Genomic DNA, 57,207 nt, shown 5'->3' on the forward strand with positions numbered 1-57,207 from the left:
CGGTCTGCTCCGCAGACACGACGCGCCGCCGCTACGCGGCGGGTTCCGGGCTTCGCCCGAAAGGGGCGGAACTCCGTTCCGCCTGCCCGGATCACTCCGTGATCCGGGGGTTCAGGCCTCCGGCCTGAACCTGTCCCGTACTGGCCTGCTTCGCAGTCCTGTACGGACTCGGCATGCCCTCCGGGCCTGCCGGAAAGGCGGCAGCTACAAGGAGGGTCTACGGGCTGGCGTTTGGCCTCCCGCCAGCCCCACCCCTCCGGAACCGGCCACCCCTGATCAGTTTCGGTCACTTCCGGGAAAACTCTGTGCGTCACTCTGGCTAGCGGCTTGAGTCTGGAATGATTACAAGGTACCTCTCCGCTTGAAGTTCCGGGTTGAGGGGGCGTCACTTTTGTAACTTGGATGGAATCTGGGATGACACCGGATTTCCTCTGAATGCGCTGGAGAATGCGGGGTCTTGTGACTGGCATGGAATTGAGGCCGCATCAGGCTGAGGCGGTCGATAACGTCGTCCGTATTCTCGGCACACCGCCCGGTGGACATATGCCGCCCGAGGGCTTGCGCACACAGGTTATCGCTGCCACCGGTTCCGGGAAAAGTCTGATCGGTGCGGAGTCCGCGCGCCGCCTTTCCGCTCGCCGGGTGCTGGTGGTGGTGCCGACGTTGGACCTGCTGACGCAGATGGCCGCCGCGTGGCGTCGGGCGGGACGGTCAGGGGCGATGATCGGGGTGTGCTCGCTGCGTGCGGAGGAGAGCCAGGGCCTGCCCTGCACCACCGACCCTGACGAGCTGGTGGCCTGGCTGGAGGGGCTGGAGACTGTCACTGTCTTCGCGACCTACGCTTCCGTGGGGCTGCGGATCCTCCAGCGAGCTCATGCCGCCGGCCTCGGGGTGTGGAGCCTGATGGTCGTGGACGAGGCCCACCGGACCAGCGGTGACGGCATGAGGCCGTGGGCGGCCGTGCACGACCATGCGCAGCTGCCTGCGGAGCGGCGGTTGTATATGACGGCCACGCCGCGGGTGTGGGGGGCCGACGGCCAGGGTGAGCGGCCGCGGTTGGTGGCGTCGATGGAGGACGGCTCGCCGGTGTTCGGGCCGGTGGCGTACAAGCTGTCGTTGTCCGATGCGATCGGGCGCGGCATTGTTGCGCCGTATCAGGTGCTGTGCCTCGACGTCCGTGACCCCGACCTGTATGCGGCCCTGAGAAGCGAGGACACCGGCTCCGACGCCGTGCGCGGGGCACGTCTGGCCGCGGTCCAGACGGGACTGATGCAGGCTGCGGTCAAGGAGCGGTTCCGGCGGGTGCTGTCGTTCCACAGCCGGGTGGGCGAGGCCGAGGCGATGGCGGCCGCCGTGCCGGTGACGGCCCGCCGGCTCGCCGAGGACGACCCCGACACCTACCCGCCGGCTCGGCAGGTGTGGGCAGACTGGCTCTACGGCGAGCACACCCCCGGACACCGCCGCCAGGTGCTGGATGAATTTGCTTCCGATTTCCTCGGGGGACCCGCGTTGGAGGGTGAGGACGTGCGGGCTGAATTGCGGGTCCTTTCCTCAGTTCGCGTATTGGGTGAAGGTGTTGATACCGCTGAATGTGACGCGGTGCTGTTCGCGGATGCGCGCGGCTCGATGGTTGATATCGTGCAGATGGTCGGACGTGCACTGAGGCTGCATCCAGGGCGCGGGAAACTCGCTACGCTGATCGTGCCGGTATTTCTCGGACCGGGCGAAGATCCGAATGAGTTGCTCACCTCGGATGCCTACAACAGCCTCAGCAAGGTCCTCGGAGCCCTGCGGGCGCACGATGCCGAGACGATCGAGGCGCTTGCTGATCCCCGTCTACGTAGCGGCAGTTGGGTGTCCGAGGACGGCGACGGCGTAGACCTGGCGCAGGACACTGAAGCTGAGGACGGCCAGGAGCAGGATCTTGTTCCGGCGGTCGGGGCCGCGGCGGCGGGAGTGCTGCGGTTCACCGAGGAACGGGACCCGGCCGTCCTCACGCAATTTGTCCGACTGCGGGTGATCGACCCCGAACGCGCCTACTGGCTGCGCGGCATCGAAGCCGCCACCCGATGGCTGCGCGAGACCGGCAACACCGAACTCCGCGTGCCCTACACGTATGTCACGCCGGCCGACTGGCCCGGGATCGGCGGTCATCCGCTGGGAGTATGGGTGGCAGATCAACGCCGCTACTACACAGCCGGAACCCTGGACGCGAAGCGGGTGCAGACGCTGGAGAAGCTGGGGATGGTGTGGTCCGTCCACGCCTCCGCGTTCGATGCAGGCCTCGCCGTGGCGCGTGACTACGCGAACGTGCACGGCCACCTCCTGCCCGCCTCCTCCGTGGTGTGGGATGGGTATCCCCTGGGGGTCTTCCTCAAGAACGCTCGTCAGGGAGCCAAGAGGGCACGTGAGAACGCCGTACGCCGCGCGAACGCGGAGACCGGCGTCTCCTATGCGGGGGAGCTCTCCGAAGCCCGTATGGAGGCGCTGAACGACATCGATCCGGGGTGGGCACCCGAGGGGTGGGAGATCACCTGGCAGCGCTCCTACCGGCTGCTGCTCGCACACGTGAAGGCGGGCGGGGCGCTCCCGGCCGGGCCGGGAGACGTCATCGTCCAGGGCGAAGACCTCGGCGTGTGGCTCACCGGACAGGTCGCCGGGTGGGGCCGGCTCATGCCCGCACAGCAATACCTCCTGGAAACGATCGGCATCGGCCCTGACCGTGCGCAGGAGCTCCGGCCGGCGCGCCGGTCCCAGGACGAGCTGTGGGAACGCAACATGACCGCCGCCCGACAGTTCCACGCCCGCGAAGGCCACCTCCAAGTACCCCGCCAACACCGCGAAAACGTCGACGGTGAACTCCTCGGGCTCGGATCGTTCATCTCCAACACCCGCCGCCGCGCCGCCAAACTCAGCCCCGAACGACGCGAAACCCTCAACGCACTCGGCATGCGCTGGTAGCGGGCTGGCTGGTCAGCACGCCGCTCGCGTCGAAAGCATAAAATCTCGTGCGCCCCTCTGTCTCCACCAACTGTGTCCCGTCTGAGCCTCAGCAAGAAGGCTCAGGGGGCGGGCTACGTGCTGGCCGTGCCTCGAAACTCGTCTGCACCGGCTGTGCCCGGCACCCGAGCGCGGAGGCCCCGCCGACACGCAACAAGATGAGGACGGCGCCCCGATCCCCCGAGGCGGCCCACACCCGTCCCCGCCCTTCCCTTTTCCCTTCCTTCTTGTTCTCGTCGGGGGCGTGGGGGTGCGCAGAGGGGGATGTCAGCAGGCGTACCAAGCCTGAATGTTGGGGTGACCAGGGGGAACGCGGACAGGCTCCAGGGGGCCACGCAACCTCCAGCGCAACACCCTGGCGCAACCTCTACCGCAACCTCCAGCGCAACCCACAGCGCAACAGGGCCGGCACGGTAGACATGCCCCTTCCAGGACCACTCGGTCGCCTGGACGCTCGCGTCGATACCGGCATTCTGGCCGCGGAGGAGACAGCAGGCGAGAGGAACGGCGAAGGCAGCCACTCAAGCGCTCATCTGCGCCCCGAGGTAAGCCTGCACGGGCGCGTACAGGCCGCCCGGCACCAGCTCGCCGCATCCGACGTTGACCCGGCTCACGCCACCCAGCCCGACAGCATCCGAGGCGTACTCGGGGTTGGCCGCTGTCCGGTCCGGCCACCACGGCCGCGCCCCGGGCGTACCGGCCGCCGCGATAAGGGAATTGGCGCACCCTGCTCGGCTTCGCCGGCGCGCACGCGGTCTACCAGCGATCGCGGAAACTGAGGTTCCTGCGGGGGCGGCAGCAACTGGCAACGCGTAGTGGCGCAACCGTCCGTCGGCTCACGGCGCGGCTACCGTCACCGACCAGGTACCGCCGGTGCGCTGTGCACCGCGCACCGCCGTCACACAAGGGGGGAACTGCGCACTTGCGGCCGGGTCCGGAGCAGTTCGACGTCGGGCGCGAGGGACTGCGCAAGCCGCGCCCGCGCACTGGTCGTGTCGTCGGCACTGTTGCGCAAGCAGGCACTGACGAATAACTGCGCACAGCCGCTCGGGTCGGCGGCGACCGCCGCGGTGCACAGCAGTGGGCGTGGCCGGGGTGTCCGCCTCGAACGTGGCCGGGGCGGAGGCCACAGCGACACCGCAGGGCGATCGGGCCGGAAGCGATGACAGTCCAGAGCGCTAGGCGCACGCGGCGCCGCATCGTCTCCAGCCCGGCGCCGGCCGCCATCGGAGCAGCCGCCTCGCCCTGAGGAGCCTGCTTGGCGCGGGACTTGGTCAAACTCCCAGGTCAGAACGGGACATTACTGACCTTCAGGAAAACCGCCGACCCGACCAGACCACGGACCATGAAGGCCCGACCACGGTCATAAAGGGACACAAAGCCGTGGTCGGGTCTGTGGTACGCCCCGACCACAGGCCCGACCACGACATTTCGACACCCCGCGGCGCCCTGCCTCGATGCGGAACTCCAAGCGGTCGCCGGGACGGCAGATGCGCATTGCGCAGTCATCTGAAGCGGTCGGGCAAGCAGTAGCGCGCACGCAACCGGGACTGGCTGCGCACCGGTGGGCGGACTGCGCAGCCCGGCCGCGCAGGACGCGGGCAAGGCTGCGCAGTCACCCGCGCAAGCCGATTGCGCAGGCTTCGCGCACCGATTGCGCAGGACGCCGGAAGGGCTACGCGGTCGGTCGGTTGGTCGTACCGTCCACGTCCTCGTGCCGGGCGCCGCCACTGCCGTCGCGTCGGATCCCGATCAAGCCCTGCTGCTGCGGCTGCGCGCCGCCCTGACCATGAAGTGGCCCGATGAATAGTCCACCCAGCCGCACCAGCGGTCCCGCGGCGCACGGGTACGCCACCGAGAGCGGTGCGGAGCGCACCGTGTTCAAGGTGGTCATCGCGGGTGGGTTCGGGGCCGGGAAGACCACCGCGGTTGGGGCCGTCAGCGATATCCCGCCGCTTTCCACGGAGGAACGCCTGACCGAGGCGAGCGTGGCGGTCGACCGCCTCGACCACGTGGCCTCCAAGACGACCACCACGGTGGAGTTCGACTTCGGCCGCGTCGGCTTCACCGAGCCGGACCCTTTTGAGCTGCTGCTGTTCGGCACGCCGGGTCAGCAGCGGTTCTCCCACCTCTGGTACGACGTGTGCAGCGGCGCGGTAGGCGCCGTCGTCCTCGTCGACACCCGCCGCCTGGAGGACAGTTTTCTGGCGGTGTCGTTCTTCGAGCAGATCCGGCTGCCGTTCATCATCGCGATCAACCCGTTCGACGGGGCCCGCCTCTTCCCCCACGAGGACGTCCGCCAGGCCCTCGACATCGCCCCCCACATCCCGATCCTGTCCTGCGACGCCCGCGAGACGTCTCAGGTCGCCGCCGCGCTGGTCACCCTCGTCGACCACGCCCTTGCCTGCCTCACCACCCCCACCCCCTTGGACATGTGATGACCCACCAGCACCCCCTTATGCCGTCCCCCGCTACCACCGGCACCGGTGGACGCCCCCTGCCCTGCCCCGGGGAAGCGGTGACGGCGCCGCCCGGCATGCTGTCCCACCAACCCGCCTCGATCAGCGCCGCCACCGCCCACCGGATCGCGGTGGAACAGGCGCGCCAGGAGGTGATCGCCCGCCTCGGCATCGCCCCGGCGGCGGACGATCGCATGGACCAACTGGCGCGGGAGATGGCTGAACGGACCGGGCTGGCCTACGGATTCGTGAACGTCTTCTGGCCTCAGCAGACGTTCATCGGCCTGCACCAGCCGCCCCCGGACAGCGGACTGATCCCGGTGGGCCGCAGCATGAGCCGACGCCACGGCTGGTGCCCGGACGTCATCACCCGCCAAAAAGCACTGCCGTTACCCGACGTCTACGCCAGCCCCCGCTTCGCCGGCAACCACGTCACCGATGCCCTCGGCATCCGCTCCTACTTCGGAGCACCTCTCATCGACACGGACACCGGTATCGCGTGGGGGACGGTGTGCGTCATCGACCCCGAACCCCGCCCCCTGACCCAGGCCTCCGACACCCTCCCTGCACCAGGAGGCCGGCTCAAAACGCAGCTCCGACCCGGTGACCTTGCTGACGAGCTCATTGAGGCGGCCGCGTAACCGTCCGTGATCGGTCAGGAGCGGGAGCCGGTTATGGCGGCCGGTCCGCTCTGGGAGCGTGGGGTCTTCTCCCCCACCTTCTTCACCTCGATGGTGCGCGGGTCGACGGCTTCGCCGGGGGCGCCTTCGCGGTACAGGCCGCCGGGGAGGCTGTCGCGGTCGTGCGGGAGGAGGAAGAAGACGCGCCGCTTGTACAGGCCGCTGTCGGGGTCGGGTTCAGCCTGGTCGTCGAGGAGGGCGTAGCCGACCATGCGGCCGTCGCGCTCATAGGGGGGTTTGGTGTTGCGGCGGCGGGTCTTGTCGAGGGCCTGGCGGACGTAGTCGAAGTTTTCGGGGTCTTCCAGCCATACGACGCGTTCTTCGTGGGTGAGATCGCCCTCGGTCAGTAGCGAGCTCATGGCTGTTGCCCCTCCTTCGTCTGCGGGACCGACCGGCGGCCCGCCTCGTGATGTGGTGTTCCGCCCGCTTCTGGACGTGGCCCTGCAGGCCCATGGTAGGTGGGGTGCATGCGGGTGGGTAGAGACTGCTGGGGGCCGGGCCTGGTGCGTGGCAGTTCGCGGGCAGGGGGCTGCTGTTGGCTCATGAGGGGGTGTCCAGCAGGGCGAGGCCGGGGTAGTACTTGCGGCCGTTGGATTTGATCATGTCGGTGGGAGAGGCGAGGCCGACTTCCTGCCGGACGCGGGTGGCGAAAGCGCGGGTTCCGGCCGGGCGGATGCCTTCACCGGTGCTGCACCAGGAGGCGTAAGCGGCGTACAGGAGGCCTTGTTCGACGCGCAGGTCGGGCTGGGCCTCGGTGTCGCGGGTGCAGCATTCGGTGAGGAAGCGGCCGATGTGGTCCTCGGTGTTGGCGTACGCGCTGGTGGCGATGCGGACGCGGTCGGGCCCTTCGAGGTTGTCACGGGTGGTGAGGTAGCGGCGGGCGCCTTCGATGAGCCACTGGAGGATGCCGGGGCCTTCGTCGCGGACGAGTTCGAGCGCCAGGTTGTCGATCTTGCGGTGGTCGGGGACGGTGCGCTCGAAGGGCAGCAGGCGGATACGGCGCCAGAACGCGAACCCGCCGGTGGAGACCTCGGGGCGGTGGTTGCCGAGCAGCCACAGGTGGTGGGTGGGGCTGAAGGAGAAGTAGTCCTGCCGCATGCGGCGGGCTTTGATCTTGTCTCCGCCGGTCAGGAGGCGAACGCGGGCTTCGTCGAACTTGTCGTTGGGCTTGAGCTCGCTGCAGACGATCAGGCGGCGGCCGTGGAGTTCGGTGAGTTCGGTGGAGTGCTCGGAGAACGCGCCGCGGTCCATGAGGAATCCGGGCGGGGCGGCGTCCGCGTAGTCCCCCAGGATCTGGATCATGACGTCCAGCAGGACGCTCTTGCCGTTCTTCCCGTGGCCGTGGAGGAACGGCAGGACCTGGGCACCGACGTCGCCGGTGATGGAGTAGCCGAGCAGCAGGTGCAGGAAGTCGATCATTTCCTGGCCTTCGGCGTCGTCGCCGAAGGTGTCGTACAGGAAGCGGTGCCAGCGTGGTGTGCCGGTCTGCTGGGGGGCGACGCTGGTGGCGCGGGAGTGGAAGTCGCGGGTGGGATCGGGCTTGCGCAGCTGTCCGGTGTTCAGGTCGACGACACCGGCGGGGGTGCACAGGGCGTAGGGGTCGCCGTCGAGAGTGTCGGGGTCGACGGACAGGTCCGGGGAGGCTTTGGCCTGGGTGAGGAGGGCCTTCATGCCGGTGGTCGAAAGGGTGCGCTTTTTGTGGTGGCGGAGTTCGCGGTCGCTGAAGAGTCCGCGCGGGTCGCTGTCGGGCATGTCTTCTGCCATCTCGCCCGCGGCCCACAGGGCGGCTTTCTCACCGCCGGTGCGCTTCCAGCGGTAGCCGTCCCAGCAGAACCAGCCCAGGCCTTCGACGTGGCGGAACTGATCGCGGTAGAGCTTGACGAACAGCTTGGCGTTGCCACGGTCGGTGAGGGTTGTGGGCAGGGGTGCCGTCAACGCCCAGGACGGTGTCGGCGTTGCGGAGGGAGAGGTGTGCGCCTGAGCCGGGAGGGCGGCTGGCTGCTGGTGTGTCTGTTCGAGGTCCAGCATTTGCTGGGCAGCAGCGGTGGCGTCGAAGCGCGGCGTCTCGGCGCTGCTCATGAGCGTCCTTCGAGGTGGAGCGGGCGGGCGGTCCCGGCGGCGAGGGCGTCGTCGATGATGCGTTCGTTGCGGGCGCTTTGCCAGGGGCGCGCGGCCTCGGCGGCCTCGCGCAGCAGAGTGCGAGCAGTGTGTTCATCGAGGTGCCCGGCGGCCGCCAACCCTCCGGCCGTGTAGGCGGCCTTGTTGAGTTTTTCGGTGAAGGCGGCTCCCTCGGGCAGGGCGGCGCAGTCGGCGACCTCCAGTAGCAGCGGGTCCAGGACGCGGTGTGCGCGCACAGGGGTCCGTCGACGGCGGCTGCGGGGGATCACGGGTCGGGACGAGGTTGGCGGCGGCTGGATCGTGTGTCCGGTGCGCACGAGTTCCTCGCCCAGCCAATCGGGCAGCGGCGCAGGCAGATGGCGGGGCCCCTCCCGCAGGTAAGTGCCGTTGGTGGTGCGGGTGGTGGGAGCGACGATGTAGCCGCCGTCGGCCCGGATGTCGACCTGCCAGGCAAGCGCGGTCTTGGTGCTGGACCCGGTGGAGCAGCGGAACCGGATGGCTGGGTGGGGATTTCGGTACCACACGTGCAGGCCCCCGGAGGGGGTACGCACACGCAACGTGCTGTCGTCGTCTGCCGGACTGGGCTGGCCACGCAGTGCGGCCAGAAGTGCCAGGGTGTCGAAGCCGGAGGCCAGACCCTCCAGGTTCACGGAGTCGTGGATGGTGATCCCAGGCAGGAGCCGACTGCGATCCGGGACCGGCGCGGCGTGCGCGTCGATGTCGATGACGATCAAGTTGGCGCCGCCGCAGGCCACGCCGACTCCCCAGGAAGGGTGAGCGGACCACCAGGCGTCGATGCGCGTCGTGTTGGTCGTTGCGGCGTGGAATCCGTGGCAGGGGCGGCCGGCGGGGATACAGGCACATCCCGCGGGCGGGTGGTGCTTGTCCTTGCAGGCGGGGCAGTTGGCGGCGGGTGTCTTGCGTCCGGTCGCCAAGGGGTGGACCGGCCAGCCCTGTTCGGCACACCAGCGGGCCACGGCGTGGGGTGCGGTCGACCGCGCAGTGGCGGGCACTCTCGTCACGTCGGGGCCGGGCACGCGTCTGTCCTTCGGTGAGGGTCTCGTCCTGCGGTCCCTGACTGGCCCGACCGGGGCGGGCGCGTGCTGAAGTGAGGGACCAAAGGGACTGTAGGGACTGGCTTTCGGAAGAGAGTGTAGGACCCCCGCGGGGGGAGAGACGGCAGCTCCCCCCGCGTGGCGTCGTATCTGCTTTCGGGTCCCTACGGTCCCTTGAGTCGCTGAACAGATACCAGGACGTGGGGCATGTGACCGTAATGCCCTTAATGGGAGTGTCTGGAGGGACCGTGGTCTAGCTATCCGCCACCCCAGAGAGGCGGGGACGGCTCAGGGACTCAGTCAGCCCCGGATGTTGGGCACTTCCCGCCTGGGGCTTGCAGCTCAGGTCCCTCACCAGGCTGTACCCGCTGCCGCTGCCTCCGAGCAGGGCCTGAAGGCGTCGGCCCCAAGGGCTGGACCCTCCTTTGAGTCCCTGGACATTTCCGCAGCTCAGAGGCGAGATGCGGTACTCGAAAGGGACTGTAGGGACTGAAAACTCCAATTATGAGCCACCTACGTATGGACACTTCGACAGATGCGCCCGCGCGTACACGCATACGTGACTCACTCATAATTACCAACTTGAGTCCCTTCAGTCCCTTCCAGGCTTCGTATACCGCCGTGACCTGCACGTTTCTAAGGGACCGAAGGGCAGGGACTGAACGCGCAGAGACCCTCCCCACGAGGTGGGGTCGAATCGGGCGTAGCGGTGGGAGGCCCCGTGTCGCCTCGCATGTGTGGCCAGCACGGGGCTTCGTAGGCCGCGGGAGAGGCGAACCTGCGCAGCCAGCGCGGTCGGATAGCCGGGCGGAAGGCCCTGCTCCTCCTTCAAGACCGCCGCCGGTAACTCCCGGGTCAGCAGTGCTGCTGCCTGTGCGAGCGCGAGCGGAAGGCCGTCCAGGGGGCAGCGATGTTGCCGGCATCCGCATCATCGAGGCGTTGTCGAAGACGTGCAGCCAGTGTGAGCGGGTCCGCAGTTTGTGAACCTATAAATCAACGGCTGGTTGAGTTCCTGTGCCGCAATACGAGCACATGGTCCTCAGCCACAGAACAGAACCTCCGATACGGGGCAGTCGGGACTCGGCGTGCGGAGGTACCGGAGCCGAACGGCCCCCAGGCCGGGCGGCGGCACCTGCGACCGCCTGTACCGCTGCTGTTGGTGCTGTTGTTCGTCTCGTGCGGTACCACCCGAGACTCAGAGCCGTTGGTGCTGTCCACAACGTGCAGATGCCTACAGAGCCGCACGCGAAGCCACCGGTACCACGAGGTGTGTTGTGACCTCAGGTGGAGGGCGTGCAGTCGGGTTTGACTCAGCATTAGAGGGCGCCGAGCGGATATCGCTCTGACCTGCATATTTGCCGAAATCAGACGTGTATGTACGTTAGGTTCATCTCAACCGACGGCACGTACTACCGCGCACTTCTGCGGCGCACCGCAGGATTGTCGGCGAGCCAGCGCCTCATCGTTCTCATGTACGCGATGATGCCGACCGATCGCGCCGGTGCGGTCCGTATGGCCGGGCAGCAGCTGGCCGCAGAGGTCGATATGACCCCCACCGTGTTCTCCCGGATGCGCCGCCAGCTGGTGGAAGCCGGCTGGCTGGAACAGTCGGACCGGTTCTCCAACATCGTCTACTACCGGCTGTTCTCCCGGGCGACTGGCGAGGACAACGTCGTCCCCATGCGTCGCGCACTGTGACGCCCCAGCCCAGACGCCACGCCCCAGACGCCTGCTAGGCATGTACATATCGTTCATGCGAAGCGGCGTCTCGGTCGGTTCGCATGAGACCCGCAGTCTGTCCAGGCGCCTTGGGCCGACACCGACCACCCAGGTCGCGGTGATCGGTGACGGGCGGGGTCCGGGGCGCGGGTGGTGAGAAGGCGAGGAGATGCTCCCCCGCCCTCCCCCGGGTCAGGCCTCGGCGCGCTTGGGCAGGCGCCAGTTCGGGCGCGGGAAGTGGCAGGTGTAGCCGTCCGGGTAGCGCTGGAGGTAGTCCTGGTGCTCCGGTTCGGCCTCCCAGAACGGGCCGGCCGGGACCACCTCGGTCACCACCGGCCCCGGCCACAGCCCGGAGGCGTCTACGTCGGCGATGGTGTCCTCGGCGATCCGGCGCTGCTTGTCGTCGAAGTAGAAGATCGCGGAACGATAGCTGAGACCGATGTCGTTGCCCTGCCGGTCCCGGGTGCTCGGGTCGTGGATCTGGAAGAAGTACTCCAGGATCGTGCGGTAGTCGGTGACCGTGGGGTCGAAGGTGATCTCGATCGACTCCGCGTGCCTTCCGTGGTCGCGGTACGTGGCGTTGGGCTTGTCGTTGTCGCCGCTGTAGCCCACCCTCGTGTGCTTCACCCCGGGCAGCGCCCGGATCAACTCCTGCATGCCCCAGAAGCAACCGCCCGCCAGCAGCGCCTTCTCCCCGACGTCACTCATGGCACCTCACCTTTCCGTTCGCGTCTTTTCGCGTCCGTTCGCGCAGGTCTCCAGGCTCGCACGTCAGCGAACCGGGAACCTTCTGTCGTCACCATTTGGGCAGGTGACTGAGCTATTAGATCATCACTTGTTAAAGCGGTGATTGGGCCCGGTAGGGCCAGAACGCCCTCGGTGCCGAGAAGATTCCTGAGGGGGTTGTCCGGGGGGAGCAGGAGGGTGCGCGCACTGAGCTCGGGGCAGGCCGCTGACGTCGTCTTCTCATTCCACAACCTGCCGGGGGTTGTCTGTGGCGGAGGCTTCCCGCTTGTCCTCGGGTGTTCTGGGGCGGGGGGTGGCCGGGGAGGGGGACGGAACGGTGCCGGGCAGGTGGACGCGGCGGAGGCGAGGCGACTCGGTCCTGGTGGTGGACGGCTTCAAGGCTTCTCCCATCGGTGTGCTCGACGAGCCGCGACCCCAGGGGGCGACCGAGGGGGCGACGGGCGAGTGCTCCGAGAAACCAAGGAACGGGCCGGGGCATTCCGCTTACGCCGCTTACGTGCGTGTGAGCCAGTGCCGCTGAAACACCGGGGTCACTCCCTGGGGCCTCTGGTGTGAGGCCGCCTGGGGTCAGGCCCGGCGGGCATCTTCGAGGAAACGGCCGACCAGGTCGGCGTGTTCGGGGAGCGGCGATGGTATCTGCCTGAAGTCCAGGGACAGTTGTGGGCGCGGGCCTTCCAGGACATGGAGACTGCGGCCCACTTGTCGTCTCCTCGTCAGCTCCGCGCGCGGTGCGGGTGCGCCGGGTAGACGCCCAGGATGCGGACCTCGGAGGAGAAGAAGCGCAGTTCGTGCAGGGCGAGGGCGACGCGTTCGTCGTCGGGGTGGCCCTCGATCTCGACATAGAAGCGGCTGGGGTTGAGGCCCGCCCCAATCTGGTAACTCTCGATCTTGGTGAGGTTTACTCCGCTGCTGGCGAAGCCGCCGAGCGCCTTGTAGAGCGCGCTGGGAATGTTGCGTACGCAGAAGAACAGGCTCGTCATCGTCGGCTCCCCCGTGTGCGGGGCGAAGGCCGCGTCCCGGGACAGGACGACGAAGCGTGTGGTGTTGTCCGGGTCGTCCTCGACTTCGGCGCGCAGCACCTCGAGGCCGTAGAGCTCGGCCGCGGCGGGCGGGGCGAGGGCGGCGTGCCGTGGGTCGCCGACTTCGGCCACCTCGCGGGCGGCTCCCGCGGTGTCGTCGCTAACGAGGGTGCGCCAGCCGCCCTCCCGCAGGATCTTGCGGCACTGTCCGAGAGCGTGCACGTGGCTGCGTACGCACTCCACCTGGTCGAGGGTCGTGCCGGGTACGGCCATCAGGTCGAAGCGGATGGCGAGGAAGTACTCGGCGACGATGAACAGCCCGGACTCGGGCAGCAGATGATGTACGTCGGCGACTCGTCCGGCCGCGGAGTTGTCGACCGGGATGACGGCGACGTCGGCGGCGCCGAGCGTCACGGCGTCCAGGGCCTGCTCGAAACTGGTGCACGGCCAGTCGCGGGCCTCGGGGAAGAGGGCGCGCGCGGCGGTCGCCGAGTTGGAGCCGGGTTCACCCTGATATGCGGCGGTCGTCACCGTGTTCAGCCTTCCTCAAGGAGATCCTGTCGCGGGGGCGGCAGAAGCTCCGTCGTGTAGCGCGCCTGCTGAAGTATGGGGGAAACCGTCTTCGATCCAGGCTCGGCGCCAGGCTCATCAGGGGGCTGGCCGCCGATTCAGTCTGCCGTTGGCGTGTGGTCGTATGCCGTGGCGACCACATGGTGGACGGCTCGCCTGGGGCGTGGGACGTTCGCGGTGAGGCGTTTTCCCGGTGGCCGCGAGCAGGGCCCGGCGGGTGGATGGGGTGTCGTGCGGGGCCGTCGCCGGGCTGAGTCGATCGTCGTGTAGGACGGTGGCGTGGTCGGCGGCCGCGGGGCGTTGTCTCCGAGACGGCAGGGCAGTCCGGCACGGGGGTCAGGGGGCGCTACTCCCCCGCGGTCCCGTTGATCGGGTAGGGGCCGGGCGCGGACGGCAGAGGTACCGAGCCGGATTGTGTGCGGGGCTCTGGTGGAGGTCGTTCAGCTCTGGAGCAGCTCCACTCCCCCGGGACCTATTACGGCGTAATAGGTCCCGGGGGATCTAGGGTGGAGCTCGCGGGTTCTTGGCTGGGGCTGCCTGGCCGGCCCCAGCAGCTCGGCGGGAGCAGCCCGGTGGGCAGGGTGCCTCCTGTGCCGCCAGCCTTCGGCGACGGCCTCCTGGGCTCGCCCAGGCCAGAGAGAACGTAGGGGACTTTGAGCGCCGCGTCGTGGGCTGTTCCGAGCAATGAAGTCAGGTTCAGAGGAGCCGCCGCTACCGGCCCTCGGGGCCGGTGTCCTCTGTGGGGCCGGTGCCCCCTGCTCGCGCGGCGGCCGCCGGCAGCAGGAGCCAGCCGTCGACCTCGACCGTCCGCCGCTCCCCCGGTTGCCATCCACGCGCCAACGCCACGTCGAGCAAAGCGCGGACGGCGCCCGGCTCGTGCAGGTTCAGGTCTGCGCCCCGGGTGAAGCCCACGTCTCCGGAGCCGAAGGGGGCCCCGCCCGGGATGTACCGGTCGGGCCCGTCGGCAAAAACAATGCGCAGTGGGCCGCCGGTGCCGGACGGCTGTGGGGACAGCGTGAGTATGTGGCGGCAGTCCACGGGCCGGCCGTCGTGGTCCCTTCTATGGCTGTGGCCCAGCGTCCACATGTACACGCGCCCGTCGGCGACCAGTCGGCGGGGCTTTTTGGGGGAGCGGGGCATGCGGCCGAGCGTACGTGGCCGCATCCGCCAGGCTCCCAGGAGCAGTGATCAAGGTTCGTCGAGGCGAACAGGATGCTCGTCGGACTTCGGTGAGACCGGTCAAGGTCCGACGAGGTAGGACAGCTTGGGCCTGCTGTGCTCGGCCGACGGGCTTGCCGTCCCTCAGACCTATTACGCCGTAATAGGTCTGAGGGCTCGACAGGTACTTGATGAGCCGTCGTGGCGAGCGGCTCGCGGGGAGCGGAGCCTTGTAGAGGGGAGCACAGTCGGGGAGTCTGAGGTGCTCTGCGTGACTCGTGTGCCCGGCCGACCTATTACGCCGTAATAGGTCGGCGAGGCTGCTCCTTCGCGTCCCCAAGTCGCACTAACTAACGTGTCGGTGCAGCAGATGATCTTTGACGTTAGTAAGGTAGCGCCATGAGTATGCCAGCCACCTCAAGCGACCGAGCCAAGGTCGTCTCCAAGCTGCCGGGATGGCTCCGGCAGAACCTCAAAGTCAGAACTGCCCAGCTCGGTATCGAGATTCAGACGGCCGTCGAGCAGGGCATCACCGCGTGGTGCGACCTCGCCTCCGCCACGGCCACGGTCGACACCGCTGGAGCTGAGTCCTTCTCCACCTTCCTGCCCCCTGGGCAGTGGGAGGAGTTCCGGAGGACCGCGGAGGACCGCCGTGTATCCCTGATCCAAGGGCTCGCCCAGTCCGTTCAGCTCTGGCTCGACACGAACCCCGCACCGGATGTCCAGCGTCCCGCGATCACCCGCCGCATCGTCGTCTGCAATCAGAAGGGTGGCGTAGGCAAGACCGCCATCACGGCGGGCGTGGGTGAGGCCCTCTCGGAGGACCCGAACCGGCTGTTCCCCGTGCGCGTCGCCAAGGCCCTGGTCTCCGCACTCCGCGCCGGTGACACCGAGGCTGAGGCCGACCCGAGCGCTGTTACCAACGACCCGCTCGATATCGAGAAGCTTCCAGGACATGGGCTCCGAGTCCTGTTGGTCGACTTCGACCCCCAGTGCCACCTCACCAATCAACTGGGTGCGGCTCCCCTGGCGATGAACGGTGACAGCCTCACCAATCACATGGCCGGTGACCCCAAGGGCGAGCTGAAGGATCTCATCGTCTCGATCGACGACGACCACTTCGGAGGGCGGCTGCACCTCCTGCCCGCGTGCCATGACGCCTTCCTCCTCGATGTCCGCCTGTCCGCGGTCCGTGCCCGCGAGGCAGCTTTGGAACGGGCCCTTACGCCGCTCGAAGCCGATTACGACGTAGTCATCGTGGACTGCCCGCCCAGCCTCGGCCTGAGCATGGACGCCGCCGCCTACTACGGACGCCGACGTGACGGTGAAGGGCCCGGACAGTCCGGAGCCCTGATCGTCGTCCAGGCTGAGGACAGCTCCGCCGATGCCTACGACCTGCTGACGAACCAGATAGACGATCTCCGTCACGACCTCGCCCTCGACATCGACTACTTGGGCATCGTCGTGAACCTCTACGACGGTCGACGCGGCTACATCGCCACATCGTCTCTGCAGGGATGGATCGACATAAAGGATCCGAGAGTCGTCGGCCTCATCAACGACCTGAAGGAACAGAAGGAGGCCGTCCGTATGAAGCAGCCACTGCTGAGCTATGCGCCGGCCTCGCAGCAGGCCATCGCCATGCGTGCACTGGCCCGGGAGATCTCATGAGCAAGGCCGACCAGCTGGGGGCCGGACGCTTCGGGGGAGGGGCCCGGCCTGTCAGCGCCAGGCGGGCCGCCATCGGTGCGGCGACCGGCGTACCGACCGACGGGGTCGCTCCTCCCAACCGCCTCCCCGTCACCCGCATCAGCCCCAACCCCGAGAACCCCCGCACCTCGCTCGGCGATCTGACCGAACTCGCGGAGAGCCTTAAGGAGCACGGCCAGAAGCAGGCCATCACGGTCATGAACCGTGACGCCTACCTCAAGGCCAACCCTGCCCGCGCGAACGACCTGGAGCCCGACACCACCCATGTCGTCGTGGACGGCAGCAGCCGGCTGGCGGCCGCGCGCGCCGCAGGGCTGACCCACCTCAACGTCATGATCGACGATGAGCAGGGCGCCGACGGCGACGGCATTCTCGAGTCCGCTCTCGTCGCCAACATCCATCGCAGCGATCTCGACCCCCTCGACGAGGCGAAGGCCCTGCAGCGCCTGCTCGCGATCCATGGGTCGCAGGTCAAGCTCGCCAAGCGGCTCAGCAAGTCCCAGGGATGGGTGTCCCAGCGTCTCGCTCTGCTCAATCTGGCTCCGGAACTCCAGGCGGTCGTGGGGGAGGAGCCCGTTGAGCTTCTGCGTTCCGTCGCCAAGGAGCCGCACGAGAGGCAGGAAGCCGCTCTTCAGGAGCTGAAGGCCGAGCGGGCACGGAAGGAGGCGGAACGGCGGGTGGTGGTACCCGCGCCAGCAGCGGGGGCCGGCGTCCCCCACCAGGAACCCGCGGCGGGAGAGGCTGTGGGTTCCTCCGTTGCCGGGCGTCGGGATGCCACTGCGCACTCCTCCTCGGAAGAAGCGCCTGCCGCAACTGCCCAGCCGTCGGGGAGTGTTTCTCCGGTGGTCGACTCAACGCCGGGAGTGGCGGCGCCGGTTGATCCGCCGAGGAAGCCTACGAAGAAGGACGCCCCCGTGAAGGCGGGGGAGACCGTGCCTGATCCCCGAGCGGCCGACAGTGTGCTCGCGGATGCGGATGTGGACGTGGAGCGGGCTCAGGTGGAGGCGGGTGCTGCCCGGCGACTGCCTTACGAGGATGGCGCCTTCGTCGCCATGCATCTCATCCAGAAGATGAGCGACGACGCGTTCGACAAGATGCTCGCCATCCTCACCGAGCATCAGAGCCAGCGCATCAGGTCCCGAACCTGAGCCCCTGCCCTGTTGCGGCTGTGGCCGGTACGAGCGCTGTCTCGTGCCGGCCACAGCTGTCTCTGCCTATTACGGCGTAATAGGTGAGGCCGGGGGAGTGGTCGAGGGGGCGTTCCGTACGGACATGCGCACCGTACGGCTTTGAGGTCCGCTGCCCGGTCCGCCGCTGCGTTATCTATCAGGCCGCCAGCGCTTCGCGGAGCGTGGAGGGCTTGAGTCCGAAGGTGTTGCGGATATCGCTGTCGTCCGCGATGAACGGACGCTCGGACATGTAGCTCATCTCGGCGAACTCCCGCCACAGTGGATCGGTGAAGGACAACAGCGCTAGATCCCGTTCGGTGAGTGGCTCCAACCGGGGTTCGGGTGCTCCGTGCAGTTCGGCGAGGGTGCTCGCGGCCTGGCGCAGGGTCGTGGTGATGACTGGGGCGTGCCAGGCCCGTCCCCAGGCCCGTTCGTCGCGGCTGACCGTCACCAGCGCGGCTGCGGCGTCCTCGGTGTAGGAAAACGAATGCGCCGCATCGGGGTTGCCGTGGACGAGAGCCAATTCGCCCTCGCGGACTCGGGGCGCGACCAGCAACGTGAACGCTGAGACTGCGCCCGGACCCAGGTACTGACCGGCTCGCACTTCGGTGGCCCGCAACCGTCCTTCGTCATGGGCATCCTTGGCCTGCTGCCACAGCTCGGCCCTCACCCGGCCCTTCCGGGTGTGCGGGGTCATCGGGGTGCGCTCGGTGACCGGCCCGGTGGTCTGCTGATAGCCGTAGTGGTTGCCGAGCATCACGTAGTCGGCGCCGGCCCGTTCGGTCGCGGCGAGGATCGAGGCGAACAGCGGCGGCATGGTCTGTGGCCAGGTCTGGTAGGCGGTCATGGCGGCGTTGAACACCGTGGTCGCTCCGGCCAGTGCCTCGGCCAGTTCGTCGGTGCGGCCCGCGTCCAGGGCGATCCGTTCGATGCCGGGGTGGTCAGGGCCACTGCCACTGCGGGTGATGAGGCGGACCCGTCTGCCGCTGTCGGCCAGTTGCCTGGCGGTCGCGACCCCGGTCGCGCCTGCTCCGATGACGACTGATGCGCCCATGGTGGTGTCTCCGTTCACTTCAAAAGTGGAACGCTTCCCGACAGGGGAGAACGTGGTGCGCGGAGGGCCCGACCGCTCGCCCAACTCTGCCGTGGGGAGCCGGGGTAGGGTCAGTGACCTGAACGCCACGAACTCCAAGGATCTGGCCATGCATCGTGTCGCCGTCCTGGCGGTCCCCGCGATCAAGCCCTTCGACCTGTCCATGCCCTCGACGCTGCTCGGCGCCGTCGAACTTGGCGGACGCCCCGGCTACGAGGTGACGGTGTGCACCGCCGTTCCCGGCACGGTCACCGCCTCCGGTGGCATCGATGTGGTGATCCGCCACGGCCTTCAGGCGGTCGCGGCGGCGGACACGGTGATCGTTCCCTCGACCGCGAGCCGGCACGACGCCGGGCCGGCCGCGCTGGATGCCCTGCGGGAGGCGGCCGCTGCCGGCAAGCGCATCGCCTCGATCTGTAGCGGCGCCTTCGTCCTGGCCCAGGCCGGGCTCCTCGACGGCCGTGTCGCCACCACACACTGGGGCTTGGCCGAGGAAATGCAGCGCACCTTCCCTTCGGTGCATGTGGACGCCGACCGGCTGTTCGCCGAGGACGGGCCGATCATCACCGGTGCAGGCTCGGCCGCCGGGATCGACCTGTGTCTGCACCTGATCAGCTCCGACTACGGCGCGGCCGTGGCCAACGCGGCAGCCCGCGCCGCTGTCGTCACCCCGGTGCGCCACGGCGGGCAGGCGCAGTTCGTGCAGACCCCTCTGCCGTCCAAGACGGACTCCTCATTGGACGCAACCCGCATCTGGGCGTTGCAGCACCTGGATCAGCCGATCTCCCTGCATGACCTGGCCGGTCAGGCCAAGGTGAGTGTGCGGACCCTGACGCGCCGCTTCACGGCCGAGACCGGTGTGGCCCCGTTCCAATGGCTCCTCCAGCAGCGGCTGTTGAGAGCCCGCGAGCTGCTGGAGACCACCGATCTCACCATCGACCAGGTGGCCGACCGCAGCGGTCTTGGGTCCGGCGAGTCACTCCGCCAGCACCTGAGCCGCCAGATCGGCATGACCCCGGCCGCTTACCGAAGTGCCTTCACCCACCGCCCGAGAGCGAAGACCGGTCGGTGACCCGGGCGGTCCCAGGCGGTCCCGGTCCGTGAAACGCGCGGTCGCTGGTTGGCTGCGGATCGCTGCTCGTGGGATACGCAAAGGGGGTGCTTCTCAGGAGTTCGCCGTGCGGTTCCTTCGCCAGGCGGGGCTTCGGGGAGAGCTTGCTCCTGGTGCAGCACGCAGGTCCTGTCCGCCGGCTCCTGCTGTCGCCGCTGGCCCCGCCCTCAGCGCGCTGCTCCTGCCGGCGCGGACTTCTTCCGGGCTCGGTACGCGGCGGCCTTGATCTTGTTGCCGCAGGATTCCATACCGCACCACTGGCGCCGCATGCCGCGGGAGCGGTCGATGTAGACCCTGGTGCACTCGGGGTTGCCACACTCCTTCAGCAGGGGCACGTCGGGGCCGCTGAGGAGTTCCACCGCCTGCCGGGCGACCGTTGCCAGCGCCTGCTCGGGGGAGGCCTCGGTGAGCCGTCCGGCCGGGGTGAGCTGGGGCGTCACAGCGGTCTTGCGAGCGGCGGCGTTGAGCGTCTCGAGGGCCTTCGGGTCGAACTCCTCGCCGAGGCGGCGGTTGGTGACGAGCCGGTAGATGGCCTCGCGTACCGCCGTGGCCTCCTGGACGTCGTCCTCCTGGCCCGGGGTGATCGTGTCCACCAGCCCGGACTCCAGGTACCAGGCGTTCAGTCGCTCCGGCGTCACGAACATCTCGAACCGGGTCGAACGTCGGGCCCGGAGGGTGGCCGCGAAGTCGAGGGCCGGGTGGCCGCACACGAAGACGTGGTCAGGATTCACATCACCATCCTGACAGGTGACGCCGCCAGGGGGCAAGGATGCCCGCCTTCCATTGCTGGGCGCCCCGTCGGCAGCGAGGTGCCGCGCGGGCTCTGGTGCCCCCTGTCGCGGCTCTTAGGCCCTCGGCGCGGCGATCAGACCACGCCGCCCCGGATCGCCTCGCTCAGTGGCTCCAAGGGGCTCTAGGGGGCTTCAGAGGCCGGTGGGGAGCAGCTGCGGGACACCCCTGCGGCCCCAGCCACTCAAAACCGTCACCGCCTTGACAGGTGACGCAACCGAGGCGCACGCTGTCGACGGTCCCAGCGACGGGGCCGTTCACCAGTGACGAAGTGGAGGCCCGCCATGAGTCAGGAAGCCGCGTTGGACACCGCCGCAGCGACCCGCCACGCACGTTTCGGCACGCTGCCCGAGCGCATCCGGTACGAGGACATGACGGAACTGGCGCAGTCCGCGCCGCACGGCGGCGCGAACGCCTTGCCCGCCGAGACGGCCGCCTGGCGCACCTTCTCGTGTCTCGCCCTCGACCTGGGGCTGTAGCCCGGCAACAGCCTCACCGGCAACGGCCAGAGGGCCCGCGGCCCCCTCACCGGCGGAGCAGCCGGCCCACGTCGGCGGCTCCCATCCTGGTGCCCCCTGCGGCCTTCGACGCGCCCGCTGTCGCACACCGCCGCCCACGGGCCCTGCGCGCCCTCCGCGCCCACGGGCCCTGCGCGCCCTCCGCGCCCACGGACTCTGCGCGCCCTCCGCTGAGCTCAACCCGACCCCAGCAAAGCCACCCAGGCCCGCGCCACCACCCGGTGGCGTCAGGCGGCGAAGCCCACGTTCGTGACGTACTCGTACTGGCCCCACTGCGAGCCCAGGTCCACGATCTGGTCGACCCAGGCGTCGTCGAGGGCCTGGGCGTTGTCGGTCGCCCAGGCTTCGACGATGCGGTCCCAGTGGCGGATGTTGAGGGTGCGGAACTCCACCACGCGCTGGCGGGGCCGGGCCACCTGGGACTGGTTGATGGGGTGGATCTCGACCCGGGTGCCGCGGCCCTCGCGGTTGAGGCGGGCCAGGAGGTAGCGGGCGGTGTTGTGGCGGCGGACGGTGCGGTAGGCCTGCTCGATGCGGTCGAGGTTCTTCTTGGAGGGGCTGCGCCTTCCGTCCAGCCAGGCCTTGAGCGTGCGCTCGGTGACCGTCAGTCCCGCGGCGCGTGCGGCGGCCCGGGCGTGGTCGGTGCGGGTGAGGTAGTGCAGGCGGGCCAGCAGGCCGCGGCGGGCGGTGACGGGGGTGGCGATGTACCCGGCGAGGGCGTCGAGCCGGCGGGCGACCGCTTCGTAACCCTTGATGCCGCGGGCGCCGTAGATGCCGAACTGGTGGATGCGATCCGGCACTTCGTCTCCTCCCTCGCCCCGGGGTGTCGGCCCGCCGTCCGAATCGGGACGGGCTCGGGGTCCTCGCAGGAGATCAGTATGGGCCAGCAGGGGAGGAAGTCCCGCGCAGGGGGCACGGGTGTTGTCGCGGGGAGCCCGGTCAGGGCGGCAGGGGCTGGGTCGCTGTCGGTCGCTGCCAAGAGGGCCCAGGTCAGGGCGGCTTGGGCGGGGGACAGCGACTGAAGCGATTGAGAGTCGGGGTTGTGCCCTGGGCGGCACCCGCACCGGTGCTTTTCGGACGGGCCGGGCCGGTTTCCCTTCAGGTCGGCTTCAGAGTCGCTTGAGTCGCTTCGGTTGGTGAGTCACTGAGGGGCGTCCGCTTCGGTCGCTGCCTGCCTGAAGCCCGCACAACGCGCAGCGACTGAAGAGCAGCGACCAAGACCGGCTTGAGTCGCCTTCGGTCGCTGAGAAGAAGTTCCAGGTCAGGCGGGGTGCAGCTGGTGAAACAGCGACTGAAGCGACTCAAGCCCCGGGTATATGAAGACATTCGCGTGTGTGCGTGTGTGCGCGTGCGCGTCATATATTCAGTCGCTTAGTCGCTTCAGTCGCTGTTTTGGTCTTGTCCCTATCGCTGACCTGCGGTTTTCTCCGAGCGACTGAAGAGCTACCGAAGACGCTCAGTCGCTGGGTCGCTTCTCGGTCAGTCGCTGACCCCTCGAAGTGAATCGAATCTTTGTTTTCCACAGGGGGCCCTCGGTTCCCGCTCGCTTCGCTAGGCTGTTCCGGTCGCTCAGTCGCTTCGGTCGCTGGTGGGGGGTGCGCATGGCCTCTGAGCTGCACAACTCACGTAGCTACTCATCTGTGTCCGCCCCGGTCGCGGGCGCGCTGATGACGGCTCGGTGGTGTGCCAGCCGGGGATGGCCCGTCCATCCGCTGGCCCCGGGGCGCAAGACCCCCGCGGGCAACTGCGAGGACTGCCGTCGACCCGGCCATCACCACAAGGGCTGCGGCTGCCCGGCCGCGGGTCGCTGGTGCCACGGATTCCACGCGGCCACCCTCGACTTCACCAGGATCGAGCAGTGGTGGGGCGCCAACCCGGGCTTCGGCGTGGGCATCTCCTGCGGGCCCGCCGGCCTGCTGGTCATCGACATCGACGCGCACGAACGCCAACTCCCCGACCGGGACCGCCTACTGCCGGGAATCGCGATCTCCGACGACATCGACCTGAGCGGGCTGGCCAACGGCTTCCACACCCTCGGCGTGCTGGCCGCCCTGCGCGGCTTTCCCAGCCCCGCCGACGACGAGACGACCCTGCGCGTCAGGACCCCCTCGGGCGGCCTGCACGTCTGGTACCGGGCGCACAGCGGGCACCGCTGGCAGTGCTCCACCGGCGCGGGCTCCCGCGCGCTGGCCTGGCAGGTCGACGTACGGGCGCACGGCGGCTACATCGTCGCCCCGGGCACAGTGACCGACGCCGGGGCGTACGAGCCCGTGGGCCCCGCACGGGAGCCCGCGCCGCTGCCCGACTGGCTCGCCCGCGAACTGGAGCGCACCGGGCATCTGCCGCCCGCGTACGTGCCCACGCCGCGACCGGTGCCCCCCAGGGCCCGCCAGGCCGTCCTGGCCGCGGGCGGGGGCCACGGCGCCGTGAACCGCGCCCTGGGCGCGCTGCTCGCCGAGGTGGCCGCCTGCGCCGCCGTGACGGAAGGGGCGGCGTTCTCCGAGAAGTTGAACCGAGCCGCCTACACCGCGGGCGGGCTCGTGGCCGGCGGGCAGCTCGAGGCGACGGAGGCCGAGCGGATCCTCGGCGAGGCCGCCGAGCACGCCCGCCCGGGCCAGGAACGCCGTTACCAGGCCATCATCCGCAGCGGTCTGAACGCCGGTCGGCTCCGCCCACTGGCCCCGGGAGGCCGCGTATGACGTCCCGCCAGGACGACGCCCTCTTCGACGCCCAGGCCGTCGCCGCGCAGATCCTCGCGCAGCCGGTGCCGCACGCCCGCTCCGAGGAGGACGTCCCCGCGCAGACGGCGGCGGCCACGGCCGACGGACTGCTGCCCGACACCCTCAGCGACCGGGGCAACGCCAAGCTGTTCGTCAAGCTCTACTCCAACGACTACCGCCACGTGCCCGGGCTCGGCTGGTTCCGCTGGGACAGCACGCGCTGGCAGATCGACGAGGACGACACGGTGATGTGGGCCGCCGGTGATCTCGCGGAGTCCCTGGCGAGCAACGACCCGCGCGGGGTCTTCACCTCCGTGGCGCTCCAGCAGCACCGCCGCCGGGCCCTGAGCACCGGCGGGATGAACGCCATGCTCGCGCAGGCCCGCACCGCGCCCGGCATGGTGCTCAACGCCGCCCGCCTGGACGCCGACCCGTACGCGCTGTGCACCCCGGCCGGCATCGTGGACCTGCGCACCGGGCTGATCCGTACGCCCGACCCCGACAAGGACTTCCACTCCCGCTCCACCACCGCCGCCCCCCAGCCGATGCCCACCCCGCGTTGGGACCGGTTCCTCACCGACACCTTCGGTGACGGGCCCGAGGGCGCGGAGATGATCGACTTCCTGCATCTGCTGCTGGGGTACTCCATCACCGGGGACGTCGGCGGACAGGTCATGCCGTTTTTGTTCGGGTCCGGCAAGAACGGCAAGTCGGTGCTGCTGGACGTGCTGATGAAGCTGGTGGGGGACTACGCGGATGCCGCGCCGCCGGGCTTTTTGATGGCCCGGCCCTACGAGGGGCACCCCACCGACCTGGCCGAGCTGCACGGACGGCGGGTCATCGTGTGCAGCGAGGTCAAGCCGGGGGACCGCTTCGACGAGGCCCGGGTGAAGCTGCTGACCGGCGGTGACCGGATCAAGGCCCGCCGGATGCGGCAGGACTTCTTCAGCTTCCAGCCCACCCACAAGCTCTGGCTGCTGGGCAACCACCGGCCCGAGGTCGGCACCGGCGGCTTCGCGTTCTGGCGGCGCATGCGGCTGATCCCGTTCGAGCGGGTCGTCCCCGACCACCGCAAGATCGACAACCTGGCCGACATCCTCGTCACGGAGGAGGGCCCGGGGATCCTCAACTGGCTGATCCTGGGCGCCCGCCGCTACCTGAGCGGCGAGAAGGACCTGGCCGGCCCCGAGCGCGTACGGATCGCCACCACGGCCTACGCGGAGACCGAGGACCACACCGGGCGCTTTCTCTCCGAATCCTGCCGGATCGCCCCGGAGCTGAGAGCGGAACAGGCACAGCTCTACGCGGTCTATAAGACCTGGTGTCAGAATGAGGGGGCCCCGGCGATCTCGTCCCGGGCCTTCGCGGCGCGGGTCCGAGAGGTGGTGGGACTGGCCTCTCCCAAGGAGATGATCCTGTCCAACCAGCGCAAGTACTACCCGGGCATCGGACTGCTCGCGGACGAGGAGACAGCATGAGCGCGCTCATCGCCGAGGACGAGCTCGTTCACGAGGACGACTTCGTCTGGCTCGAGGACATCAGCGCGCTCGACTACGTGCGCCAGAGCCTGGACCGGCTGCCCACCCGCCGCGGCAAGCCCGCCTACCACCGCGACGGACGCATGGTCGGCTACGCGCTGCTGGGACCCGGGGCCAAGCCGTCCCGCTCCTCGGGCACCTTCCGCCGCCGGGTGTTCTGGCTGCTCCCGCACGACCGCGACACCGACCCCGAGGGCCTGTACGCGACCGGCGCGCCCGCCGAGGCGGTGGACCCGCGCACCCTGGCGCCGGGCAGCAAGGGCCGCAAGACCGAGCGCTCGGAGGGCGGCCCCCTGTCGTCGGAGGCGCGGCAGTTGCTGCCCTGACCCGGCCGGGAGGACGCCGCCGGGGCTGTCACCGTGCCAACCCCGTGGGCACGGTGACAGCCCCTGGCCGCGCTCCCGCGGCCTGGCCGGTGTCGCCTCTCAGAGCGCGGCGTTCGGCGTGCCGGAGACGGTCGTGGTGAAGATGGCGTCCGCTCCTTGCATGCCGGTGATCTGGACGCGCGGTGCGCCGGCGGTGTCCGCGGGCAGGGCGGTCGCCTCGATCCAGACCGGCGAGGTGAACTCCGCGTAGCGGTGGAACTCCGAGTCCATCGACGACGGGATGAAGCGCTCCGGGCCGCCGAACGCGGTCGCGGCCTGCATGGCGGCTTCCTGGAGGACCATGCCGGGGTAGTGGTCGCCGGCGTGCTCGAAGAGGATCGCGTGCCGGGGGTCGGGGTCCAGGAGCCAGCGGTCGGGCCGTCCGGTGGCGGCGAGCACCACGTCGACGGGCAGGGCCTTGCCGACGGCGGCCGGGGCGAGCGTGTCCTCGGGCCGGCTGCGGGCGTGCAGCCTGGCTGTCGCCGCGGTGCCGCGCAGCCGGTGGTACGTCCCCTCGGAGATGCAGGAGAACTGGCCCCCGCCGACGGCGCAGGTGCGGCCGTCACGCTCGATCGTGATGTCCATCTGGAACTTCGAGAGCCGCTTGCCCCTGCGGACCACGTCGGTGCACACGGCCGTCAGGGACAGCTCGCTGGGACCGCGTCCGATCACCATCTCCTCGGTGAACGTGGTCAACCACTGCGTCGACAGCAGGAACTGGTGGCCCAGGGGCACGTCGAACTCGGCGTGCGCGAGGAAGAGCCCCGTCTGGCGAATGGTTTCAGCCGCTTGCAGGGCCTCATGGCGGGTGCCGTCGGCACTGGTGAAGAACGAGTGCCGACGCGGCCACTCGCCGGTGAGGGCGAAGCGGTTCTCGTCGAGCTTCTCGCAGCCGGTGAGGAAGACCTCCGCGTGGCATGCCCGGTGGACGTACTCCCGGGGGACCGTGGTGGTCAGTCGGGGCATGGCCTGCAGCTCCGTCGCAGGCTGTGCCCGCGGCCCTCGTCGTGGGGTGACCAGGGCTTGTGTACGGGTCGTCAGAGCAGTCACGCGCGCTCTCCGCCTCTCTCCGCAAGAGTCGAGCAGATCGGAAGGGGGTGGCTCACACGCCGCATAAGATACGGACTAACCGGTTTTCTTTTCAAGCCCCTTTTGGCATGCTGAGGAGGGAGCCAGTGCGCCTCAGCTCCGACATAAGCGGGGGTAAACCTTCCGTTAACGAAGGGTGTTGTCCCGATACGCCCCATGTCGGGCGAGGCGTCCGGGCTTTAACATACCGCACATACGGTTTTGTTGGCTGAGTGGCTTCGAATTTTCGGAGCCCGCCTCACGAAGCGGAGACCCCATGCCTCGTCAGCAGCAGTGCCCGTACGCCTTCGACCCCACGGGACGGGACCTCCACGGCGAGGCCGCCCACCTGCGGGAACAGGGTCCCGTGGCGCGGGTGACCCTGCCGGGCGGCGTCGACGCATGGGCTGTGACCGGCCAGCAGGAGATCAGGGCCCTGCTGACCGACCCGCGGATCTCCAAGGACGCCTACCGGCACTGGCCCGCGTGGATCGACGGGGAGATCGCGCAGACGTGGCCGCTGGCGATCTGGGTGTCGGTGCAGAACATGGTCACCGCCTACGGCGACGACCACAAACGCCTGCGCAAGCTCGTCGCCGCCGCCTTCACCGCCCGCCGGGTCGCCCAGCTGCGACCGCGCGTCGAGCAGATCACGCAGGAGCTGCTGGACCGGCTCGCCGAGCTGCCCGCGGACCAACCCGTGGACCTGCGCCAGGAGTTCGCCCACCTGCTGCCCACCCAGGTGCTCGCCGAACTGTTCGGCATCCCCGAGGAACACCGCGCGCGGCTGCGCCGGATCATCGCCGGCTTCTTCGACACCGCCGCCTCCCTGGAACAGGCGCAGCAGAACGCCGTCGATCTGTACATGACGATGAACGACCTGCTCGCCCTCAAACGCGACACCCCCGGCGAGGACCTGACCAGCGCGCTGATCGCCGTACGGGACGAGGACGGCACCCGGCTGACGGAGAAGGAACTCGTCGACAACCTGATCCTGCTGTACACGGCGGGCTACGAGACCACCGTGAACCTCCTCGACAACGCGGTCGCCCTGCTGCTGACCCACCCCGAGCAGCTCGCGCTCCTGCGCTCGGGGCAGGCGAGCTGGGACGACGCCGTCGAGGAGACCCTGCGCGTCGAGGCTCCCGGCGCCAACGGGATCCTGCGCTACGCGGTGCAGGACGTGGAGGCCGGCGGAGTGGTGATCCCCCAGGGCGACCCCCTGGTCATCTCCTTCCTCGCCGCGGGACGCGACCCCCTGGTGCACGGAGAGGGGGCGGACCGGTTCGACGTCACCCGGGAGACCCGCCGCAACCACCTCTCCTTCGGCCACGGCCCGCACTTCTGCGTCGGCGCCCCGCTGGCGCGACTGGAGGCGACCCTCGCGCTGAGCGGACTGTTCACCCGGTTCCCCGCGATGCGGCTCGCCGTGCCGGCGCAGGAGCTGCGCCCCCTGGAGTCGTTCATCTCCAACGGACACCGGGAACTGCCCGTCCTGCTCGGCCCGGTGGCCGCGCCGGGGGAGCGGCCCGAGGTCACCGCGCTCGCCGGCTAGCGCGCGGCGCGCAGGAGAGGGCCGTACCACGCCAGGTGGGCGGCGAGGCCGTCGAGGGGGGAGGGGCCCGCGGCGCAGCCCAGGTCCCGCCAGACGCGCTCGCTGCCGAACCAGTGGTCCGTGCCGAGCATCTCGAGGTGGTGCAGGGCCGGGGGAGAGCCGTCGGCCAGCTCCCTGGCCCGGCTCAGCGACAGCGACTCCCGCTCCGGTAGCCCCAGTTGTCCGCTCACCAGATCGATCAGGGCGGCGACGGGCACCGGACGGGGGTGGTTGACGTGGAAGACCGGCGGCAGGTCGCGCTCCTGGAGGGCGGCGGCGACGGCGACCTCGGCCAGCGCGCCGACGTCGACGGCGGAGTGCACCGAGCCGCACGCCACCTTCGCCCCCAACAGCCGTACGAGCCCGGCCAGTCCGGGGATCACCCAGCGATCGCCCGTGCCGTACACCAGGTGCGGGCGCAGCACCGTGCCGCCGGCGGCCAGCACGTGCCGTTCGGCGGCGGCGCGGGTGCGGCTGGTCGCGGAGGCGGGGGCCGGCGCCAGGTCGGCGGGCTCGGCGTCCCGGAAGGGACCGCGGCCGTACACCGCGGCGGTGCTCACGTACACGATGCGGCGCACCCCCTGGCGCATTGCCTCGTCGAGCAGCGCCCGGGTGCCCTCCTCGTTGACCGCCCGCAGGGTGGGCTCGTCCGTGCCCACGGCGGACGCGCAGTGGACGACGGCGTCGATGCCCTCGCACAGGCCCCGCAGTGACGCGGGGTCCGTGAGGTCGGCCCGGACACGCTCGAACGCTGTGTCGGTGGGCGCCTCGGAGCTGCGGTGTATCAGCCGAATCCGCACGGCCGGTTTTCTAACGGCGGCACGCACCACATGGCGGCCTATGAAGCCGCTTGCCCCGGTGACCAGCACTTTCTTCTGCATGGAAGCGCTCCTAGCGGCTACAGAACAGTGTGAAGAAACAACGAAAATGCGCGAAGTACGGGTCATGGCGGCTTGTGAAAATACGGACTCCCTGGTTTTGTTCTGCTTGGGACGGACAACCGACGTGGTGCCGAACCCCCGCACCAACCAGGGAGGTCCTTCATGGCGCGGCAGGAGCGCGCGATCCGCACACGACTGGCGATCGTGACAGCAGCGGCTTCCGTTTTCGACGAGCACGGATACGAACGCGCCACCATTGGTGAGATCCTGGCCAGAGCCGGCGTGACCAAGGGCGCGCTCTACTTCCACTTCCCCTCCAAGGCGGCGTTGGCGGAGGGGGTGCTCAGCCAGCAGTTCAGCGTGATCTCGGTGGAGCCCAGCCCCTGCAAGCTCCAGGTGTTCGTGGACACCGGGCTCACGGTCGCCTACCGCATGCGGCGCGACCCGCTGGTGAGCGCCGTCGCGCGGCTGAGCCTGGAGCAGGACGTACGGGCGCAGTTCGGCACCGCCGCCATCACGCAGTGGATCGACGCCTGCGTCCACATGCTGACCGAGGCCAAGGAGCAGAACGAGCTCCTTCCGCACATCGACCCGGTCGAGACGGCCTGGCTGTTCTCGGCGGCCTGGACCGGTGTGCAGGTCTATTCGCAGATCCTGTCCCAGCGGGAGGACCTCGAGGCGCGGGTGGTGGAGCTCTTCGAGCACCTGCTGCCCGGTCTCGCGGTCCCGGCCGTCCTCGGCAACCTGGAGATCTCCACGGCCCGCGCGATGGAACTCGGCGCCAAGAGCGACGCGCGGATGCGGGAGGTCCTGGCCGAGGAAGCGGTGGCGGTGGCGAGCTGACCGATGAGGCGCTGCGTCCGTACCGGGCCAGGACTGCGTCACCGGATCGCGGTGACGCAGTCCCGGCCACGCGCGCGGGGCGGATCGCCCCCCGGGCCGCGCCGGACGCTCCTCTGGCCGTGTCGCTCAGTCGGCGGCCACGGTCACCGTGGAGCGGAACACGAGCTTTCCGTCCTGGTGCCCTGTCACGAGCACGGATTCCACGGGGTCCATGCCGGTCCCGGGGATCAGGCAGGCCTCGATCACGCAGGGGCTGGTGAGCGCGATGTCCCGCAGGAACTCGCTCGCGATCTCCAGCGGCACGCAGGAACGTTCCAGCGTCGCGGCCGTGGCCTGGCAGGCGGTCTCGAGCAGCATCATGTCCGGCACGTGCTCGACCTGCTGGTCGAGGAACGCGGAGTGCCGGGTGTCCACCCGGAGCTGCCAGCGGTCCGGCTCGCCGATCGGCGACAGGACCACGTCCATGGGCGAGGTGCGCCCGACGGTCTGCGGGGGCAGCGGCGCCGTCAGCGCGATGGCCTGGGGCCGCTCCTCCTGCGCGCCCCGGTCCACCTGCGGGCGGGCGCAGGTCAGTGCGCCCCCGCCGGTCGCCGCGAGGTGTCCGTCACGGCGCATCTCCACGTCGACGCGGAGCCCGGTCAGCTGGCCGTCGTGCCATTGCGTCTCGTGGACGGCCACGCTCAGTTCGAGGCCGGCGGGCGTCCAGTCGATGTCGAAGTGCTCCGGCCGCAGGCTCACGCTGATGTCCCGCACCAGCGGCTGCTGGTCGAGGGGGACGCCGTACTCGGCGTGCGCCAGCAGGATCCCCGCCTGGCGGATCGTTTCCGCCGCGATGAGCGGGTTGTAGCGACCGTTCATGGCGAAGAAGCTGTGCCCGCGGGGCCACTGGGCCGTGACAACGAAGCGGTCGTCGCCCACGGGTTCCCAGTCCGTGAGCATGACCTCGGCGACACTCGCGCGATGCACGAGTTCCTTCGGAACAGTGGTGGTCAGAGACCGGACGAGGAGAGCGCCGGTCTCGGTGCGCGCCGTCCTGTCGCTCTCCGAGCTTCCCGCGCCGGGCGTCATGCGGTTGATGCGGAACGTGCTCGCAGACATGGTTCCCCCCTGGGCTGCGTTGGCTTGAATCTGAGTCGTTGTCTCCTCAGGACAGAGAAGATACATACCAGCCGGTTTAATTTCTAGACGGAATCGCATGCTCTGCTTGCCAAATAAACGGAACCATGCATTCTCTGCCGTCCCCTGTCTCCACTGGGCTCAAAGCGGTTCTTGAGTGGGCTCACCGATCGTGTCTCCAGGCCCTAGGCGAAGGGGGATCGGTCGCATGCGCAGGGACGAAGCCCTGATCAAGGTGGAGCGGGGCCGGCCGGACGAGGCCGAGCTGGCCGCTGTCGTCGCGGTTCTGCTCAGCCTGCGAGCGGGCGCGCAGGGCGCGCCGGACGGGGCGCCGGACGGCGCGCTGGAGGAGCTGCCGTCGGCCGAGATCGGCTGGTGGCGGGCGCCGGACGCGTATGCGGCGCCCGAGAGTTGGCGCTGATGGCGGGGCCTGTCCCCAGAATCCCTTTACTCCTCAACCTTAAACCGCATAAGCGGTTTGTTATGATGGCTTCACGGACCCGGGGCGGGACCTCCTCGGCCTTGTCCCAGGAAGGCACCTGACATGGCTATGACGAGCCGGGCATCGATGGAACCGGGACCCGCCGACATCCGCGGGCGCGTGGCGGAACTGGACAGCATCCGTGAGAAGGCGCTGGCCGGCCCCAGTCAGCAGGCGACCGAGGCGCAGCACGCCAAAGGCAAGCTGACCGCCAGGGAACGCATCGAACTGCTGCTGGACCCGGGGTCCTTCCAGGAGGTCGAGCAACTGCGGCGGCACCGGGCCACCGGTTTTGGGCTGGAGGTGAAGAAGCCGTACACGGACGGTGTGATCACCGGCTGGGGCACCGTCGAGGGACGTACCGTCTTCGTGTACGCGCACGACTTCCGGATCTTCGGCGGCGCCCTGGGCGAGGCCCACGCCACCAAGATCCACAAGATCATGGACATGGCCATCGCTACCGGGGCTCCGCTGGTCTCCCTCAACGACGGCGCTGGCGCCCGCATCCAGGAGGGCGTCTCCGCGCTCGCCGGTTACGGCGGCATCTTCCAGCGCAACACCAAGGCCTCGGGCGTCATCCCGCAGATCAGCGTGATGCTGGGCCCCTGCGCGGGCGGCGCGGCCTACAGCCCTGCCCTGACCGACTTCGTCTTCATGGTCCGCGACACCTCGCAGATGTTCATCACCGGCCCGGACGTCGTCAAGGCCGTGACGGGGGAGGAGATCACCCAGAACGGCCTCGGCGGCGCCGACGTGCACGCCGAGACCTCGGGGGTGGCCCACTTCGCGTACGACGACGAGGAGACCTGCATCGCGGAGGTGCGCTACCTGCTGTCACTGCTCCCGCAGAACAACCGGGAGGCACCGCCGAGGGTGCGCGGCGACGACTACATCGACCGCCGCTCGGACGCGCTCCTGGACCTGGTGCCCGCCGACGGCAACCGGCCCTACGACATGGCCAAGGTGATCGAGGAGGTCGTCGACGACGGCGAGTACCTGGAGGTCCACGAGGGCTGGGCGCGGAACATCATCTGCGCGCTGGGCCGACTGGACGGGCAGACCGTCGGGTTCGTCGCCAACCAGCCCCAGACCCTGGCCGGCGTCCTGGACATCGCGGCCAGCGAGAAGGCCGCGCGGTTCGTGCAGATGTGCGACGCCTTCAACATCCCGATCATGACCTTCCTGGACGTCCCCGGGTTCCTGCCCGGCGTCGACCAGGAGCACGGCGGCATCATCCGGCACGGCGCGAAGCTGCTGTACGCCTACTGCAACGCGACCGTGCCGCGGGTCTCGCTGGTCCTGCGCAAGGCGTACGGCGGCGCCTACATCGTCATGGACTCCCAGTCCATCGGGGCGGACCTCACCTACGCGTGGCCGACGAACGAGATCGCCGTGATGGGCGCGGAGGGCGCCGCCAACGTCATCTTCCGACGTCAGATCGCCGAGGCCGAGGACCCCGAGGCGATGCGGCAGAAGATGGTCAAGGAGTACAAGGCCGAGCTCATGCACCCGTACTACGCGGCCGAGCGCGGCCTGGTGGACGACGTGATCGACCCGGCCCGCACCCGCGAGGTCCTCATCCGCTCCCTGGCCATGCTCCGCAGGAAGCACGCCGACCTGCCGTCGCGCAAGCACGGCAACCCACCGCAGTAGCAGTACGTCCGAGGGACTGGGGATGTCGGTGCGGTGCCGGCCTTCGACGTCCCTGTTCTCAGGAGACAGCACATGGTCAAACAGGAGCGCGCCGCCCGCACCCGGCAGGCACTGATCCACGCCGCGGCCGAGGTGTTCGCGGAGGAGGGCTTCGTCACGGCCTCGCTGAGCACCATCAGCAAACGGGCCGGGGTCAGCAACGGCGCGCTGCACTTCCACTTCGCCAACAAGGCCATGCTCGCCGACGCGGTCGAGGCGGAGGCCGCGCGGGTCGTGCGCCGGATCACCGAGACGGCGCGGGCCTGGCAGGGCGACTCGCTCCAGGCCGTGGTGGACGCCACGCACGAGCTGATGCGCAGCCTCGCCCAGGACACCGTGGTCCGCGGCGGTTTCGGGCTCTCGGGCGACGGCACGCGCAGGGGTCAGTCCACCCTGCGCGCGCAGTGGCAGCACTGGGTCGAGGACAGCCTGCGCCGGGCCGAGCGCAACGGCGCCCTGGCGGAGGGGGTGTCCTGGGCGGACAGCGCCCGTGTCATCGTCGCCGCCACCGTGGGCCTGGAGGTCCTGGGCGGCGACGACAGTTCCTGGCTGTCGCGGCAGAACCTCACCCGCTTCTGGGACGTGCTGCTGCCGCGGCTCGCCCGCCGGCACGACCTGGGCCGGCTGGTGAGCTCCGGCTCGCGGACGCAGGCCGCCGTCTCCTCCTCCGCGTCCTCGGAGCGGCCCACGCGCTGAAGCCCCGCTCAAGCAGACCACATGGTCTGTTTGGCTATCGTTCTTCGTCTACGTTGCCCAACGGCGCCCTGGAGATCGACTCCAGGGCGCCTTGATTTTCCCTAGAGGATCTACATAACCGCTGGTCAGAGCGATCGAGCTGCTACGCAACCGCTAAGAAAATACAGGATGCGCGGTTTGATATTGACAGACCGTGCGTGCTGTTTTTACTCTTCTTGTGGCGCCGGGCTGGCATCTGCAGACGGCCGCGGACCGACCGGAGCACTCGGGCACAAGACAGGGGAGATCGCGTGGACATCGAGGTACTCGGCGCACTGGCCGTACAGGAGAACGGAGTCTCCATCACGCCGACGGCGCCCAAGCCGCGGCAGGTGCTGGCCCTGCTGGCACTGCACGCCGACCGTGTGGTGCCCGTCTCCGCACTGATCGAGGAGCTGTGGGGCACCACACCACCGCGCAGCGCCCGCACCACCTTGCAGACCTACGTCCTTCAGCTGCGCGAACTCATCGCCGTGGCCCTGGAGAAGGACGAGCAGGGCATGGCGGGCGAGAGCGGACGGCGCACCGCCAAGGACGTGCTGGTGACGATGCCCAGCGGCTATCTGCTGGCCAGCGGTGGCGGCGAGAGCGACGTGCGCGCCTTCGAGCGGCTCGCGGGTGTGGGGTACCGGGCCATGGACGCCGGCGACTTCCCCGGCGCCGCCCGGCAGTTGCGCGAGGCGCTGGCCCTGTGGTCCGGGACCGCCTTCGCCGACGTCCAGGCCGGGACGCAGCTGGACATGGAGATCAAGCGTCTGGAGGAGAGCCGGCTGTGCGCGCTGGACCAGCGCATCGAGGCCGATCTGCGGCTGGGGCGGCACCGTGAACTGCTGGCCGAACTCACCGTCCTGGTCAACCGCTACCGCACGCACGAGAGCCTGCATGGCCAGTTCATGCTGGCGCTGTACCGCTCCGGGCGGCGCGGCGAGGCGCTGGAGGTCTACCAGCGGCTGCGCGCCACGCTCGTCCGGGACCTCGGTCTGGAGCCGTCGGCCGGGCTGCGCCGCCTACAGCGGTCCATCCTGACCGCCAACCCGGAGACCACCACGGCGGCCCCGAAGACCACCAAGGACCGACTCGTTCCGACCAGTTGAGTGGCCGCCTCCCTTTCCCAGGGCTGGTGCGCAGGCGGTTCTCCGCCGCGCCGACGCCCTGGGAAGCGGCATGTCCGGACCCGGTAAGCGGTGCCGGGCATTCCGCAATTCGGTTTCTGTCCGGTGGAATTCAATGAAAGACCAACCGGCGGAAACCTCCCGTGACCGTGCGGAGCTCCTTTCTTCCAGTCGTCGTTCACCTGCCCTTGAGTCGATCAATTTCCGGACTGCGGCCTTCAGTTGAAACGCCCTCAAGCTCCGGTTGAGGAAAGTCGGGTGTGGCGCGAATCCGGCTAGTGTGCTGCCGGTGATGGAATTCAGCCACGAGAGGAACTCGACGAGGTACGGAGGAAAGCAGTGAAGATACAAGTTCTGGGTCCGTTGAGTGCCGAGGTCAACGGGGGGTCGATTGTCCCGACGGCCGGTAAGCCGCGGCAGATTCTTTCCCTGCTGGCTCTCTACCCCGGACGGGTGATGCCTGTCCCCATGCTCATGGAGGAAATCTGGGGGACCGAGCCGCCGCAGAGCGCGCTGACCACTTTGCAGACCTACATCCTGCAACTGCGCCGGCGCCTGGGCACGGCCATGGGACCGGACGCCCCCGGCGCCGCCAAGGAGGTACTGGCCACCCGGCACGGCGGCTACCTGCTCCAGATACCGCCGGAGAGCGTGGACGTGCACGAATACGAGCGCATGGTCACCGAGGGGCGCTCGGCGTTCGAGGCCGGGGACGACGAGAGGTCGGCCACGTGTTTCCGCAAGGCGCTGGAGCTGTGGCGCGGCCCCGCACTGGTCGACGTCCGGGTCGGGCCCATCCTCGGCATCGAGGTCATGCGGCTGGAGGAGAGCCGGCTCGGCACCGTGGAGCGGCGCATCGACGCCGACCTGCGGCTCGGCAGGCACTCCGAACTCATCGCGGAACTGGCCGAACTGACCGCGCGTTACCCGCAGCACGAGGGACTGCACTCGCAGGCCATGGTGGCGCTGTACCGGTCGGGACGGCAGGCGTCGGCCCTCGCCGTCTACCGCAAGCTGCGCATCCGGCTCATCGAGGAGCTGGGCGTGGAGCCCTCGCCGCAGGTGCAGCGGCTGCATCAGGCCATGCTGTCCGTCGACCCGCAGCTGGACGTCACCGCCGGCGTCCGGCGCAGCTCGACCTTCGATCTCTACGCCGCCTGAGGCCGGCCGGAGCGGGGGCTCGAGTCGTACTCAGAGGTCGTCAGCAGCCATGAACAGGTGGGACGTGGCCTCGGGGCGGTACGTGGGACACGGTGGCCACGGGCCGGGCGGCCGGGGGAACAGCGCCGGCCCGGCATCCGTCGGACCGCCCTGAACAGGGGCGGTTGCCCCGGTACCGGCGGGCGTGCGGGCCCGGCCGGACGGCAGCCGCCCCGCACGCACCCGCCGTCCGGGCGGTCCGCCCCGCACGCGTCCATGTCCGGCCGGCCAGGGCCGCCAGGGCGCGAAGACCTCCGTACCCGGTGGACCTCTCCTGAACGCACCGCAGGGGAGGTCCTCTCCATGATCACACCGCCCGGCCGTGCGGACGAGCGGGCGGAAGCCGGCTTCTGCCCGGCCTCGAGCGGTCTTTGAGGTCGTCCCGCGATTCTCGAACCCCACCCCCGTGTGTCCAGGGGCCAGGGAGAGGAGGACGGCCATGTCGGACGGACAGTCGGTGCGCCTGCACTGCTTCGCGCACTCCGAGGGAGGCCTGTCGGTCTTCGAGCACTGGGCCGCGAGCACCGGAGACGGTGTCGAGGTCCTCCCGGTGTGCCTGCCGGGCGGCGAACGGCGGCGCTCCGAACCCCGGGTGACCACCCATGAGGCGCTCCTCGCCGACGTGCTGCCCCGGTTCGCGGACCCGCAGCCCGCCCCCTACGTCCTCTACGGACACGGCCTCGGGGCCCTGGTCGCCTTCACCGTGACCCGCGCCCTGCACGAGGCGGGTCTGCCCGGCCCGGCCCTCCTCGCGGTCGGCGCCTGCCCGCCGCCCGACACCCCCTCGGACCTGCCGGACCCCCGCGGGGTGACGGACGCCGAACTGCTGCACGTCCTGGGCGGAAAGGGCGCGGTGCCGGCCGCGAGCGACGAGGGGATCTGGCTGCGCGCCATGCTGCCGGTGCTGCGCGCCGACCTCGAACTCGCCCAGGCCCTGGAGGAGGCCGCCCGCAAGCCCTCCTTCGCGGGCCCGCTCACCACGCCCGTGCTCGTGGTCGCCTCGCAGGAGAACCCGCTGGCGCCGCCCACCATCGCCGAGGGCTGGCGGCAGTGGACCGAGGGGCCCACCTGGCTGCGCACCGTCCCCGGCCACCACTTCTTCACCCGGGGCAGAGAACTGCCCGCACTGCTCGGCAGGGCCTGCCGCGTCACCCGCCGCCTCGCCCGCGAGAGCGTGCCCGTCGGCTGAACCCCCGGCCACCCGGCGCGGGCACGCACACTGCCCGCAGGCCCCTGAATCCTTGCGCGACGCGGCAGTTGACGGCTGATGGGACCAGCGCCATTCGATCTGCTTTCCGCCCGTCCTTCAGCGGTTTTCATCCAGCCGTCTGAATTCTGTTCGCGTACTCGTCGGCGCAATGTAGGAGAGGTGTTCAGATGTCTGTTGAGCTCGCGGAGAAGACGACCGAGAAGACGACGCACAAGGTTCATGTGTCCGCATCGGCCGGTGTGGTGTACGCCCTTTTCGCCGACGCGGTGAACTGGCCGCTCTATTTCTCCCCGAGCGTTCATGTGGAACGCCTGGAGTTCGACGGCGAGCGGGAGCGGCTGCGGACGTGGTGTTTCCTGGACGGCGAGCTGAAGTCATGGACGTCATGGCGGCGCCTGGACCCGGTGAAGCGCCGCGTGGAGTTCCGGCAGGAACTGCCCGCACCACCCCTGAGCGCGCTGGGCGGCATCGTGAACGTCACGCCCGATGGCCCCGACGCCTGTGAGCTGGAGCTGGCGTACGACTTCAGCGTCGTCGACGACCAGCCCGCCGACCGGGCCTGGGCCGAGCGGGCCGCCGCCGGGCACAGCCGCAGCCAGCTCGCCGGCCTGAAGGCGATCGCCGAGCGGTGGACCCGCCTGGACGAACTCATCCTGACCTTCGAGGAGTCGGTCCACGTCAACGGCCCGGCCGAACTGGTCTACGACTTCCTCTACCGCGCCGGGGACTGGCCGGACATGGTGCCGCACGTCAGCCGGGTCGACCTCACCGAGGAGGAGCCCGGGGTGCAGCGCATGACCATGGAGACGCTGACCGAGTACGGCACCCACGTCACCGACTCGGTGCGGATCTGCTTCCCGCACGCCGAGCGCATCATCCACAAGCAGATCACCACGCCCGCCCTGGTCCAGGCACACACCGGCGAATGGTCCGTCGTCCCCGACGAGCACGGCGTGAGCGTCGTCGCGCTGCACACCGTCGTGCTGCGCGAGGAGGACATCGCCGCCGAACTCGGCGCGCACGCGACCCTGGACCACGCCCGCCGACGGGTGCGCGAGACGATCGGCCGCAACAGCCGCGTGCTCCTCGCCCACGCCAAGCAGCACGCGGAGACCGCCGTACGCATGCTGTGACGGCGGCACCGGGCAAGGGCGAGGGTCATCCACGAGCGGCGTGCGGGAACGCCCCGGCCGCCCGGCGCGCCGCGCACGGACGGGCCCCGCGGCTGTCCCCGCGCGCCGCTCATGGATGACCCCTGCCGGACTTGGGTACCGGTGCACAGCTGCTTGGAAAAACGGACGACGGCCTGGTACAGCTACTAGCGTGCTGAGTCGGAGGGTTGTGGATACCTGCTGACCAGGAGGCGTCATGGAAGCGAGGCGGCGTGGCAACGCCCCCCTGCGCCCTGCGCCCCGTCACCCACGGGACGGCCACCGCCCGCGGCCCGGCCGTCCCGGCCTCGCCGGGCACGCGCGCGGCCCGTCCGCACCGGCCACGCGTCCCCGGGCGCTCCCCTGCCTTCGCCACGGCCCTGCACGGCGCCGGCGGACGAGAACCGTCCGGCACGCCGTCAGGGCCGACCTCGGCACGTCGGCCACCGGCCGTGGGGCACGATCCCCACGAGGGCCGGACGTCGTAGCTCACCCAGCGCCTACAGAGGAGAGGAGGGAGGGGACCGCGCCGGTCTCAGCGGACCGCACGTCCCCGGACACGCATGACTGTTTCCCGCTCCTCCCACGCGGCGATCTCCGTGATCGTCGACCCCGGGCCCCCTCCGCACACGGCCCCGTGGGACCTCGAGCTGCGCGGACCGCTCGACCCCGCCGTGCTGGAGGACGTCCTGGGCGAGCTCGCCTGCGGTGACCCGGGCCGGCCCGGCTGGCAGCACCGGCTGCTGCGGCACGGCCCCGACCATCACACGCTGCGCTTCATCCAGCGGGACGGCGCGATCGCGGCCTCCGTGGTGGGCCGTATCGCCGATCTGCTCACCGAGCCGCCGCTGGCCGACCGTCCGCTCGTCCCCGCCCAGAGCACGGTCCTGACCCGCCCGCTACGGCTGCGCTACGAGGCGGTCTGCCTCGAACCGGCCGTCCCGCTGGAGGCGGACACGGTCCGTCAGGCGCTGCGCGCCGTCGTGGCCGCCCACCCCCAGCTGCGCGCCCGGCTGGACGCGACGGGCGGCCGGCTGCTCGGCCAGGCCCCGGCCGGGGACGCCCAGATCCCTTTGACGGAAGGCGAGTTCACCGACGAGGCCGGTTTCGCCGCGGCCATCGCCTCGATCGGCCGCACCCTCGACGCGCGCCGCGGCGTCCAGCTGCGGGCGCTGCTCGCCCGGGACCGGCGCGCGACCGGACCGCGCGCCGACCGGCTCGCGGTGATCGTCCACCAGATGGCCGTGGACGCCGCGTCCTGGCGGATCCTCCTGGACGACCTGACGGCCGCCCTCGGCCTGAGCACCGTCGCCGCACGACCCCGGCGCACCCCGGACGGACTGGCCGACTGGGTCGGCGAACTGCGGGAACTGGCCCGCGACCCCGACGAGGTCCGGCACTGGTCCCTGGTCGCCGACCGCAGGACCCGCGCGCTCAGCTCCCGCCGCTCCGCCGCGGTGACCGGGTCCGGCGACAGGCCCGACACCGCCCCGGCGGCGACCTGGGAAAGCCGCCCCGGGCACGAACGCCACCTTGGGTTCACCCTGGACGAGGAACTGACCGAGCGGCTCACCCAGAGCCTGGTCCGCCGCCTCGGGCTGACCGCCGGGCAGGTGCTGACGGGCGCGTTCGCCGTGGCCCTGGCCCGCTGGCAGCTCGCCGACGAGATCGGCTTCGACGTACGCAGCGACCCCCGGCAGGGCCGCCCGGGCCTACGGCGTCACGTGGGCCGGCTCACCGACGCCCACCCGGTGCATCTGACCCTCGACCCCGGGCTCGACGCCCTCGGACAACTCGCCGCGCTGGCAGGCCAGTTGGCGGCCGCCGCCGGGCAGGCGGAGGGCGGCGCCGGGTTCGGGGCCTGCCGGGAGTGGAGCCCCGATCCGCTGCTGCGCGACACCCTGCGCGCCCTGCCGCCCGCCCCGGCCTGCCTCATCCTGCACGGCCCCGACGAGGTGCTGCCCGACGCCGCCCGCCCCGTGCCCGGCAGCGCACCGGGACGGCCCGAGCACCGGCTGGAGGCCCGCGTCCAGATCGCCGGCGGCACGCTGCGCCTCGGCGTGGACTGGGTGCCCGACCCCGCTCAGGGCATCACCGACACCTCCGTGGCCGCCCTCACGGACCTGCTGCGCGAGACGATCGTGGAACTGGCCGACGCGGCCGACGCCCCGATCCCCTCCCTCTTCCGGGCCACCCCCCAGCAGCTGGCGCTGTACACGGACGGCGCGGCACGGCCCGGCACCGGGCGGCACGTCGAGCAGCTGGTGTGGGCCTGGCACGGCCCGCTCGACGTCGAACGCTTCACCTCCGCCTGGCAGTCGGTCTTCGACTGCGAGACCGTGCTGCGCACCGCCTTCACCGGCGGCCCCGAACCGCAGCTCATCGTGCACGGCCGGGTCGCACCCGAGATCACCGTCCGGGTCCGCCAGGGCGACGAGGACCTGTCCGAGCTGCTGGAGCGCGACCGGCTGCGCGGCTTCGACCTGCGCCGCCCCGGACCCCTGCGCCTGACCCTGCTGGGCTCGGAGGGCACCCCGCTGGAGGACGCCGCCGCCCCCACCCGGATCGTGCTCACCTACCACCGGGCGCTGCTGGACACCTGGAGCGCGCACATCATGCTGCGCGAGTTCCACCGGGCCTACCTCGCGGGCGGCTCCCTGCCCGGCGGCGAACGCCGGCCCGACCTGCGCGACTACACCGCCTGGATCGCGGCCCAGGACCTGGAACCGGTACGAGGGCTCTGGGCGCGCTCGACGCCACCGGCCGACGCGGCATCCCGGCCCGCCCGGCCCGGCGGGGCCACCGGACTGACCGGGGTCGGCCGGTCCCGGCTGCGCCTGGACTCCGCGGAGACCATCCGCCTCGCCCGGTGGGCGGGCATGTGGGGCATCGGCGAGAGCAGCGTGCTCCAGGCCGTCTGGGCGATGCTCATCCACCGCGCCTCCGGCGCCACCGGACCGGCCCCGGTCTGCTTCGCGGTGACCGTGCCCGGGCGCGGCATACCGCTCGACGGCGCGGCCCGGATGCTGGGACCGCTGCGCAACTCACTGCCGATGTCCGTCGAGGTGGACCCGGCGGGCACCCTGCCCGAGCTGATGCGCCGACTGCGGGACAACGCCCTGGACATGGCCGCCTACGAATGGGTGCCCGCCGACTGGGTCCGGGCCCCGGGGCGGCGCGGCGCGGGCACCGACCCCGCCGCCACCCTCATCGTCTTCGAGGACCCGCCGCACCCGGTGGAGGGGCTGGAGAGCGAACTCGCCGCCCAGGGCATCCGGGCCGACTTCGCGGGCACCGTACCCGCCCGCTCGGTGCTGCCCATCGGCCTGCTCGCCCACCACGACAGCACCGGCGGCCTGGTCCTGACGGGGGTGTACGACCGTGACGTGCTCGACGAGGAGGCGGCGACCGAACTGCTGATGCAGAGCGCCCTGCTGCTGCGCGAACTCCCCCTGTGGGCGGGGGAGTCCACCACCGTGGCGGACGCCGTGAAGCTGCTGGAGGGCAGGGCCGTGCCGCGGATGGCCGAGGCCCCCGGGTCGGACGCGGACGGTCCGCTGCTCACCCTGCGGGCGGCGGAGCGGGAGCAGGCGGCCACCATCTGCCTGGTGCCGCCGCCGAGCGCACCCCCGACCTGTTATGACCTGCTGGCGCGCAGCTACCCGGGCGCGGAGGAACTGCTGGTGCTCACCGGCGACGCCGACCGGGCCCGGCCCGCCCTGGCCACGCACCTGGCGGGCCGGTCCCTGCTGCTCGGCGGCTTCTCCGGGGCCGGCGCCCTGGCCTGCGACCTCGCCCGGCGGATCGCCGCGGACGGCGGACGGCCACCCCGCGTGGTGCTGGCCGGCGCGAGCGCGGACGAGGAGGAACGGGCCGCCGAACTCACCCGGGCTCTGAAGGCCGCCACCGCCGCACCGGACGGCTGAGCGGACCGGGCGCCCCACGGCCGGGTCGGGCCGGGGCGCCCACGGCATCGGCGTATACGTGGGGATGGCGCACGGCCGTGGCCAGGGCGGGACGAGCGCGCGGTCGTAGCACGGCGGGACGACCGCACCGCCGTCGGACCGGTTCTCTCCGGTTGGGTTCCGCCGCTCTTCGAGTGCTCCTCGTTCGACGTCGTACATCTTGGGCTGTGTATCCCGGGTGACCTCGCCCGGTCTCTGACCCCCTTCGTGCTTTGGGCCGCAGCCATCAGGAGAGCCATGTCCCGTCGTCTGTTCACCTCGGAGTCCGTCACCGAGGGTCATCCCGACAAGATCGCCGACCGGATCAGCGACACCATCCTCGACGCGCTGCTGCGCCAGGACCCCACCTCGCGTGTGGCGGTGGAGACGCTGATCACCACCGGCCAGGTGCACATCGCCGGCGAGGTCACCACCACCGCCTACGCGCCGATCGCCCAACTGGTGCGCGACGCCATCCTCGACATCGGTTACGACTCCTCGGCCAAGGGTTTTGACGGTGCGTCGTGTGGTGTGTCGGTGTCGATCGGGGCGCAGTCGGCGGACATCGCGCAGGGCGTCGACGCCGCGTACGAGACGCGGGTCGAGGGCGACGACGACGAGCTGGACCGGCAGGGCGCGGGCGACCAGGGCTTGATGTTCGGGTATGCCACGGACGAGACGCCGAACCTGATGCCGCTGCCGATCGAGCTGGCCCACCGGCTTTCGCGCCGTTTGACGGAGGTCCGCAAGGACGGGACGGTCCCGTATCTGCGTCCGGACGGCAAGACGCAGGTCACCATCGAGTACGACGGTGACAAGGCCGTGCGCCTGGACACGGTGGTGGTGTCCTCGCAGCACGCGGCCGACATCGATCTGGAGTCGCTGCTGACCCCGGACATCCGCCAGGAAGTGGTCGAGCATGTGCTCGCGCAGCTCGCGGATGAGGGCATCAAGCTGGAGACGGAGGGCTACCGCCTGCTGGTGAACCCGACCGGTCGCTTTGAGATCGGTGGTCCGATGGGCGACGCCGGTCTGACGGGCCGGAAGATCATCATCGACACCTATGGCGGGATGGCCCGCCACGGTGGTGGCGCGTTCTCGGGCAAGGACCCGTCCAAGGTGGACCGTTCGGCGGCGTACGCGATGCGGTGGGTCGCCAAGAACGTCGTCGCCGCGGGCCTCGCATCGCGGTGTGAGGTGCAGGTGGCGTACGCGATCGGCAAGGCCGAGCCGGTGGGCCTGTTCGTGGAGACCTTCGGCACCCACACCGTCGAGGTGGAGAAGATCCAGCAGGCGATCGCCGAGGTCTTCGACCTGCGCCCCGCCGCCATCATCCGCGACCTCGAACTCCTGCGCCCCATCTACGCCCAGACCGCCGCCTACGGCCACTTCGGGCGCGAACTCCCCGACTTCACCTGGGAACGCACCGACCGCGCCCAGCAGCTCAAGGCAGCCGCGGGCATCTGAGCCCGACACCCGACGGCCGGGCCCGACGGTCGCGGCCGACGCCGTACGACACGGCGATCAGCGACCGAAGCGACCGAAGGAGTTCCCGTGCGTATCGCGGTGACAGGATCCATAGCCACCGACCATCTGATGGTCTTCCCCGGACGGTTCGCGGACCAGCTGCTCCCCGAACAGCTCGCCCACGTCTCGCTCTCCTTCCTCGTCGACCGCCTCGAGGTGCGCCGGGGCGGTGTCGCCGCCAACATCGCCTACGGGCTCGGCGGCTTCGGCCTCTCGCCGCTCCTGGTCGGGGCGGTCGGCACGGACTTCGCCGAGTACGAGGTGTGGCTGAAGGAGCACGGCGTCGACACCGGGGGAGTGCGCGTCTCCGACGAACAGCAGACCGCCCGCTTCATGTGCATCACCGACGACGACGCCAACCAGATCGCCTCGTTCTACGCCGGCGCCATGACCGAGGCCCACGACATCGACCTCGGCGCCCTCGCCACCGGCCCCGACCGGCCCGGTCTCGTCCTCGTCTCGCCCAACGACCCGGCGGCGATGCTGCGCCACACCGCCGACTGCCGCGCCCTCGGCCTGCCCTTCGCGGCCGACCCCTCACAGCAGCTCGCCCGCCTCGACGGCGACCAGGTCCGCGACCTCGTGGACGGCGCCGCCTGGCTGTTCACCAACGAGTACGAGGCCGCCCTGCTCAAGGAGCGCACCGGCTGGAGCCGCGTGGAGATCCTCGCCGTCGTCGGCACCTGGGTCACCACCCTGGGCGAGAAGGGGGTCCGCATCGAACGCGCCGGACAGCCCCCGCTCGTCGTCCCCGCGATCCCCGACACCACCACCGCCGACCCGACCGGCGTCGGCGACGCCTTCCGCGCCGGCTTCCTCGCCGCCGTCAGCCACGGCGTACCGCTGGAGCCCGCCGCCCGCCTCGGCTGCGCACTGGCCTCCGTGGTCCTCGGCGCGGTCGGCTCGCAGTCCTACGAGGTCGACCCGGCGCAGCTGTCCGACATCGTCGAGCGAGCCTACGGCCCCGGTACGGCCGCCCCGCTCGCGCCAGTCCTCGGAGCACGCTCATGACCGCTGACCACCGCACCCGCATCGCCCAGCTCCGTGAGGCCCTCGCCACCCGTGTGGTGGTCGCCGACGGGGCGATGGGCACCATGCTCCAGGCGCAGGAGCCCACGCTCGAGGACTTCCAGCAGCTGGAGGGCTGCAACGAGATCCTCAACGTCACCCGCCCCGACATCGTGCGCGCGGTGCACGCCGAGTACTTCGACGCGGGCGTCGACTGCGTGGAGACCAACACCTTCGGCGCCAACCACGCCGCCCTCGGCGAGTACGACATCCCCGAGCGCGTCCACGAACTGTCCGAAGCAGGCGCCCGCGTGGCCCGCGAGACCGCCGACGAGTACACCGCCCGCGACGGCCGCCAACGCTGGGTCCTCGGCTCGATGGGCCCCGGCACCAAGCTCCCCACCCTGGGCCACGCCCCCTACACCACCCTGCGCGACGCCTACCAGCGCAACGCCGAGGGCCTGGTCGCGGGCGGCGCCGACGCGCTCCTCGTCGAGACCACCCAGGACCTCCTCCAGACCAAGGCCGGTGTCCTCGGCGCCCGCCGCGCCCTCGACGCCCTGGGCCTGGACGTCCCCCTCATCGTGTCGGTGACGGTGGAGACGACCGGCACGATGCTGCTGGGCTCCGAGATCGGTGCCGCGCTGACGGCGCTGGAGCCGCTGGGCATCGACATGATCGGCCTGAACTGCGCGACCGGCCCGGCGGAGATGAGCGAGCACCTGCGCTATCTGGCCCGGCACTCCCGCATCCAGCTGTCCTGCATGCCCAACGCCGGTCTGCCGGTCCTGGGCAAGGACGGCGCCCACTACCCGTTGAGCGCCGCGGAGTTGGCGGACGCGCAGGAGAACTTCGTTCGCGAGTACGGCCTCTCCCTGGTCGGCGGCTGCTGCGGTACGACGCCGGAGCATCTGCGCCAGGTCGTCGAGCGGGTGCGTGGTCTGGTCCCGACGGCACGCGATCCGCGTCCGGAGCCGGGGGCGGCCTCGCTCTATCAGACGGTGCCGTTCCGGCAGGACACGGCGTACATGGCGATCGGTGAGCGGACGAACGCCAACGGGTCGAAGAAGTTCCGCGAGGCGATGCTGGAGGCCCGCTGGGACGACTGCGTGGAGATGGCCCGCGAGCAGATCCGTGAGGGCGCGCACATGCTCGACCTGTGCGTGGACTACGTCGGCCGCGATGGCGTTGCCGACATGGAGGAGCTTGCCGGCCGGTTCGCCACAGCTTCCACGCTGCCGATCGTGCTGGACTCCACCGAGGTCGACGTCATCCGGGCGGGGCTGGAGAAGCTCGGCGGGCGTGCGGTGATCAACTCGGTCAACTACGAGGACGGCGACGGTCCGGAGTCCCGGTTCGCGAAGGTCACCAAGCTGGCCCAGGAGCATGGCGCCGCGCTGATCGCGCTGACCATCGACGAAGACGGCCAGGCCCGCACCCCGGAGCACAAGGTCGCCATCGCCGAACGGCTGATCGCCGACCTGACCGGGAACTGGGGCATCCACGAGTCGGACATCCTCATCGACACCCTGACGTTCACGATCTGCACGGGTCAGGAGGAGTCCCGCAAGGACGGCATCGCGACCATCGAGGCGATCCGTGAGCTGAAGCGGCGCCACCCCGAGGTGCAGACGACGCTGGGGCTGTCGAACATCTCCTTCGGGTTGAACCCGGCCGCGCGGATGCTGCTGAACTCGGTGTTCCTGGACGAGTGCGTGAAGGCGGGCCTGGACTCGGCCATCGTGCACGCTTCGAAGATCCTGCCGATCGCCCGCTTCAGCGAGGAAGAGGTCCAGACCGCCCTCGACCTGATCTACGACCGGCGCTCCGAGGGCTATGACCCGTTGCAGAAGCTGATGGCGCTGTTCGAGGGCGCCACGGCGAAGTCGTTGAAGGCGGGCAAGGCCGAGGAACTGGCCGCGCTGCCGCTGGAGGAACGCCTCAAGCGCCGGATCATCGACGGCGAGAAGAATGGGCTCGACCAGGATCTGGCGGCGGCCCTCCAGGAGCGGCCGGCGCTGGACATCGTCAACGACACCCTGCTTGAGGGCATGAAGGTCGTCGGTGAGCTGTTCGGCTCCGGCCAGATGCAGTTGCCGTTCGTCCTTCAGTCCGCCGAGGTCATGAAGTCGGCGGTGGCGTACCTCGAGCCGCACATGGAGAAGGTCGAGGGCGACGAGGCCGGCAAGGGCACGATCGTGCTGGCCACCGTGCGCGGGGACGTGCATGACATCGGCAAGAACCTCGTCGACATCATCCTGTCCAACAACGGCTACAACGTGGTCAACATCGGTATCAAGCAGCCTGTCTCCGCGATCCTCGAAGCCGCCGCCGAGCACAAGGCCGATGTGATCGGCATGTCGGGGCTGCTGGTGAAGTCCACGGTGATCATGAAGGAGAACCTGGAGGAGCTCAACGCCCGGGGACTCGCGGCCGATTACCCGGTGATTCTCGGCGGCGCGGCCCTCACCCGCGCCTACGTCGAGCAGGATCTGCACGAGATCTACGAGGGCGAGGTCCGCTACGCTCGCGACGCCTTCGAGGGCCTGCGCCTGATGGACGCCCTCATCGCGGTCAAGCGGGGAGTGCCGGGGGCGAAGCTGCCGGAGCTGAAGCAGCGGCGGGTCAAGAGCACCGCGACCGCGGCCGCCGTCGTCACGGAGAGCCCCGAACTGGGCCGGTCCGACGTCGCCGTCGACAACCCCGTGCCCACGCCGCCGTTCTGGGGGACCCGGGTCGTCAAGGGCATCCAGCTCAAGGAGTACGCGTCCTGGCTCGACGAGGGCGCCCTGTTCAAGGGGCAGTGGGGCCTCAAGCAGACCCGCAGGGGCGAGGGGCCCACCTACGAGGAGCTCGTGGAGACCGAGGGACGGCCCCGGCTGCGCGGCTGGCTCGACCGGCTCCAGACCGAGAACCTGCTGGAGGCGGCCGTCGTCCACGGCTACTTCCGCTGTGTCTCCAAGGGCGAGGACCTGATCCTGCTCGACGAGAACGGCTCCGAACTGACCCGCTTCACCTTCCCGCGCCAGCGCCGTGGCCGTCGGCTGTGCCTGGCGGACTTCTTCCGCCCGGAGGAGTCGGGGGAGACGGACGTCGTCGGCCTCCAGGTCGTCACCGTCGGCTCCCGCATCGGCGAGGAGACCGCCAAGCTCTTCGAGGCGAACGCCTACCGCGACTACCTCGAACTGCACGGCCTGTCCGTGCAGTTGGCCGAGGCCCTCGCCGAGTACTGGCACGCGCGCGTGCGCGACGAACTCGGCATCGCCGGCGCCGACCCGCGCTCCCTGGACGGCATGTTCCGTACCGAGTACCAGGGCTGCCGCTACTCCCTCGGCTACCCGGCCTGCCCCGACCTGGAGGACCGCGCCAAGATCGCCGAACTGCTCCAGCCGGAGCGCATCGGCGTCCACCTGTCCGAGGAGTTCCAGCTGCACCCCGAGCAGTCCACGGACGCGATCGTCCTGCACCACCCCGAGGCCAGCTACTTCAACGCCGGAGGCCGGGAATGACCACCCTGCGCGACTTCCTCGACCGGGGGACACCGTCGTTCTCCTTCGAGTTCTTCCCGCCCAAGACGGCAAAGGGCGAGCGGACCCTGTGGGAGGCGATCCGCCGGATCGAGCCGCTGGCGCCCGCCTTCGTCTCGGTCACCTACGGGGCCGGCGGGTCCTCGCGGGACCGTACCGTCGAGGTGACCAAGCGGATCGCCACCGACACCACCCTCAGGCCCGTCGCCCATCTGACCGCGGTCGGCCACTCGGTGGCGGAGCTGCGGCACATCATCGGCCAGTACGCCGACGCCGGTGTCCGGGACGTCCTCGCCCTGCGCGGCGACCCGCCCGGCGACCCCAACGCCCCCTGGATCCCGCACCCCGACGGCTTCACCCACGCCGACGAACTGGTGCGGCTGGTCAAGGAGTCGGGGGAGTTCAGCGTCGGCGTGGCCGCCTTCCCCGAGCGGCATCCGCGCTCGGCGGACTGGGACAGCGAGATCCGGCACTTCGTCGCCAAGTGCAGGGCCGGCGCCGACTACGCCATCACCCAGATGTTCTTCGACGTCGAGGACTATCTGCGGCTGCGCGACCGGGTGGTCGCCGCGGGCTGCGACACCCCGATCATCCCGGAGATCATGCCGGCCACCGACGTACGTCAGATCGCCCGCTTCGCCGAACTCAGCGGCGCCGCCTTCCCCGAGGACCTGGCCCACCGCCTGGACGCCGTGCGCGACAACCCGGCGGACGGCCACCGCATCGGCGTCGAGTACGCCACCGCGATGGCCGAACGGCTCCTCGCCGAAGGCGCCCCGGGGCTGCACTACATCACGCTCAACCGCTCGACGGCGACGCTCGAAATCCATCGCAACGTGACGAACTCAAGGAGTGCCCAGCATGCCCTCGCAGCCCAGCGCTGACTTCACGGACTTCAAGGTCGCCGACATCTCCCTCGCCGAGTTCGGCCGCAAGGAGATCACCCTCGCCGAGCACGAGATGCCCGGCCTGATGGCGATCCGCAAGGAGTACGCGGAGGCGCAGCCGCTCGCCGGCGCCCGGATCACCGGCTCCCTGCACATGACGGTGCAGACCGCCGTCCTCATCGAGACCCTGGTCGCGCTCGGCGCCGAGGTCCGCTGGGTGTCCTGCAACATCTTCTCCACCCAGGACCACGCGGCCGCCGCCATCGCCGCCGCCGGCATCCCGGTGTTCGCCTGGAAGGGCGAGACGCTGGAGGAGTACTGGTGGTGCACCGAGCAGGCCCTGACCTGGCCGGGCCACGCCGGCCCGAACATGATCCTCGACGACGGCGGTGACGCCACCCTCCTCGTCCACAAGGGCGTCGAGTACCGCAAGACGGGCGAGCTGCCGGCCGCCGAGAACGAGGAACTGGCCGTCGTACGGGCCCTGTTGGAGAACAGCACGCTGGACTGGACGCGGATCGCCTCGGAGATCCGCGGCGTGACCGAGGAGACCACGACCGGCGTCCACCGCCTGTACGAGATGCAGCGCGACGGTGTCCTGCTGTTCCCGGCGATCAACGTGAACGACGCGGTGACCAAGTCGAAGTTCGACAACAAGTACGGTTGCCGGCACTCCCTGATCGACGGCATCAACCGCGCCACCGACGTCCTCATCGGCGGCAAGACCGCCGTGGTGTTCGGCTACGGCGACGTCGGCAAGGGCTGTGCGGAGTCGCTGCGCGGTCAGGGCGCCCGAGTCATCGTCACCGAGATCGACCCGATCTGCGCCCTCCAGGCCGCGATGGACGGCTACCAGGTGACCACGCTCGACGAGGTCGTGGAGACCGCCGACATCTTCATCACCACGACCGGCAACAAGGACATCATCATGGCCAGCGACATGGCCAGGATGAAGCACCAGGCGATCGTCGGGAACATCGGTCACTTCGACAACGAGATCGACATGGCCGGCCTCGCCCAGATCCCCGGGATCGTCAAGGACGAGATCAAGCCCCAGGTCCACACCTGGACCTTCCCCGACGGCAAGGTGATCATCGTGCTGTCGGAGGGGCGCCTGCTGAACCTGGGCAACGCCACCGGCCACCCCTCGTTCGTGATGTCCAACTCCTTCGCGGACCAGACGCTGGCCCAGATCGAGCTGTTCACCAAGCAGGCCGAGTACCCCATCGGCGTCTACACGCTGCCCAAGCACCTCGACGAGAAGGTCGCCCGGCTCCACCTCGACGCGCTCGGCGTGAAGCTCACCACGCTGCGCCCCGAGCAGGCCTCGTACATCGGTGTCGACGTCGACGGCCCCTACAAGCCCGACCACTACCGCTACTGAGCCGACCGAGCAGGAGGAGAACGTGTACGACATCTTGGAGGAGGACCTCAGACAGTCCCACGACGTCCCGGCTCTCGCCCCGCCGCTCCGGCTCGCCGGGGCCGACGAGGACGACGCCTGGGAGCCGCACGTCGTCCGCGGTATCGACTGACGACGTACCCGTTCGTCCCGTCCCCGAGGCGCGCCGCAGCAGTTGTGCGGCGCGCCTCGTCGTCGTGCGCGGGCGATGTCCGGGCGGTGTCCGGTGGCCGGAGAACAGCGCGGCCGTGCACCACGTCTTCTCGACCGGTCCACGAGTGAACCTTGTCAATCTCTGTAGGAGACGACGAGTGGAGGCGTGGAGGTGCAGACATGATTCGGATCCTGCGAGGCGTTCTGCGGATGACGGTCAGCCGCTGCCTGCGGCCTCTGTGGCGGGGCCTGGCAGCGCACGGGGCCCTCTACGTGGGCCCCGAGGCCATGCAGGCCATGGAACCGCCCCGCTCGGCCTCACGCTCCCAGAACCGCCTGGTGCGCTACGCCCAGAACCGGTTCCTGGTGCTGCCGCCGGGCGTCGGCGGGCCGCCCACGGCGCACCCCGAGCGGCTGCGTGAGGACGTACCGCTGTCCCCGCAGGAGCGGCTCCTGGTCCGTGAGGTGTGGCCGGCGTACGAGGAGCGGGCCCGCGACCGGCGCTGACCGGCTCGTGACACACGCGAGGCCGGGTGCGCGGAGCCGTCGGGCTCCGCGCACCCGGCCTCGTGCCGTGCGGCCGGATTCAGATCGTGGTGATGACCTCGTCGGCGTCCAGGCGCGGGGCGCGCGGGAACCACGCGTCCGGCCCGGGCCTGCCGATGTTGACCACCATCAGCGGGGTGTGGTCGTCGTCCAGGAACTCCTTCTGGACGCCCGCGGCGTCGAAGCCGGTCATGGGACCCGCGGCGAGGCCCGCGGCCCGGACCCCGATGATGAAGTACGCGGCCTGAAGGGCGCCGTTGAGGAGCGCGGAGGCCTCGCGGGTGGGGCGCTCCGCGTACAGGACGTCCTTGACCTGGGGGAAGTGCGGGACCAGCCTGGGCAGCTCCTCGTGGAACTCGTTGTCCGTGGAGAGGATCGCCACCAGCGGGGCCGTGGCGGTCTTGTGCCGGTTGGGCTCGGCCATGTGCCGCACGAGCCGCTCACGGGCCTCGGGGGAGCGCACCAGGGTGATGCGCAGCGGGCTCTGGTTGGAGGCGGTGGGACCGTACTTGACGAGGTCGTAGATCGCGAGGATCTGCTCGTCCGTCACCGGCTCGTCGGTGAAGGTGTTGGCCGTCCGGGCCTCACGGAACAGGAGGTCCTGGGCGGCGGCGTCGAGCACGAGCGACATGGATGCAACCTTTCAGCAGCGGCTTCTACGGGGATCGGGAACCCTGTAACGGTTCGGCGCGGTGTCCGTGCGCGGCCCTCACCCCCACTCGACCAGGGCGAAGCTCGCGGCCATGCCGCCGCCGAAGCCGGCCAGCAGGATCAGCTCACCGGGGCGGAAGGCGCCCTCGCGGGCGGCCGCGTCGAGGGTGATCGGGATGGAGGCGGCGCCCGTGTTGCCGTAGTGCGTGACCGTGCGGTGCATGGTGGCGCGGGGGAGGGCCAGCTCGGCGAAGACCTCGTCGAGCATGACGCTGTTGGCCTGGTGCGGGACGAAGTGGCTGATGTCCGCGGCCTCCACGCCCGCCTCGTGCAGGAACCCCTTGGTCAGCTGCGGCAGTTGCTCCACGACGAAGCGGCGCACCTCGCGCCCGTCCATCGCGAAATACTGCAGGCCCGCGTCGAGACCGGCCGCGTCGAGGGGCTGCCGGCTGCCGCCCCCGGGCACCTGGATCAGGTCCGACAGGGCGCCGAAGGTGTACAGGGCGACATGCCGTACGACCGGGCCGTGCGTGGTCGGGCCGAGGACCATGGCGCCGGCGCCGTCACCGAACAGCACGACCGTCCTGCGGTCGACCGGGTTCAGGATGCGCGAGTACAGGTCCGCGCCGATCACCAGCGCGTAGCCGCCCCGCCGCAGGATGACGCTGCCGACCGCGGAGAGCGCGAACACGGTGCCGGAGCACACCGCGTTGACGTCCACGGCCGCGGTGGTGGCCGCGCCGAGGTTGCGCTGCACGTAGGCCGCGGTCGGCGGCTGCGGCCGGTCCGGCGTGGACGTGGCCACCGCGATCATGGACAGCTGCTCGGCGGTGATACCGGCCGCCTCCATCGCGGCCCGCGCCGCGGCCGTCGCCAGATCGGACGTGGCCTGCTCGGGGGCGGCCCAGCGCCGCTCCCGGATGGCGGTCTTGCGGACGATCCAGGCGTCGTCGACGCCGGCCGGCGCGCCAACCTCGTCGTTGGAGACGATCCGCTCCGGCACATAGGCCCCGGTACCGAGGATCCTGATGTCCTTCATGGGGCTGCCGTGGGCGGCGATCGTGGTCGGTGTCATGCGGCTGCCCTCCCCTCAAGTGGTCTGTGAATGGCGGTACGAACGGGCCGGCGGACGAGCGGCCCCCGCGAGGGGACCGCCCAGGGGCCGCCGGCCCGCGAGACGCTCAGCGCGCCTGGTAGATCCGCTTGTGGCCGCTGATCCCGGCGAGCCGGAACGGGCCGGTGGTCTGCTCCGGGGTGGCGTGGTCGCCACCGTCGGTCGGGAACTTCCACTCGTGCAGCTCGCGGTAGCCGGCGTAGTCGACCGTCCTGCGCCGGGCGATCGCCTCCAGGTTCTCCGCGGTGCGCAGGTGGTCCCGGTAGCCGGCGACGACGGTGCCGGAGAAGAACTCGGCGACGGACCCGGAGCCGTAGCTGAGGAAGGCCAGCGGCCGGCCCGACAGGTCGTCCGCCTGGTCCAGCAGCGCGGCCAGGCCCAGGTACACGGACGCGGTGTAGCTGTTGCCGATCACCGTGTTGTAGGCGGTGGTCTGGCCGAGGGCGCTCGCGATGACGTCCTTGTCGGTGTCGTAGCCGCAGTAGTTCAGCAGGTGGCGGTGGGCCTTGTACGCCATCTTCGTGAACGGCTGGTGGTAGCAGAACGCGGCGAACTCCTCGAGCGCGCGCCCGCCCTGCTCGGAGTAGTCCTTCCAGCTACCCTCGACGGCCTGGAGGTAGGCGCCGATGGACTCCTGGCCGTCGACGAGCGCGGTGGACAGGTAGTTGGGCCGCCAGAAGTCCATGACGTCGGCGGTGTACAGCCCGGAGGGGTCCTCGATCCGCACCAGCGCCGGGTCCACGCTCACCAGCATGGCCACCGCGGACGCGCCCTGGGTCGCCTCGCCCGGGCTGTCCAGCTCGTACTTGGAGACGTCACTGGCGATCACCAGGACCTGCTGGGCGGGGTCGCGCCGCACCAGGCCGATGGCGAACTGAAGGGCCGCCGTCGCCCCGTAGCAGGCCTGCTTCAGCTCCACGACACGCGTCGCCGAGGGCAGCCCGATCAGCGAGTGGACGTAGATGCCCGCCGCCTTCGCCTGGTCGATCGAGGACTCGGTGGCGAAGACGACCGTACGGATGCGGTCCTTGCCGTGCCGGGCGATGATCGGCGCGGCCGCCGTCGCCGCCATGGTCACGATGTCCTCGTCGGCGGCCGGGACACTCATCGACTCCTGGCCGATGCCCACGTGGTACTTGCCGATGTCGGTGCCGTTGTGCGCGGCGAGCGCGGTGTGGGGCAGGACGAACTCGCCGGTCGCGATGGACAGATCGTGGATTCCGATGGATATGGACATGTCTCATACACCAACCTTCGCGGTCTTGTTGTCGCGTTCCAGCTGGACGTGCGCCCGCATCAGCTCGCCGGGGTTGGTCTGCGCCGCGAGCAGCGAGAGCTCGCCGCACAGCACCGTGGCCGCGGCGAGGACGGCGAGCCGGCGGGCGTTCTCGCCGGGCGCGACGTCGGCCCGGCAGCCGAGCCGGGTCAGGTTCGTCTCGACGAAGCCGAGACCCTTGCCGTTGCCGACCGAGCCCACGATCAGGTTGGGCAGGGTGCAGGCGAAGTACAGGTCGCCGTCGCGGTCCTCGGCCATGACGACGCCCTGCGAGCCCTCGACGATGTTGGCCGCGTCCTGGCCGGTCGCCAGATAGAACGCGAGCAGCATGTTGGCGTAGTGGGCGTTGGCCGAGCGGATGCCGCCGGCGAGGAGGGTGCCGAGCAGGTTCTTGCGGATGTTCAGCTCGACGATCTTCGCGGCCGTGGTGTGCAGGACGTCGGCGACCACGTCACGCGGGACGAGGATCTCGGTGACGACGTTCTTGCCGCGGCCGAGGATGCCGTTGATGGCGGTGGCCTTCTTGTCGGAGCAGTAGTTGCCCGAGATCGACCCGTAGGAGATGCCCGGGATCGTCTCCAGCAGGTGCGCCAGCAGCGCGTCGGAGGCGAGGGTCGCCATGTTGTGGCCGGAGGCGTCGCCGGTGGAGAACTCGAACCGGATGAACAGCAGGTTGGCGTTGATCTCGTGCCGGATGCCGATCAGCTGGGCGAACCGGCTGCATCCGCGCACCACTTCGCGCAGTTCGTCGATGCGCGCCTCGATGGTCCGGGCGGCGGTCAGCGCGGTCAGCGCGTCGGTGGCCTCCACGAGCACCGAACGCGTCATCCGCTCGTCGACGAGGGTGGCGACGATGCCCTTCTCGGCCAGCCGGGAGACCTTCGCGCCGCGGCCCACGGACGGCCACAGCGGCGATTCGTAAGTGGCGAGGGGGACCTGTGTCTCGGTGTTGGCGACGTTCCCCGAAATGCGGAGGGGGCCCACCCACCTCATGGGGACCCCGGCGATCGCGTGTGCTTCGGTCATCGTGTGCTTCCCGTCATCTCGTGGAGGGCGTCGATGGAGCTGGAGCGCTGCGCGAGCCGCCGCGTGTCGATGCCCCGGTCGGCACAGAAGGACCGGAGCTCGCCGTGGATCAGCAGGTCGCAGCGTGTGAGGTCGGCGGGGGTTCGGGCGCCGAGCATGGTCTGGAGGGCCGCCAACTGGTCCAGCCAGGTGGAGATCTTGGCGACCAGGGCGGAGACGTCGCCGTCGAGCAGGGTGCGCAGGAAGCCCCCGGAGGAGCCGACGGCACGCGCGCCGAGGGCGAGGGCGCGGGCCACGTCGAGCGGGGTACGCACCCCGCCCGAGGCCAGCACCGGGATGCCGACGTCCTGCGCGTCCAGCAGACAGGCGACCGTGGACTGGCCCCAGTCGTGCAGGTAGGCGTAGTCGGCGAGTTCGCGCCGGCCGTTCTCGATGCGCGCGAAGTCGGTGCCGCCGCGGCCGCTGACGTCGGCGACCTTCACGCCCAGGCCCGGCAGCGCGAGGATCGTCTCGCGGCTGAGGCCGTTGCCGACCTCCTTCACGATCACGGGGACGTCGACGGCCGCCGCGATCCGCTCGATCTGCGCCGCCCAGGAGCCGAAGGAGCGGTCGCCCTCCGGCATGGGCGTCTCCTGCGCCGTGTTGAGGTGGATCTGGAGGGCGTTCGCCTCGAGCAGGTCGATGGCGCGCCGCGCGTTGTCGACCGACGCGGTCGCGTTGACGTTGGCCATGACGAACCCGTCCGGGTTCTCGGTGCGCAGCACCCGGAAGGTGTCCGCGCAGGACGGGTCCTTGAAGTAGGCGTGCATCGAGCCCGAGGCGATGGCCACGCCGGTCTCGCGGGCGGCGACGGCCAGATCCCGGTTGATGACACCGGTCTTGGGGCTGCCGCCGGTCATGGCGTTGATGTAGAGCGGCGCCTGCCAGGCGATACCGGCGAAGGTGGTTGCCAGGGACACGTCCGGCCGGTCGATGCCGGCCAGCGCGTGGTGGACGAACGACACCTCGTCGAACTGGTTGCGTCCGCTGTGCGCGTGCTGCTGCTCCATGGCGAGCCGGACGTGGTCGTCCTTGCGCTGAGCGCTACTCATTCTTCGTTCCCTTCGGGCCCTTCAGGGGCGGGACGCAACGGCAGGGGCAGCACCCCGGCCGCGGCCCACCGTTGCCTTACGTGCGCGATGTCGTGCGGGGCGTCGGCGTCCAGCAGGGCGATGCCGCAGTCGCCGCCCCCCGCCCCGGAGGGTTTGGCGGCGCCGCCGACGGCCTCGGCCGCGTCGCACAGCGCCGTCAGTTCGGGCGTGAAGATGCCGAGGCCGACCTCGTCGTCCAGGCGGGCCAGTTCCTGCCGGGCGCGCCGGATCTGCTGGGCGAAGCCCGGGCCGTCGCCGCTCTCCAGGGCGCCGATCGCGGCGTGCACGAAGTCGTGGCTGGTCTCCATGAACTTCTGGTGCGAGGCACTGCCCCGCCACATCCGCCGGTGCAGCCCGGCCACGAGGTTGGTGGTGGAGGCCGGCCTGCCGGTCCA

The 57,207-nt window shown here is 70.2% G+C and carries 46 protein-coding genes (1 of these 46 only partly in view); 28 read left to right on the plus strand and 18 right to left on the minus strand.

Features of this window, described 5'->3' with window-relative positions:
- Positions 1 to 468: 468 nt before the first annotated feature.
- The 3 genes from ACH41F_RS34965 (at position 469) to ACH41F_RS34975 (ending at position 6,100) form a co-directional block, all read left to right on the plus strand.
- Positions 469 to 2,961, plus strand: coding sequence for a Helicase associated domain protein (locus ACH41F_RS34965; protein WP_398839245.1), 2,493 nt, complete (start codon positions 469 to 471; stop codon positions 2,959 to 2,961).
- 1,841 nt (positions 2,962 to 4,802) lie between these two features.
- A complete protein-coding gene (locus tag ACH41F_RS34970) occupies positions 4,803 to 5,438 on the plus strand; it encodes a GTP-binding protein (RefSeq protein WP_398839006.1) in 636 nt (211 codons plus the stop codon).
- Positions 5,439 to 5,458: 20 nt separating this feature from the next.
- Positions 5,459 to 6,100 (plus strand): GAF domain-containing protein, encoded by a 642-nt coding sequence (locus ACH41F_RS34975; protein WP_398839008.1) that lies wholly within the window; start codon positions 5,459 to 5,461, stop codon positions 6,098 to 6,100.
- A 14-nt stretch (positions 6,101 to 6,114) separates the two neighbouring features.
- On the opposite strand, the gene ACH41F_RS34980 is transcribed toward ACH41F_RS34975, so the two are convergent.
- From ACH41F_RS34980 to ACH41F_RS34990, 3 genes are all read right to left on the minus strand, one after another.
- Positions 6,115 to 6,498: a DUF6009 family protein gene (locus tag ACH41F_RS34980; RefSeq protein ID WP_398839010.1), complete on the minus strand. Its 384-nt coding sequence runs from the start codon at positions 6,496 to 6,498 to the stop codon at positions 6,115 to 6,117.
- A gap of 181 nt (positions 6,499 to 6,679) precedes the next feature.
- Complete coding sequence (locus tag ACH41F_RS34985; RefSeq protein ID WP_391244626.1) at positions 6,680 to 8,218, minus strand: phage/plasmid primase, P4 family; 1,539 nt, start codon at positions 8,216 to 8,218, stop codon at positions 6,680 to 6,682.
- Positions 8,215 to 9,294 carry a bifunctional DNA primase/polymerase gene (locus ACH41F_RS34990; RefSeq protein WP_398839013.1) on the minus strand — a complete coding sequence of 360 codons (1,080 nt, stop codon included), beginning with the start codon at positions 9,292 to 9,294 and terminating at the stop codon, positions 8,215 to 8,217. Before ACH41F_RS34990 ends, ACH41F_RS34985 begins: the two co-directional genes overlap by 4 nt.
- 1,392 nt (positions 9,295 to 10,686) lie before the next feature.
- On the opposite strand from ACH41F_RS34990, the gene ACH41F_RS34995 reads away from it, so the two are divergent.
- Positions 10,687 to 11,010: a replication initiation protein, RepL2 gene (locus ACH41F_RS34995; RefSeq protein ID WP_398839015.1), complete on the plus strand. Its 324-nt coding sequence runs from the start codon at positions 10,687 to 10,689 to the stop codon at positions 11,008 to 11,010.
- A gap of 213 nt (positions 11,011 to 11,223) precedes the next feature.
- On the opposite strand, the gene msrA is transcribed toward ACH41F_RS34995, so the two are convergent.
- From msrA to ACH41F_RS35010, 3 genes are all read right to left on the minus strand, one after another.
- Positions 11,224 to 11,739: a peptide-methionine (S)-S-oxide reductase MsrA gene (gene msrA, locus ACH41F_RS35000; protein ID WP_398839017.1), complete on the minus strand. Its 516-nt coding sequence runs from the start codon at positions 11,737 to 11,739 to the stop codon at positions 11,224 to 11,226.
- A gap of 752 nt (positions 11,740 to 12,491) precedes the next feature.
- Entirely contained in the window at positions 12,492 to 13,328 is an 837-nt protein-coding gene (locus ACH41F_RS35005) for a prephenate dehydratase (protein WP_398839019.1), read from the minus strand.
- 750 nt (positions 13,329 to 14,078) lie between these two features.
- Complete coding sequence (locus tag ACH41F_RS35010) at positions 14,079 to 14,507, minus strand: hypothetical protein (protein ID WP_398839021.1); 429 nt, start codon at positions 14,505 to 14,507, stop codon at positions 14,079 to 14,081.
- Between the two features lie 417 nt (positions 14,508 to 14,924).
- Between ACH41F_RS35010 and ACH41F_RS35015 the strand changes: the two genes are divergently transcribed.
- Positions 14,925 to 16,196, plus strand: a complete 1,272-nt coding sequence (locus ACH41F_RS35015; RefSeq protein ID WP_398839023.1) for a ParA family protein — start codon at positions 14,925 to 14,927, stop codon at positions 16,194 to 16,196.
- The gene (locus ACH41F_RS35020; RefSeq protein ID WP_398839025.1) at positions 16,193 to 17,383 is read left to right on the plus strand and encodes a ParB/RepB/Spo0J family partition protein; all 1,191 of its coding nucleotides are present in this window, start codon (positions 16,193 to 16,195) and stop codon (positions 17,381 to 17,383) included. The genes ACH41F_RS35015 and ACH41F_RS35020 overlap by 4 nt, the downstream gene beginning before the upstream one ends.
- Positions 17,384 to 17,561: 178 nt before the next feature.
- Here ACH41F_RS35020 and ACH41F_RS35025 read toward each other — a convergent pair whose 3' ends face one another.
- Entirely contained in the window at positions 17,562 to 18,458 is an 897-nt protein-coding gene (locus tag ACH41F_RS35025) for an NAD-dependent epimerase/dehydratase family protein (protein ID WP_398839027.1), read from the minus strand.
- Between the two features lie 148 nt (positions 18,459 to 18,606).
- Between ACH41F_RS35025 and ACH41F_RS35030 the strand changes: the two genes are divergently transcribed.
- Entirely contained in the window at positions 18,607 to 19,569 is a 963-nt protein-coding gene (locus tag ACH41F_RS35030) for a GlxA family transcriptional regulator (protein ID WP_398839247.1), read from the plus strand.
- Between the two features lie 206 nt (positions 19,570 to 19,775).
- Here ACH41F_RS35030 and ACH41F_RS35035 read toward each other — a convergent pair whose 3' ends face one another.
- Positions 19,776 to 20,339 carry a CGNR zinc finger domain-containing protein gene (locus ACH41F_RS35035; protein WP_398839029.1) on the minus strand — a complete coding sequence of 188 codons (564 nt, stop codon included), beginning with the start codon at positions 20,337 to 20,339 and terminating at the stop codon, positions 19,776 to 19,778.
- Between the two features lie 342 nt (positions 20,340 to 20,681).
- Here ACH41F_RS35035 and ACH41F_RS35040 point away from each other — a divergent pair, with 342 nt between their 5' ends.
- The gene (locus ACH41F_RS35040) at positions 20,682 to 20,876 is read left to right on the plus strand and encodes a hypothetical protein (RefSeq protein WP_391244601.1); all 195 of its coding nucleotides are present in this window, start codon (positions 20,682 to 20,684) and stop codon (positions 20,874 to 20,876) included.
- A gap of 266 nt (positions 20,877 to 21,142) precedes the next feature.
- Here the strand turns inward: ACH41F_RS35040 and ACH41F_RS35045 are convergent, their stop codons facing one another.
- Positions 21,143 to 21,715: a transcriptional regulator gene (locus tag ACH41F_RS35045; protein ID WP_398839033.1), complete on the minus strand. Its 573-nt coding sequence runs from the start codon at positions 21,713 to 21,715 to the stop codon at positions 21,143 to 21,145.
- Between the two features lie 867 nt (positions 21,716 to 22,582).
- On the opposite strand from ACH41F_RS35045, the gene ACH41F_RS35050 reads away from it, so the two are divergent.
- From ACH41F_RS35050 to ACH41F_RS35060, 3 genes are read left to right on the plus strand one after another with little or no spacing between them, the layout of a single operon-like run.
- On the plus strand, positions 22,583 to 23,614 hold the full coding sequence (locus ACH41F_RS35050; RefSeq protein ID WP_398839249.1) for a bifunctional DNA primase/polymerase: 1,032 nt from the start codon (positions 22,583 to 22,585) through the stop codon (positions 23,612 to 23,614).
- The gene (locus ACH41F_RS35055) at positions 23,611 to 25,113 is read left to right on the plus strand and encodes a phage/plasmid primase, P4 family (RefSeq protein WP_391244595.1); all 1,503 of its coding nucleotides are present in this window, start codon (positions 23,611 to 23,613) and stop codon (positions 25,111 to 25,113) included. The genes ACH41F_RS35050 and ACH41F_RS35055 overlap by 4 nt, the downstream gene beginning before the upstream one ends.
- Positions 25,110 to 25,499 carry a DUF6009 family protein gene (locus ACH41F_RS35060; protein ID WP_391244592.1) on the plus strand — a complete coding sequence of 130 codons (390 nt, stop codon included), beginning with the start codon at positions 25,110 to 25,112 and terminating at the stop codon, positions 25,497 to 25,499. Before ACH41F_RS35055 ends, ACH41F_RS35060 begins: the two co-directional genes overlap by 4 nt.
- A gap of 99 nt (positions 25,500 to 25,598) precedes the next feature.
- On the opposite strand, the gene ACH41F_RS35065 is transcribed toward ACH41F_RS35060, so the two are convergent.
- On the minus strand, positions 25,599 to 26,504 hold the full coding sequence (locus ACH41F_RS35065; RefSeq protein ID WP_398839036.1) for a ScbA/BarX family gamma-butyrolactone biosynthesis protein: 906 nt from the start codon (positions 26,502 to 26,504) through the stop codon (positions 25,599 to 25,601).
- A gap of 379 nt (positions 26,505 to 26,883) precedes the next feature.
- Here ACH41F_RS35065 and ACH41F_RS35070 point away from each other — a divergent pair, with 379 nt between their 5' ends.
- The gene (locus ACH41F_RS35070; RefSeq protein ID WP_391244585.1) at positions 26,884 to 28,161 is read left to right on the plus strand and encodes a cytochrome P450; all 1,278 of its coding nucleotides are present in this window, start codon (positions 26,884 to 26,886) and stop codon (positions 28,159 to 28,161) included.
- On the opposite strand, the gene ACH41F_RS35075 is transcribed toward ACH41F_RS35070, so the two are convergent.
- Complete coding sequence (locus ACH41F_RS35075; RefSeq protein ID WP_398839039.1) at positions 28,158 to 29,081, minus strand: NAD-dependent epimerase/dehydratase family protein; 924 nt, start codon at positions 29,079 to 29,081, stop codon at positions 28,158 to 28,160. The genes ACH41F_RS35070 and ACH41F_RS35075 overlap by 4 nt on opposite strands.
- Positions 29,082 to 29,243: 162 nt before the next feature.
- Between ACH41F_RS35075 and ACH41F_RS35080 the strand changes: the two genes are divergently transcribed.
- A complete protein-coding gene (locus ACH41F_RS35080) occupies positions 29,244 to 29,924 on the plus strand; it encodes a ScbR family autoregulator-binding transcription factor (RefSeq protein ID WP_391244579.1) in 681 nt (226 codons plus the stop codon).
- A gap of 126 nt (positions 29,925 to 30,050) precedes the next feature.
- Here ACH41F_RS35080 and ACH41F_RS35085 read toward each other — a convergent pair whose 3' ends face one another.
- Positions 30,051 to 31,022: a ScbA/BarX family gamma-butyrolactone biosynthesis protein gene (locus ACH41F_RS35085; RefSeq protein WP_391244575.1), complete on the minus strand. Its 972-nt coding sequence runs from the start codon at positions 31,020 to 31,022 to the stop codon at positions 30,051 to 30,053.
- 226 nt (positions 31,023 to 31,248) lie between these two features.
- Between ACH41F_RS35085 and ACH41F_RS35090 the strand changes: the two genes are divergently transcribed.
- The 15 genes from ACH41F_RS35090 (at position 31,249) to ACH41F_RS35160 (ending at position 51,576) form a co-directional block, all read left to right on the plus strand.
- Positions 31,249 to 31,461, plus strand: coding sequence for an acyl-CoA carboxylase epsilon subunit (locus tag ACH41F_RS35090; RefSeq protein ID WP_391244572.1), 213 nt, complete (start codon positions 31,249 to 31,251; stop codon positions 31,459 to 31,461).
- Between the two features lie 123 nt (positions 31,462 to 31,584).
- Positions 31,585 to 33,174, plus strand: a complete 1,590-nt coding sequence (locus tag ACH41F_RS35095) for an acyl-CoA carboxylase subunit beta (protein WP_398839042.1) — start codon at positions 31,585 to 31,587, stop codon at positions 33,172 to 33,174.
- 72 nt (positions 33,175 to 33,246) lie between these two features.
- Positions 33,247 to 33,909 (plus strand): ScbR family autoregulator-binding transcription factor, encoded by a 663-nt coding sequence (locus ACH41F_RS35100; RefSeq protein WP_391244568.1) that lies wholly within the window; start codon positions 33,247 to 33,249, stop codon positions 33,907 to 33,909.
- A 290-nt stretch (positions 33,910 to 34,199) separates the two neighbouring features.
- Entirely contained in the window at positions 34,200 to 35,042 is an 843-nt protein-coding gene (locus ACH41F_RS35105) for a BTAD domain-containing putative transcriptional regulator (protein WP_391244566.1), read from the plus strand.
- A gap of 357 nt (positions 35,043 to 35,399) precedes the next feature.
- Positions 35,400 to 36,221, plus strand: a complete 822-nt coding sequence (locus ACH41F_RS35110; RefSeq protein WP_391244563.1) for a BTAD domain-containing putative transcriptional regulator — start codon at positions 35,400 to 35,402, stop codon at positions 36,219 to 36,221.
- 478 nt (positions 36,222 to 36,699) lie between these two features.
- Positions 36,700 to 37,449, plus strand: a complete 750-nt coding sequence (locus tag ACH41F_RS35115) for a thioesterase domain-containing protein (RefSeq protein WP_391244560.1) — start codon at positions 36,700 to 36,702, stop codon at positions 37,447 to 37,449.
- 188 nt (positions 37,450 to 37,637) lie between these two features.
- Positions 37,638 to 38,603 carry an SRPBCC family protein gene (locus tag ACH41F_RS35120; protein WP_391244557.1) on the plus strand — a complete coding sequence of 322 codons (966 nt, stop codon included), beginning with the start codon at positions 37,638 to 37,640 and terminating at the stop codon, positions 38,601 to 38,603.
- Between the two features lie 581 nt (positions 38,604 to 39,184).
- Complete coding sequence (locus tag ACH41F_RS35125; protein ID WP_398839046.1) at positions 39,185 to 42,547, plus strand: condensation domain-containing protein; 3,363 nt, start codon at positions 39,185 to 39,187, stop codon at positions 42,545 to 42,547.
- A gap of 276 nt (positions 42,548 to 42,823) precedes the next feature.
- A complete protein-coding gene (gene metK / locus ACH41F_RS35130; protein WP_398839048.1) occupies positions 42,824 to 44,032 on the plus strand; it encodes a methionine adenosyltransferase in 1,209 nt (402 codons plus the stop codon).
- A gap of 87 nt (positions 44,033 to 44,119) precedes the next feature.
- A complete protein-coding gene (locus ACH41F_RS35135) occupies positions 44,120 to 45,103 on the plus strand; it encodes a carbohydrate kinase family protein (RefSeq protein ID WP_398839050.1) in 984 nt (327 codons plus the stop codon).
- Positions 45,100 to 48,609 carry a methionine synthase gene (metH, locus tag ACH41F_RS35140; RefSeq protein ID WP_398839052.1) on the plus strand — a complete coding sequence of 1,170 codons (3,510 nt, stop codon included), beginning with the start codon at positions 45,100 to 45,102 and terminating at the stop codon, positions 48,607 to 48,609. The genes ACH41F_RS35135 and metH overlap by 4 nt, the downstream gene beginning before the upstream one ends.
- A complete protein-coding gene (gene metF, locus ACH41F_RS35145) occupies positions 48,606 to 49,511 on the plus strand; it encodes a methylenetetrahydrofolate reductase [NAD(P)H] (protein WP_398839053.1) in 906 nt (301 codons plus the stop codon). The genes metH and metF overlap by 4 nt, the downstream gene beginning before the upstream one ends.
- Complete coding sequence (gene ahcY / locus ACH41F_RS35150; protein ID WP_391243315.1) at positions 49,489 to 50,898, plus strand: adenosylhomocysteinase; 1,410 nt, start codon at positions 49,489 to 49,491, stop codon at positions 50,896 to 50,898. Before metF ends, ahcY begins: the two co-directional genes overlap by 23 nt.
- A gap of 22 nt (positions 50,899 to 50,920) precedes the next feature.
- The gene (locus tag ACH41F_RS35155) at positions 50,921 to 51,049 is read left to right on the plus strand and encodes a hypothetical protein (RefSeq protein ID WP_391243318.1); all 129 of its coding nucleotides are present in this window, start codon (positions 50,921 to 50,923) and stop codon (positions 51,047 to 51,049) included.
- Positions 51,050 to 51,249: 200 nt separating this feature from the next.
- Positions 51,250 to 51,576, plus strand: a complete 327-nt coding sequence (locus tag ACH41F_RS35160) for a DUF6059 family protein (RefSeq protein WP_391243321.1) — start codon at positions 51,250 to 51,252, stop codon at positions 51,574 to 51,576.
- Between the two features lie 79 nt (positions 51,577 to 51,655).
- Here ACH41F_RS35160 and ACH41F_RS35165 read toward each other — a convergent pair whose 3' ends face one another.
- The 6 genes from ACH41F_RS35165 to ACH41F_RS35190 all read right to left on the minus strand — a co-directional run.
- Positions 51,656 to 52,246, minus strand: a complete 591-nt coding sequence (locus ACH41F_RS35165) for a malonic semialdehyde reductase (protein WP_391243324.1) — start codon at positions 52,244 to 52,246, stop codon at positions 51,656 to 51,658.
- A gap of 78 nt (positions 52,247 to 52,324) precedes the next feature.
- A complete protein-coding gene (locus ACH41F_RS35170; RefSeq protein ID WP_391243327.1) occupies positions 52,325 to 53,341 on the minus strand; it encodes a beta-ketoacyl-ACP synthase 3 in 1,017 nt (338 codons plus the stop codon).
- Between the two features lie 106 nt (positions 53,342 to 53,447).
- Positions 53,448 to 54,617: a hydroxymethylglutaryl-CoA synthase gene (locus ACH41F_RS35175; RefSeq protein WP_398839056.1), complete on the minus strand. Its 1,170-nt coding sequence runs from the start codon at positions 54,615 to 54,617 to the stop codon at positions 53,448 to 53,450.
- Between the two features lie 3 nt (positions 54,618 to 54,620).
- A complete protein-coding gene (locus ACH41F_RS35180; RefSeq protein WP_391243333.1) occupies positions 54,621 to 55,682 on the minus strand; it encodes a hydroxymethylglutaryl-CoA reductase in 1,062 nt (353 codons plus the stop codon).
- Positions 55,679 to 56,773, minus strand: coding sequence for a type 2 isopentenyl-diphosphate Delta-isomerase (fni, locus tag ACH41F_RS35185; protein WP_391243336.1), 1,095 nt, complete (start codon positions 56,771 to 56,773; stop codon positions 55,679 to 55,681). Before fni ends, ACH41F_RS35180 begins: the two co-directional genes overlap by 4 nt.
- Positions 56,770 to 57,207, minus strand: the 3' end of a protein-coding gene (locus ACH41F_RS35190; RefSeq protein WP_391243339.1) for a phosphomevalonate kinase. The gene runs 663 nt beyond the window's last position; 438 of the gene's 1,101 nt are visible here — the last part of the coding sequence; the start codon falls outside the window, past its right edge; it ends in the stop codon at positions 56,770 to 56,772. Before ACH41F_RS35190 ends, fni begins: the two co-directional genes overlap by 4 nt.

Source organism: Streptomyces sp. NPDC020489 (assembly GCF_044386545.1).
GTDB lineage: Bacteria > Actinomycetota > Actinomycetes > Streptomycetales > Streptomycetaceae > Streptomyces.

What these genes read in the sequence shown, in the direction of transcription:
- ACH41F_RS35085 (WP_391244575.1), bottom strand. Translation starts at nt 31,022, where the DNA reads ATGTCTGCGAGCACGTTCCGCATCAACCGCATGACGCCCGGCGCGGGA.
- ACH41F_RS34975 (WP_398839008.1), top strand. Translation starts at nt 5,459, where the DNA reads ATGCCGTCCCCCGCTACCACCGGCACCGGTGGACGCCCCCTGCCCTGC.
- ACH41F_RS35090 (WP_391244572.1), top strand. Translation starts at nt 31,249, where the DNA reads ATGCGCAGGGACGAAGCCCTGATCAAGGTGGAGCGGGGCCGGCCGGAC.
- metH (WP_398839052.1), top strand. Translation starts at nt 45,100, where the DNA reads ATGACCGCTGACCACCGCACCCGCATCGCCCAGCTCCGTGAGGCCCTC.
- ACH41F_RS34985 (WP_391244626.1), bottom strand. Translation starts at nt 8,218, where the DNA reads ATGAGCAGCGCCGAGACGCCGCGCTTCGACGCCACCGCTGCTGCCCAG.
- ahcY (WP_391243315.1), top strand. Translation starts at nt 49,489, where the DNA reads ATGCCCTCGCAGCCCAGCGCTGACTTCACGGACTTCAAGGTCGCCGAC.
- ACH41F_RS35100 (WP_391244568.1), top strand. Translation starts at nt 33,247, where the DNA reads ATGGTCAAACAGGAGCGCGCCGCCCGCACCCGGCAGGCACTGATCCAC.
- ACH41F_RS35020 (WP_398839025.1), top strand. Translation starts at nt 16,193, where the DNA reads ATGAGCAAGGCCGACCAGCTGGGGGCCGGACGCTTCGGGGGAGGGGCC.
- ACH41F_RS35015 (WP_398839023.1), top strand. Translation starts at nt 14,925, where the DNA reads ATGAGTATGCCAGCCACCTCAAGCGACCGAGCCAAGGTCGTCTCCAAG.
- ACH41F_RS35125 (WP_398839046.1), top strand. Translation starts at nt 39,185, where the DNA reads ATGACTGTTTCCCGCTCCTCCCACGCGGCGATCTCCGTGATCGTCGAC.
- ACH41F_RS35165 (WP_391243324.1), bottom strand. Translation starts at nt 52,246, where the DNA reads ATGTCGCTCGTGCTCGACGCCGCCGCCCAGGACCTCCTGTTCCGTGAG.
- ACH41F_RS34970 (WP_398839006.1), top strand. Translation starts at nt 4,803, where the DNA reads ATGAATAGTCCACCCAGCCGCACCAGCGGTCCCGCGGCGCACGGGTAC.
- ACH41F_RS35060 (WP_391244592.1), top strand. Translation starts at nt 25,110, where the DNA reads ATGAGCGCGCTCATCGCCGAGGACGAGCTCGTTCACGAGGACGACTTC.
- metK (WP_398839048.1), top strand. Translation starts at nt 42,824, where the DNA reads ATGTCCCGTCGTCTGTTCACCTCGGAGTCCGTCACCGAGGGTCATCCC.
- ACH41F_RS35095 (WP_398839042.1), top strand. Translation starts at nt 31,585, where the DNA reads ATGGCTATGACGAGCCGGGCATCGATGGAACCGGGACCCGCCGACATC.
- ACH41F_RS34965 (WP_398839245.1), top strand. Translation starts at nt 469, where the DNA reads ATGGAATTGAGGCCGCATCAGGCTGAGGCGGTCGATAACGTCGTCCGT.
- ACH41F_RS35175 (WP_398839056.1), bottom strand. Translation starts at nt 54,617, where the DNA reads ATGTCCATATCCATCGGAATCCACGATCTGTCCATCGCGACCGGCGAG.
- ACH41F_RS35050 (WP_398839249.1), top strand. Translation starts at nt 22,583, where the DNA reads ATGACGGCTCGGTGGTGTGCCAGCCGGGGATGGCCCGTCCATCCGCTG.
- ACH41F_RS35180 (WP_391243333.1), bottom strand. Translation starts at nt 55,682, where the DNA reads ATGACCGAAGCACACGCGATCGCCGGGGTCCCCATGAGGTGGGTGGGC.
- ACH41F_RS35010 (WP_398839021.1), bottom strand. Translation starts at nt 14,507, where the DNA reads ATGCCCCGCTCCCCCAAAAAGCCCCGCCGACTGGTCGCCGACGGGCGC.
- ACH41F_RS35115 (WP_391244560.1), top strand. Translation starts at nt 36,700, where the DNA reads ATGTCGGACGGACAGTCGGTGCGCCTGCACTGCTTCGCGCACTCCGAG.
- ACH41F_RS35075 (WP_398839039.1), bottom strand. Translation starts at nt 29,081, where the DNA reads ATGCAGAAGAAAGTGCTGGTCACCGGGGCAAGCGGCTTCATAGGCCGC.
- fni (WP_391243336.1), bottom strand. Translation starts at nt 56,773, where the DNA reads ATGAGTAGCGCTCAGCGCAAGGACGACCACGTCCGGCTCGCCATGGAG.
- ACH41F_RS35120 (WP_391244557.1), top strand. Translation starts at nt 37,638, where the DNA reads ATGTCTGTTGAGCTCGCGGAGAAGACGACCGAGAAGACGACGCACAAG.
- ACH41F_RS35070 (WP_391244585.1), top strand. Translation starts at nt 26,884, where the DNA reads ATGCCTCGTCAGCAGCAGTGCCCGTACGCCTTCGACCCCACGGGACGG.
- ACH41F_RS35025 (WP_398839027.1), bottom strand. Translation starts at nt 18,458, where the DNA reads ATGGGCGCATCAGTCGTCATCGGAGCAGGCGCGACCGGGGTCGCGACC.
- ACH41F_RS35080 (WP_391244579.1), top strand. Translation starts at nt 29,244, where the DNA reads ATGGCGCGGCAGGAGCGCGCGATCCGCACACGACTGGCGATCGTGACA.
- ACH41F_RS35040 (WP_391244601.1), top strand. Translation starts at nt 20,682, where the DNA reads ATGAGTCAGGAAGCCGCGTTGGACACCGCCGCAGCGACCCGCCACGCA.
- msrA (WP_398839017.1), bottom strand. Translation starts at nt 11,739, where the DNA reads ATGAGTGACGTCGGGGAGAAGGCGCTGCTGGCGGGCGGTTGCTTCTGG.
- ACH41F_RS35065 (WP_398839036.1), bottom strand. Translation starts at nt 26,504, where the DNA reads ATGCCCCGACTGACCACCACGGTCCCCCGGGAGTACGTCCACCGGGCA.
- ACH41F_RS35055 (WP_391244595.1), top strand. Translation starts at nt 23,611, where the DNA reads ATGACGTCCCGCCAGGACGACGCCCTCTTCGACGCCCAGGCCGTCGCC.
- ACH41F_RS34995 (WP_398839015.1), top strand. Translation starts at nt 10,687, where the DNA reads ATGTACGTTAGGTTCATCTCAACCGACGGCACGTACTACCGCGCACTT.
- ACH41F_RS34980 (WP_398839010.1), bottom strand. Translation starts at nt 6,498, where the DNA reads ATGAGCTCGCTACTGACCGAGGGCGATCTCACCCACGAAGAACGCGTC.
- ACH41F_RS35030 (WP_398839247.1), top strand. Translation starts at nt 18,607, where the DNA reads ATGCATCGTGTCGCCGTCCTGGCGGTCCCCGCGATCAAGCCCTTCGAC.
- ACH41F_RS35170 (WP_391243327.1), bottom strand. Translation starts at nt 53,341, where the DNA reads ATGACACCGACCACGATCGCCGCCCACGGCAGCCCCATGAAGGACATC.
- ACH41F_RS35160 (WP_391243321.1), top strand. Translation starts at nt 51,250, where the DNA reads ATGATTCGGATCCTGCGAGGCGTTCTGCGGATGACGGTCAGCCGCTGC.
- metF (WP_398839053.1), top strand. Translation starts at nt 48,606, where the DNA reads ATGACCACCCTGCGCGACTTCCTCGACCGGGGGACACCGTCGTTCTCC.